This window comes from Roseomonas sp. CAU 1739 (assembly GCF_039839775.1).
Lineage (GTDB): Bacteria > Pseudomonadota > Alphaproteobacteria > Acetobacterales > Acetobacteraceae > Neoroseomonas.
Genome location: NZ_JBDOQQ010000021.1, coordinates 1 through 55,874, shown reverse-complemented (window position 1 = coordinate 55,874; position 55,874 = coordinate 1). Strand labels below are relative to the sequence as shown.

The 55,874-nt window shown below is 68.9% G+C and carries 51 protein-coding genes and 1 tRNA gene (1 of these 52 running past the window's edge); 33 read left to right on the top strand and 19 right to left on the bottom strand.

The window, feature by feature from the left end:
- A protein-coding gene (locus AAFN86_RS25575) for a glycosyltransferase family 87 protein (protein WP_347546446.1) crosses the window boundary here: on the top strand, positions 1-950 show its 3' portion. The gene continues 256 nt to the left of window position 1, outside the view; only the last 950 of its 1,206 coding nucleotides appear in the window; the start codon falls outside the window, past its left edge; the stop codon is at positions 948-950.
- Between the two features lie 44 nt (positions 951-994).
- Here the strand turns inward: AAFN86_RS25575 and AAFN86_RS25570 are convergent, their stop codons facing one another.
- Complete coding sequence (locus AAFN86_RS25570; protein WP_347546445.1) at positions 995-2,326, bottom strand: LLM class flavin-dependent oxidoreductase; 1,332 nt, start codon at positions 2,324-2,326, stop codon at positions 995-997.
- 80 nt (positions 2,327-2,406) lie between these two features.
- Here AAFN86_RS25570 and AAFN86_RS25565 point away from each other — a divergent pair, with 80 nt between their 5' ends.
- From AAFN86_RS25565 to AAFN86_RS25555, 3 genes are all read left to right on the top strand, one after another.
- The gene (locus AAFN86_RS25565) at positions 2,407-3,108 is read left to right on the top strand and encodes a GntR family transcriptional regulator (RefSeq protein WP_347546444.1); all 702 of its coding nucleotides are present in this window, start codon (positions 2,407-2,409) and stop codon (positions 3,106-3,108) included.
- 249 nt (positions 3,109-3,357) lie between these two features.
- Positions 3,358-4,332 (top strand): tripartite tricarboxylate transporter substrate binding protein, encoded by a 975-nt coding sequence (locus tag AAFN86_RS25560; protein WP_347546442.1) that lies wholly within the window; start codon positions 3,358-3,360, stop codon positions 4,330-4,332.
- A 102-nt stretch (positions 4,333-4,434) separates the two neighbouring features.
- The gene (locus tag AAFN86_RS25555; protein ID WP_347546441.1) at positions 4,435-6,369 is read left to right on the top strand and encodes an AsmA family protein; all 1,935 of its coding nucleotides are present in this window, start codon (positions 4,435-4,437) and stop codon (positions 6,367-6,369) included.
- Between the two features lie 181 nt (positions 6,370-6,550).
- Here the strand turns inward: AAFN86_RS25555 and AAFN86_RS25550 are convergent, their stop codons facing one another.
- Positions 6,551-7,681, bottom strand: a complete 1,131-nt coding sequence (locus tag AAFN86_RS25550) for a CoA transferase (protein WP_347546440.1) — start codon at positions 7,679-7,681, stop codon at positions 6,551-6,553.
- Positions 7,678-8,655, bottom strand: a complete 978-nt coding sequence (locus AAFN86_RS25545; RefSeq protein WP_347546439.1) for a tripartite tricarboxylate transporter substrate binding protein — start codon at positions 8,653-8,655, stop codon at positions 7,678-7,680. The genes AAFN86_RS25550 and AAFN86_RS25545 overlap by 4 nt, the downstream gene beginning before the upstream one ends.
- A 131-nt stretch (positions 8,656-8,786) precedes the next feature.
- On the opposite strand from AAFN86_RS25545, the gene AAFN86_RS25540 reads away from it, so the two are divergent.
- Entirely contained in the window at positions 8,787-9,755 is a 969-nt protein-coding gene (locus AAFN86_RS25540; RefSeq protein ID WP_347546438.1) for a hydroxymethylglutaryl-CoA lyase, read from the top strand.
- A gap of 85 nt (positions 9,756-9,840) precedes the next feature.
- Here the strand turns inward: AAFN86_RS25540 and AAFN86_RS25535 are convergent, their stop codons facing one another.
- Positions 9,841-10,218, bottom strand: coding sequence for a cytochrome c family protein (locus tag AAFN86_RS25535; protein WP_347546437.1), 378 nt, complete (start codon positions 10,216-10,218; stop codon positions 9,841-9,843).
- 354 nt (positions 10,219-10,572) lie between these two features.
- On the opposite strand from AAFN86_RS25535, the gene hemA reads away from it, so the two are divergent.
- Positions 10,573-11,784, top strand: a complete 1,212-nt coding sequence (hemA, locus tag AAFN86_RS25530; protein WP_347546435.1) for a 5-aminolevulinate synthase — start codon at positions 10,573-10,575, stop codon at positions 11,782-11,784.
- Positions 11,785-11,931: 147 nt separating this feature from the next.
- Here hemA and AAFN86_RS25525 read toward each other — a convergent pair whose 3' ends face one another.
- Entirely contained in the window at positions 11,932-12,726 is a 795-nt protein-coding gene (locus AAFN86_RS25525) for a DUF2189 domain-containing protein (protein ID WP_347546434.1), read from the bottom strand.
- Between the two features lie 133 nt (positions 12,727-12,859).
- Positions 12,860-14,482, bottom strand: a complete 1,623-nt coding sequence (locus AAFN86_RS25520; RefSeq protein ID WP_347546433.1) for a GMC family oxidoreductase N-terminal domain-containing protein — start codon at positions 14,480-14,482, stop codon at positions 12,860-12,862.
- Positions 14,483-14,570: 88 nt separating this feature from the next.
- On the opposite strand from AAFN86_RS25520, the gene AAFN86_RS25515 reads away from it, so the two are divergent.
- From AAFN86_RS25515 to AAFN86_RS25505, 3 genes are read left to right on the top strand one after another with little or no spacing between them, the layout of a single operon-like run.
- Positions 14,571-15,287: a PIG-L deacetylase family protein gene (locus AAFN86_RS25515; RefSeq protein ID WP_347546432.1), complete on the top strand. Its 717-nt coding sequence runs from the start codon at positions 14,571-14,573 to the stop codon at positions 15,285-15,287.
- Positions 15,284-16,120: an alpha/beta hydrolase gene (locus AAFN86_RS25510; protein ID WP_347546431.1), complete on the top strand. Its 837-nt coding sequence runs from the start codon at positions 15,284-15,286 to the stop codon at positions 16,118-16,120. The genes AAFN86_RS25515 and AAFN86_RS25510 overlap by 4 nt, the downstream gene beginning before the upstream one ends.
- The gene (locus AAFN86_RS25505) at positions 16,117-16,917 is read left to right on the top strand and encodes an ABC transporter substrate-binding protein (RefSeq protein ID WP_347546430.1); all 801 of its coding nucleotides are present in this window, start codon (positions 16,117-16,119) and stop codon (positions 16,915-16,917) included. The genes AAFN86_RS25510 and AAFN86_RS25505 overlap by 4 nt, the downstream gene beginning before the upstream one ends.
- On the opposite strand, the gene AAFN86_RS25500 is transcribed toward AAFN86_RS25505, so the two are convergent.
- The 4 genes from AAFN86_RS25500 to AAFN86_RS25485 form a co-directional block, all read right to left on the bottom strand.
- Positions 16,914-18,623 (bottom strand): amidohydrolase family protein, encoded by a 1,710-nt coding sequence (locus AAFN86_RS25500; RefSeq protein ID WP_347546428.1) that lies wholly within the window; start codon positions 18,621-18,623, stop codon positions 16,914-16,916. The two genes, AAFN86_RS25505 and AAFN86_RS25500, sit on opposite strands and share 4 nt — an antisense overlap.
- A gap of 13 nt (positions 18,624-18,636) precedes the next feature.
- On the bottom strand, positions 18,637-19,620 hold the full coding sequence (locus AAFN86_RS25495) for a zinc-binding dehydrogenase (protein WP_347546427.1): 984 nt from the start codon (positions 19,618-19,620) through the stop codon (positions 18,637-18,639).
- Positions 19,621-19,627: 7 nt separating this feature from the next.
- Positions 19,628-21,133, bottom strand: a complete 1,506-nt coding sequence (locus AAFN86_RS25490) for an ABC transporter substrate-binding protein (RefSeq protein WP_347546426.1) — start codon at positions 21,131-21,133, stop codon at positions 19,628-19,630.
- A gap of 204 nt (positions 21,134-21,337) precedes the next feature.
- Positions 21,338-22,063 carry an FCD domain-containing protein gene (locus tag AAFN86_RS25485; protein WP_347546425.1) on the bottom strand — a complete coding sequence of 242 codons (726 nt, stop codon included), beginning with the start codon at positions 22,061-22,063 and terminating at the stop codon, positions 21,338-21,340.
- Between the two features lie 124 nt (positions 22,064-22,187).
- Here AAFN86_RS25485 and AAFN86_RS25480 point away from each other — a divergent pair, with 124 nt between their 5' ends.
- Both AAFN86_RS25480 and AAFN86_RS25475 read left to right on the top strand, forming a co-directional pair.
- Entirely contained in the window at positions 22,188-23,162 is a 975-nt protein-coding gene (locus tag AAFN86_RS25480) for a tripartite tricarboxylate transporter substrate binding protein (protein WP_347546423.1), read from the top strand.
- On the top strand, positions 23,159-24,352 hold the full coding sequence (locus AAFN86_RS25475; RefSeq protein WP_347546422.1) for an enolase C-terminal domain-like protein: 1,194 nt from the start codon (positions 23,159-23,161) through the stop codon (positions 24,350-24,352). The genes AAFN86_RS25480 and AAFN86_RS25475 overlap by 4 nt, the downstream gene beginning before the upstream one ends.
- A gap of 46 nt (positions 24,353-24,398) precedes the next feature.
- On the opposite strand, the gene AAFN86_RS25470 is transcribed toward AAFN86_RS25475, so the two are convergent.
- The 6 genes from AAFN86_RS25470 to AAFN86_RS25445 all read right to left on the bottom strand — a co-directional run bounded on the left by AAFN86_RS25470 (position 24,399) and on the right by AAFN86_RS25445 (position 29,845).
- Positions 24,399-24,899: a cupin domain-containing protein gene (locus AAFN86_RS25470; RefSeq protein ID WP_347546421.1), complete on the bottom strand. Its 501-nt coding sequence runs from the start codon at positions 24,897-24,899 to the stop codon at positions 24,399-24,401.
- A 152-nt stretch (positions 24,900-25,051) separates the two neighbouring features.
- A complete protein-coding gene (locus AAFN86_RS25465) occupies positions 25,052-25,537 on the bottom strand; it encodes a hypothetical protein (protein WP_347546420.1) in 486 nt (161 codons plus the stop codon).
- A gap of 125 nt (positions 25,538-25,662) precedes the next feature.
- Entirely contained in the window at positions 25,663-26,844 is a 1,182-nt protein-coding gene (locus AAFN86_RS25460; RefSeq protein WP_347546419.1) for a M20 aminoacylase family protein, read from the bottom strand.
- Positions 26,845-26,864: 20 nt separating this feature from the next.
- A complete protein-coding gene (locus AAFN86_RS25455) occupies positions 26,865-27,722 on the bottom strand; it encodes an NAD(P)H-binding protein (protein WP_347546417.1) in 858 nt (285 codons plus the stop codon).
- Positions 27,719-29,416 (bottom strand): dihydroxy-acid dehydratase, encoded by a 1,698-nt coding sequence (locus tag AAFN86_RS25450; RefSeq protein ID WP_347546416.1) that lies wholly within the window; start codon positions 29,414-29,416, stop codon positions 27,719-27,721. The genes AAFN86_RS25455 and AAFN86_RS25450 overlap by 4 nt, the downstream gene beginning before the upstream one ends.
- Positions 29,417-29,452: 36 nt before the next feature.
- On the bottom strand, positions 29,453-29,845 hold the full coding sequence (locus AAFN86_RS25445) for a VOC family protein (protein WP_347546415.1): 393 nt from the start codon (positions 29,843-29,845) through the stop codon (positions 29,453-29,455).
- Between the two features lie 285 nt (positions 29,846-30,130).
- On the opposite strand from AAFN86_RS25445, the gene AAFN86_RS25440 reads away from it, so the two are divergent.
- From AAFN86_RS25440 to AAFN86_RS25415, 6 genes are all read left to right on the top strand, one after another.
- On the top strand, positions 30,131-30,610 hold the full coding sequence (locus AAFN86_RS25440) for an HXXEE domain-containing protein (protein WP_347546414.1): 480 nt from the start codon (positions 30,131-30,133) through the stop codon (positions 30,608-30,610).
- A gap of 18 nt (positions 30,611-30,628) precedes the next feature.
- The gene (locus tag AAFN86_RS25435; RefSeq protein WP_347546413.1) at positions 30,629-31,225 is read left to right on the top strand and encodes a TetR family transcriptional regulator; all 597 of its coding nucleotides are present in this window, start codon (positions 30,629-30,631) and stop codon (positions 31,223-31,225) included.
- Positions 31,226-31,318: 93 nt separating this feature from the next.
- Positions 31,319-31,804 (top strand): 50S ribosomal protein L13, encoded by a 486-nt coding sequence (rplM, locus tag AAFN86_RS25430; RefSeq protein ID WP_347546412.1) that lies wholly within the window; start codon positions 31,319-31,321, stop codon positions 31,802-31,804.
- A 4-nt stretch (positions 31,805-31,808) separates the two neighbouring features.
- Complete coding sequence (gene rpsI / locus AAFN86_RS25425) at positions 31,809-32,294, top strand: 30S ribosomal protein S9 (RefSeq protein ID WP_347546411.1); 486 nt, start codon at positions 31,809-31,811, stop codon at positions 32,292-32,294.
- Positions 32,295-32,434: 140 nt separating this feature from the next.
- A complete protein-coding gene (gene argC / locus AAFN86_RS25420; protein WP_347546409.1) occupies positions 32,435-33,400 on the top strand; it encodes an N-acetyl-gamma-glutamyl-phosphate reductase in 966 nt (321 codons plus the stop codon).
- 114 nt (positions 33,401-33,514) lie between these two features.
- On the top strand, positions 33,515-34,063 hold the full coding sequence (locus tag AAFN86_RS25415) for a gamma carbonic anhydrase family protein (protein WP_347546408.1): 549 nt from the start codon (positions 33,515-33,517) through the stop codon (positions 34,061-34,063).
- A 156-nt stretch (positions 34,064-34,219) separates the two neighbouring features.
- Here the strand turns inward: AAFN86_RS25415 and AAFN86_RS25410 are convergent, their stop codons facing one another.
- Complete coding sequence (locus AAFN86_RS25410; RefSeq protein ID WP_347546407.1) at positions 34,220-35,731, bottom strand: caspase family protein; 1,512 nt, start codon at positions 35,729-35,731, stop codon at positions 34,220-34,222.
- 154 nt (positions 35,732-35,885) lie between these two features.
- Here AAFN86_RS25410 and AAFN86_RS25405 point away from each other — a divergent pair, with 154 nt between their 5' ends.
- Entirely contained in the window at positions 35,886-37,397 is a 1,512-nt protein-coding gene (locus tag AAFN86_RS25405; RefSeq protein WP_347546406.1) for an acyl--CoA ligase, read from the top strand.
- Between the two features lie 181 nt (positions 37,398-37,578).
- Here the strand turns inward: AAFN86_RS25405 and AAFN86_RS25400 are convergent, their stop codons facing one another.
- Complete coding sequence (locus tag AAFN86_RS25400) at positions 37,579-38,340, bottom strand: aldolase/citrate lyase family protein (RefSeq protein WP_347546405.1); 762 nt, start codon at positions 38,338-38,340, stop codon at positions 37,579-37,581.
- Positions 38,341-38,636: 296 nt separating this feature from the next.
- On the opposite strand from AAFN86_RS25400, the gene AAFN86_RS25395 reads away from it, so the two are divergent.
- From AAFN86_RS25395 to AAFN86_RS25385, 3 genes are read left to right on the top strand one after another with little or no spacing between them, the layout of a single operon-like run.
- Positions 38,637-39,614: a 2-dehydropantoate 2-reductase gene (locus AAFN86_RS25395; protein ID WP_347546404.1), complete on the top strand. Its 978-nt coding sequence runs from the start codon at positions 38,637-38,639 to the stop codon at positions 39,612-39,614.
- Positions 39,614-40,183 carry a hypothetical protein gene (locus AAFN86_RS25390; RefSeq protein WP_347546403.1) on the top strand — a complete coding sequence of 190 codons (570 nt, stop codon included), beginning with the start codon at positions 39,614-39,616 and terminating at the stop codon, positions 40,181-40,183. The genes AAFN86_RS25395 and AAFN86_RS25390 overlap by 1 nt, the downstream gene beginning before the upstream one ends.
- On the top strand, positions 40,180-40,812 hold the full coding sequence (locus tag AAFN86_RS25385) for a hypothetical protein (protein WP_347546402.1): 633 nt from the start codon (positions 40,180-40,182) through the stop codon (positions 40,810-40,812). The genes AAFN86_RS25390 and AAFN86_RS25385 overlap by 4 nt, the downstream gene beginning before the upstream one ends.
- Positions 40,813-41,155: 343 nt before the next feature.
- Here AAFN86_RS25385 and AAFN86_RS25380 read toward each other — a convergent pair whose 3' ends face one another.
- On the bottom strand, positions 41,156-42,958 hold the full coding sequence (locus AAFN86_RS25380; protein WP_347546401.1) for a class I poly(R)-hydroxyalkanoic acid synthase: 1,803 nt from the start codon (positions 42,956-42,958) through the stop codon (positions 41,156-41,158).
- An 89-nt stretch (positions 42,959-43,047) separates the two neighbouring features.
- Here AAFN86_RS25380 and AAFN86_RS25375 point away from each other — a divergent pair, with 89 nt between their 5' ends.
- The 12 genes from AAFN86_RS25375 (at position 43,048) to AAFN86_RS25320 (ending at position 55,555) form a co-directional block, all read left to right on the top strand.
- Positions 43,048-43,680, top strand: a complete 633-nt coding sequence (locus AAFN86_RS25375; RefSeq protein WP_347546400.1) for a hypothetical protein — start codon at positions 43,048-43,050, stop codon at positions 43,678-43,680.
- Between the two features lie 82 nt (positions 43,681-43,762).
- Positions 43,763-44,983: an LL-diaminopimelate aminotransferase gene (locus tag AAFN86_RS25370; protein WP_347546399.1), complete on the top strand. Its 1,221-nt coding sequence runs from the start codon at positions 43,763-43,765 to the stop codon at positions 44,981-44,983.
- A 16-nt stretch (positions 44,984-44,999) separates the two neighbouring features.
- A complete protein-coding gene (locus AAFN86_RS25365; RefSeq protein ID WP_347546398.1) occupies positions 45,000-45,464 on the top strand; it encodes a VOC family protein in 465 nt (154 codons plus the stop codon).
- 55 nt (positions 45,465-45,519) lie between these two features.
- Positions 45,520-46,812 (top strand): homoserine dehydrogenase, encoded by a 1,293-nt coding sequence (locus AAFN86_RS25360; protein WP_347546397.1) that lies wholly within the window; start codon positions 45,520-45,522, stop codon positions 46,810-46,812.
- Between the two features lie 169 nt (positions 46,813-46,981).
- Positions 46,982-47,425 carry a hypothetical protein gene (locus tag AAFN86_RS25355; RefSeq protein ID WP_347546396.1) on the top strand — a complete coding sequence of 148 codons (444 nt, stop codon included), beginning with the start codon at positions 46,982-46,984 and terminating at the stop codon, positions 47,423-47,425.
- A gap of 78 nt (positions 47,426-47,503) precedes the next feature.
- Complete coding sequence (gene glpX / locus AAFN86_RS25350) at positions 47,504-48,514, top strand: class II fructose-bisphosphatase (RefSeq protein WP_347546395.1); 1,011 nt, start codon at positions 47,504-47,506, stop codon at positions 48,512-48,514.
- 8 nt (positions 48,515-48,522) lie between these two features.
- The gene (recJ, locus tag AAFN86_RS25345; protein ID WP_347546394.1) at positions 48,523-50,304 is read left to right on the top strand and encodes a single-stranded-DNA-specific exonuclease RecJ; all 1,782 of its coding nucleotides are present in this window, start codon (positions 48,523-48,525) and stop codon (positions 50,302-50,304) included.
- 56 nt (positions 50,305-50,360) lie between these two features.
- Positions 50,361-50,436 (top strand) — tRNA-Glu (locus AAFN86_RS25340).
- A 578-nt stretch (positions 50,437-51,014) separates the two neighbouring features.
- A complete protein-coding gene (locus AAFN86_RS25335) occupies positions 51,015-51,320 on the top strand; it encodes a DUF485 domain-containing protein (protein WP_347546393.1) in 306 nt (101 codons plus the stop codon).
- Positions 51,320-53,020, top strand: coding sequence for a cation acetate symporter (locus AAFN86_RS25330; protein WP_347546391.1), 1,701 nt, complete (start codon positions 51,320-51,322; stop codon positions 53,018-53,020). Before AAFN86_RS25335 ends, AAFN86_RS25330 begins: the two co-directional genes overlap by 1 nt.
- 39 nt (positions 53,021-53,059) lie before the next feature.
- A complete protein-coding gene (locus AAFN86_RS25325) occupies positions 53,060-54,877 on the top strand; it encodes a putative nucleotidyltransferase substrate binding domain-containing protein (RefSeq protein WP_347546390.1) in 1,818 nt (605 codons plus the stop codon).
- A gap of 3 nt (positions 54,878-54,880) precedes the next feature.
- Positions 54,881-55,555 carry a 3'-5' exonuclease gene (locus tag AAFN86_RS25320; protein ID WP_347546389.1) on the top strand — a complete coding sequence of 225 codons (675 nt, stop codon included), beginning with the start codon at positions 54,881-54,883 and terminating at the stop codon, positions 55,553-55,555.
- Positions 55,556-55,874 lie beyond the last annotated feature (319 nt).

The following is a 55,874-nucleotide window of genomic DNA, read 5'->3' as shown; positions in this document are numbered from 1 at the left end:
AGCAGGGGTACTTCCCCTTCCTGTACCCGCCGCCTTTCCTGCTGCTGTGCCTGCCGCTCGGCTTGCTGCCATATGCCTGGTCGTATCTTCTCTGGATCGTCGTGACGGCCGTGGCGTGCATCCTCGCACTCACGGCGTACCGTCCCGCACCTTGGCCGGTCGTCGCCGTGCTGTGTGTGCTGGCGCCGGCGAGCGTGCAGAATGTGGCGAATGGCCAGAACGCCTTCCTGACCACGGCGCTGTTCGCCCTCGTCGGGCTGCTGCTGGATCGTCGGCCCGGTGGTGCCGCGGCGGCGCTCGCGGTGCTGGCCTGCAAGCCTCAGCTTGGCCTGGCGGTGCTGCCCGGCCTGGCGGCCGCGCGTCGATGGCGTGTGATCCTCCTCGGTGGGCTCGCCGTGAGCATTCTTGTCGGCATCTCCTGGCTGGTCCTGGGTGCCGAGGCTTGGATGGCGTTCTTCGCCACCATGGGCACCGGGCCCGACGCGTTGCACAGCGGACAGGTGCCGCTGTGGCAGATGCAGAGTGTCCAGGCGACGCTCCGCGGCCTCGGCATGCCGCGCGTCGCAGCCTATGTCGTGCAAATCTGCGCCACGGCGGCCGCGACGGTGGCCATCGTCGTTGCGCTGCGCCCTCGCCCCGGAGGCCGGGCCGAGGTCGCCGCCATGGCCGCGGCCGCACCGCTGATGACGCCCTACGTCTTCGGCTATGATCTCACGCTGCTGCTGCTGCCGCTCGCCTGGATTCTGGCGGAAGCCCGCCGTGACGGCTTCCTGCCATGGGAAAAGCTGGGCCTTGCGCTCGCCTATGTGCTGCCGGGGGTGTCCATCGGATTTGTGTTGTTCGCCGGGGTCGGCATCGGCCCGGTTGCCGCGCTGCTGGTCTTCGGGCTGGTCATGCGGCGCATCCGGGTGTGCGGCGGCGCGGCGCGGTTGGGAGCAGATCGCGTCTGACCGGATTCAGTCGGGAGTGAGACGATACTCACTCAATCAGGGATTCAGCCGGCGAAGCGATCCGCCGGCCGCTTCAACCCAAGATTCTCTCGCAGCGTGCCGCCCTCATACTCGCGACGGAACAGCCCCCGGCGTTGCAATTCCGGGATCACCAGCCGGGTGAAGCGCTCCAGGCCGGTGGGCACCACGGGGGCGGCGATCATGAAGCCGTCGCAGCCCTTTCCACGATACCAGGCCTCCATCACATCGGCGACCTGGATCGGGTCGCCCTTGAACATGTTGCCGGCCATCTGCGGCAGGATGCGGCGATAGGTCTGGCGCACCGTCAGCCCCTGTTCCTGGGCGACCCGCACGATGGCGCGGCCGATGCCGGTATGGCCGACATGCTCCCCGGGGAAGTCGGGCATCGGTCCGTCGAGCGGGTAGTCCTTCATGCTTCGGCCAAGCATCTTCGACAGGTAGTCCACGCCGACCGCTGGCGGCACCAGATCATCCAGCGCGCCGGCGAGGTCCTCGGCTTCCTGCGCCGTCTCGCCGACGAAGATCGTCACGCCGCTCAGGATCTTCAGGTCGTCCGCCGTGCGGCCATATGCGGCGAGCCGCCCCTTCACATCGGCATACAGCGCCTGCGCTGCGGGCAGCGTCGCCTCGATGGCGAAGATGCAGTCGGCGTGGCGGGCCGAAAGTTCCTTGCCCGCCTCCGATTGCCCGGCCGAGAACACAACCGGATGGCCCTGCGGCGGCCGCGGCGCGTTGAGCGGACCAGCCACCTGGAAATGCGTCCCCTTGTGGTGCAACAGCCGGACCTTGTCGGGATGCAGGAAGCGGCCTGCGGCCTTGTCTTGCGGAAAGGCGTCGTCGGCCCAGGAATCCCAAAGCCCCTTCACGACATCGGCGAATTCATTGGCGCGCTCGTAGCGCGTGTCGCGCCCGACATGTTCGGGATGGGAGAAGTTCAGCGCGTCGCCGGGATTGGAGGTCGTGACGAGGTTCCACCCGGCACGGCCGCCACTGATGTGATCCAACGAGGCGAACCGCCGCGCGACAAGGAAGGGCTCGTCATAGGTTGTCGTGGTGGTTGCCACCAGGCCGATGTGGCGCGTCGCCATCGCCAGCGCCGACAGCAGCGTCACCGGCTCGAACACGCCCGGTCGGTCAGAGGGGGATGTGGCGGCGAACAGGTCCGGCTTGTCGATGTTGCGCACGCCATTGCCATCGGCGAGGAACAGCAGGTCCATCTTGCCCGCCTCGGCGATCTGCGCGAGGCGCACGGCATTCGCGATATTCGCCGCCGGCCGGTCCCAGGCATCGGGATGGCGCCATTCGCCCACATGGCTGCCCTGGGCATTGGCGTTGGCGGCGAGGATCATCGGCATCGGCAGGCTTCCGTCGAAAGGGCACGCAAAGGCTGCTTGCAATGCGGCGGGCTGTCCAGCATTTTGAATTCAATTTTGCCATGACCCACGCTCCCTACCTCGAACTGCCCGAAGCGCGCCCCGGGGCTCAGGACGCCCATGCGTCACTGCCGGCCTTCGTCGCCGAGCGGCTGCGCGAGGCGATCCTGTCCGGCACCATCCCACCCGAGGCGCTGCTGCGGCAGGAGGACATCGCGATGCGCCTCGGCGTGTCCCGCCCGCCTGTGCGCGAAGCGCTGCGGCAGTTGGAAGCCGAGGGGCTGGCCCTGTCGCGCCCACGCCGCGGCTATGTCGTCGCCGCGCTCGATCCCGGGGACATCGCCGAGATCTTCGAGATCCGCGCGCTGTTCGAGGAACGCATCGGCCAGGCCGCCGCCCGGCACAGGACCGCCGCCGATATCGCCGCGCTGGAGGCCGAGGTCGCTGCCATGGAGGCGCTACCCGCCGGCACGCCGGAAGGCGGGCGTGATTTCGGCCTGCACAACCGCCGTTTCCACGACCGTATCCGCGCGGCCAGCGGGCGCCGCGTGATGGGCGAACTGCTCGGCGTGCTGGCCAATCGGGTGGAGCGCTACATCCGCCTCGGCGGGCAGATCGCCAACAGCCGGGAGCAGGTGAACCGCGAACACCGGGACATCCTCGCCGCCCTCAGGGAAGGCGATGGCGATCGGCTGGCCCTGCTGCTGCGGCTCCATGTGCATGATGCCGGGGCGCGGCTGCTGCGGTCGCTGCGCGATCGGTAGGGCGGCGGGCCTTGGCCGGCGCTGCCCGCCCTCCCGCCCATCGATTGTGCGGGCGTCGTCACGACCCTGGCGCGGCCTGCGGCATCGCTTCTCGATCTGCGCCGGCACGGTGTCGCGTCGGGCCCGGCGATCACGACGCGGCCGGGCAGTTGTAAATTGAATTCAAATCGGCTGGTATCGTCCCGAGCGCCGCCCGTCACGACCCTGCCGGCAACGACCGGCCCATGAATTTCCTGCCGGAGCCTCGACATGACCCGCATCACCCGCCGCCAGGCCATCGGATTTTCCGCGACGATTGGGCTCGCGCGGCCGGCCCTCGCGCAGAACGCCTACCCGTCACGCGCGATCCGCGTGATCGTTCCCTTCGCACCGGGCGGCACCACCGACCTGATGACGCGCCTGGTGGCCGACAATCTCGGCGCGCCGCTGGGCCAGCAGGTGGTGGTCGAAAACCGCGCCGGGGCCTTCGGCGTGATCGGTGCGGATGCCGTCGCCAAGGCCGCCCCCGATGGCTACACGCTGCTCGCCGGTTCGCCGGGGCCGATGGCGGTGAACGGGCATGTCTATCGCAACCTGCCCTACGACCCGGCCCGCGACCTGTGCGGCGTCTGCATGGTGGCGAACATCCCCTATGTCATGGCGGTGCCGGCCTCGCTGGGCATCACGACGGTCCAGCAATTCATCGAGCGCGCCCGCGCCCGGCCCGGCAGCCTGAACTTCGCCACCTCCGGCATGGCATCGCGCCTGACGGTCGAGATGTTCCGCGCCATGGCTGGCGGGCTGGAACTCGAGATGGTGCAGTATCGCGGCGGCGCGCCGGCACGCACCGACCTGCTGGCCGGACGCATCCAACTGGTGATCGAACAGGTGCCCTCCTTCCTGGAGGATTTCCGCGCGGGCAGCCTGGTCCCCCTCGCCGTGGGCACCAAGCAGCGCTTTTCCCTGCTGCCCAACGTGCCGACGATGGAGGAGGCGGGCCTGCCGGGCTACGAGGCCAATGCCTGGATGGGCTATGGCGCCCCCGCCGGCACGCCGATCGAGATCCGCCGCCGCCTGGCCACCGAGATCGACCGCATCGTGAAGACGCCGGCCGTGCAGGAGCGTCTGGCGTCGTGGGGGTCGGACCCGCTCGGCGGCACGCCGGAGGATATGGACCGCATGCTCGCCGAGGATCGCGCGCGCTGGGGCCGCGTGGTGCAGATGGCGGGGATCGAGAAGGAGTAGCCGCCTCCTCATCACAGTCGCGTGTGCCGCCGGGCCGATCGGCGGGCACCGGCGTTGTCCTCCCGGCGTGCCCTGAATCGACGGGGTGCCCGCGAGGTCACGATGCGACGCAGGATAGCGAAATGGATCGTCGGCGGCTGTGTGGTCGCCATGCTGCTCGTCGGCGGGGCGGCCGGTGCCGCTTGGCTCGCGGCACGCCCCGTGGCGCAGGCCCGCCTTTCGGTCATGCTTGGCCGGCCTGTCACGATCGGGTCGATCTCCATCGCGCCATCGTTTGGTCTGACACGCATCACAGTGCAGGACGTCCGGCTCGCCAACCCCGAGGGCTGGCCGGGCGATCCGCCTTTCGCGCGCGCCGCACGCGTGACCCTCGACCTGGATGTCGCGGAGACGCGCCGCACCGGCGCTCTCATCCTGCCGTCGGTCACGGTGGAAGGCCCTGTCATCACCGCCCTTTCGCGCGGCGAGGGCGACAACAACTATACCCTGGCCTTGCCGTCGCCGCAGGGGGAACCGGTCGGTGAAGCGTCGCCGCCAGCCTCCCGCCTGCGCATCGGCGCGCTGCGTGTGGTCGGCGGTCTGGCGCATGTCGCCATCAACCATCTCAGGGCCGATTTCGAGGTCGCCTTCGAGACGCGCGACGACGCCTCCGGTGCCCCGATGATCGTCGCCGAAGCGCGCGGCACCTATGCGGCGCAGCCCCTCACGGCCACCATGACCGGCGGCGCGCTGCTGGCGTTGGGCGAGGCAACCGTGCCCTGGCCCGTCGATCTGACGCTGGTGAACGGCCCGACCCGTGGTCACCTGACCGGGACATTGCGCGACGTGCTCGCCCTGGCCGGCGCGGATCTGACGCTTGAACTCGCTGGCCCGGACATGGCGCTGCTCACCCCGTTGACCGGCGTGCCGATCCCGCAGACGCCGCGCTACCAGGTGAAGGGGAAGCTCAGCTACGCCGAAGCCCGCTTCCGCTTCACCGAGATTGCCGGCCGTGTTGGCAACAGCGACCTCGGCGGGGCCATCACCATCGACCCGCGCGGCACGCGGCCCGACGTGACGGCCGACCTGCAGTCACGCCGTGTCGATCTTGCCGACCTGACCGGATTCATCGGCGGGCGGCCCGGCCGCGGCACGCCGACGCGGCAGGCGCAGCAAGGCTCCCGCGTGCTGCCGGACGCGCCGGTCAACATCCCGAAGCTGGAAGCCGCGAATGTGCACCTGACCTATGCGGCGCGGCAGGTCGTCGGCGGCTCGGCGCCGGTGGATAATCTACGCGCGCAGCTCGAACTTATCGACGGCGTCATCACGTTGCGCCCCGTCGCCTTCGGCGTCGGGCGCGGCGAGGTGACCGCGAACCTTGTGCTGACCCCGGTCGAGGGCGAGGCGCTGCATATGCAAGGCGAGATCGATTTCCGGCGCGTCGATATCTCCCGCATCATGCGCTTCGTCGGCTCCGAGGGCGGCGGCGCGCTGACCGGGCGGGCCAGGATCGACGCGACCGGTCGGTCCACGGCGGAACTGCTGGCCCGCGGTGACGGATCGCTAATCCTCGTGACCAGCGGCGGCAATCTCTCTGCCGTCCTGGTGGACCTGTCCGGGTTGCGGCTCGGCAATGCGATCTTCTCCGCACTCGGCCTGCCGTCCCGCACGCGGATCGAATGCTTCGTTGGTGACTTCACGCTGCAGCGCGGCGTGCTGCGGCCCCGCGTGCTGCTGCTGGAGACGGCGGATGCGCTGCTCAGCGGGGAAGGCGCCATCAGGCTCGACCAGGAGAGGCTGGACATGCGCGTGCGCAGCCAGGCGAAGCGCCTCACCGTCGCGGCGCTGCCGACCGACCTGCTGGTGACCGGCACGCTGCGTGATCCGGTCGTGCAGCCGGAGATCGTGGAACTCGGCATCCGCGGCGGGATCGCCGCGGCGCTCGGCTTCGTCTCCGTGCCGCTGGCGATCCTGCCGACCATCGAACTCGGCATCGGCGACGACACACGCTGCAACGACACGCTGCGACGCGCCCAGGGCGGACGGCGCGGCGGCTAGGGCTTGGACGGGTATCGCAGCAAAACCCGGGCTGCGCGCCATCGTGCGCCTTTGCATATCCTGGTCAGGATCAGGTCCTTGACCGCGGATAGCCTCCGGCTGTGGCGCAGCCATCCGCTGGCCTTACGCTGCCACGACCCCAGCCACCGGCGAGCGCCGCGCTTCCGACGCCCATCGGCCTTCAGGCGCCGAGCGCCTTCGCATTGTCCGCCCCGAGGCGCGGCGCACCGCCCCGCATGCGTGGCCGTTCTCCGTCGAAGGACAGCGGCATGGCGACCAGGGAGAAATCCTCCCCCGGCACTGGCTGCACCATCTCCATCGCCTGCACCTGCGGTTCCGCCAGCACTTCAGGAATCGCGTTCACCGGCGCGCAAGGCACGCCGATGCGCTGTAGCCGGTCGAGCCATTCGACGCGCTTCACCGCGCCCATCAGCGCGGCGATCATCGGCAGCAATTCGCCATGATTGGCCAGCCGCGCGCGATTGGTCGCGAAGCGCGGATCCTCAGACCATTCGGGATGGCCGAGTTCCGCCGCGAAACGCCGGAACAGCCGGTCATTGCCGCAGCACACCAGGATCGGCCCATCCGCCGTATCGAAGGATTGATACGGCACCAGGTTCGGGTGACCCGAGGCGTGGCGTTCCCCTACCTTGCCGGTGTTGACATAGCCGCTGATCTTCTGCCCGGCCCAGAGCAGCGCGGTCTCCAGCAGCGACGTGTTCACCACCCCGCCGCGCCCCGTCCGGTGCCGCCTCTCCAGCATCGCCAGCGCGCCGAGCACGGTCCACATGCCCGTTCCCTGGTCCACCACCGAGGCCCCCATGCGGACCGGTGGGCCGCCCGGCTCTCCGGTGATCGACGACAACCCGCCGAAGGCCTGCAGCAGCGGCTCATAGCCGGGCCGCAGCTTCTCCGGCCCGACATGGCCGAAGGCGCCCATGGCGCAATAGATCAGCTGCGGATGCCGTGCCGTGACCTCCTCCGGACCGATGCCGAGGCTCTCCGCCACGCCGGGGCGGAGGTTGTGCAGCATGATGTCGGCATCGGCGAGCAGCGCATGCAGCGCCGCCACGCCCTCGGCCGATTTCAGGTCGAGCGTCACCGACTGCTTGCCGCGGTTGAACTCGTGGAAGTTCAGCGCGTCCCCATGGCGGAAGGCCGGGCCCATCTGGCGGGCGTCGTCGCCGCCATCGGGTTTCTCGACCTTGATCACCTCGGCGCCGAGATCGGCGAAGATCGCCCCGGCGAAGGGCCCGGACAGCACCTGTCCGAGTTCGATGACGCGCAGCCCGGCGAGCACACCCTCGGTCATTGCAACTCGATCCCCGCGGCGGTGACGATGCGCTTCCATTTGTCGATCTCGGCCGCCTGGAAGGTGGCGAGGTCGTCCGGCGAGCCCGGCCGCAGCATCGTGCCGGTGGCTGTCAGGCGTTCGGCGACCGATGGGCGCGCCATGATCTCGTTGATCAGGCGGTTCATGCGGGTCACGATCGGCGCCGGCGTTCCAGCCGGGCCATAGACCGCGGTCCAGGACAGCATCTCATAGCCCTGGAAGCCCTGTTCCTCGACGGTGGGAACATCCGGCAGGATCGAGGTGCGCTCGCGGCTGGTGACGCCGATGGCCCGCACGCGCCCCTCCCGCGCATGGGGTGCGGAGGTGGTCGCATCGACGAACATCACCTGCGCCACGCCGCTGATCACATCGGTGATGCCGAGCGGGTTCGACCGGTAGGTGACATTGACCATGTCCACCCCGGCCATCGACTTGAACATCTCCCCCGCGACGCGGGAGGAAGCGGAGCCGGAGGCGAAGTTCAGCCGCCCCGGATTGGCCCGCCCATAGGCCACCAGGTCCTGCATGGTGCGGATCGGCAGGTCGTTGTTTACCACCACCAGCAGCACGCCCAGGCCGATCAGCGCGACCGGCGAGAAATCCGCCACGGGGTCATAGGGCAGGCGGCGGAACAGCGCCGGGTTGGACCCATGCGTGGTGTTCGCGGTGAACAGGAAGGTGTAGCCATCGGGCCGCGCGCGGGCGACCGCCTCGGACGCGATGAAGCCGTTCGCGCCGCCGCGATTGTCGACCACGACCGGCTGGCCAAGTTCGACCTGCAGCGCCTCGGCGAAGATGCGCGCATTCACGTCCGTGCCGCTGCCGGCGGGGAAGGCGACGATGAAGCGGACCGGCCGGTCCGGCCAAGTGCCTTGCGCAGAGGCCAGGCGGGGCAGGGCGGGCGTGGTGGCGATCGCCGCAAGGGCGGCACGCCGACCGATCGGTCGGATCATGGATACTTCCTCCGGACAGGCGCCCTCTGGCGGGGCGGATGCTGCGGCGACATACTGGGTGGCGAAGCAACAGCGTCCATGCAGCGACGCGCCACGTCAATCGGCGCCGCCCGCATGGCAGGGGAAACGCCATGTCCGACCTGCCGAAGCACGTCCTGTTCCATGAGGAAGGCCCGCGCGAAGGCTTCCAGATCGAGCGCGGCAGCTTCCCGCTCGCCGACCGCGCCGCACTGGTCGATGCGTTGTCGGAGACGGGGCTGGAGGAGATCCAGGTGTCGTCCTTCGTCTCGCCCAAGGCGGTGCCGCAGATGGCCGATGCGGAAGCATTGTTCGCCGCCATCAAGCGCAAGCCGGGCGTGCGCTACGACGCCGTGTGGCTGAACGAACGCGGCTACGACCGCGCCCGTGCGGTGCCCGGCGTGCACATCACCGGGCGGATCGCGCTCTATGCCTCCGACGCCTTCGCCATGCGCAACAACAACTGCACCGCGGCGGAGATGCGCGGCCGGGTGAATGACTGGCTGGACCGCTATGCGGCCGATGGCGTGACGATGGAACGCGCCCTGGTCATGGCCGCCTTCGGCTGCAATTTCGAGGGCGAGGTGGCACCGGAACGCGCGGTGGCCGAGCTGGTCTGGGCCTGGAAGACCTGCCAGGCGCGCGGCATGGCGCCGCCGCGGCTTTACCTGGCCGATACCATGGGCTGGGCCAACCCGCAGGCGATCCGCCGTGCCATCGGGCTGCTGCGCAACGCGGTGCCGGAGGCCGAGGTCGGCCTGCACCTGCATGACACGCGCGGCCTCGGCCCGGCCAATGTGCTGGCCGCGCTGGAAATGGGCGTGTCCCACTTCGACAGTTCGGTCGCCGGCCTGGGCGGCTGCCCTTTTGCCGGGCATGGCGACAGCCGCGGCGCGGGCAATATCTGCACGGAGGACATGGTCTTCCTGTGCCACGAAATGGGCATCGAGACCGGCGTGAACCTCGAGGCGCTGATCGAGGCGGCACGCCTCGCCGAGAGGATCATCGGCCGGCCGCTGTCGGGGCGGCTGATGCATGCGGGATCGCTCGGCGCCTATCGCCAGCGCCGGGTGGCGGCCTGAACCTCGCCGCCGGCAGCCGATGCCGTCGCCGGCATGATGGTGCCAGCGACGGGAGTGCAGAGCGCGCTGCGGCAGGCCGTATCGGCTATTTCAGGGAGGCGAGATAGGCCATCAGGTCGTTGACCTGCGTTTCGTTGCGGATCCCGGGGAACGACATGCTGCCGCGCGGCAGCACGGCCTTGGGATTGGTGACGTAGGCGCGCAGCCGATCCTCGGTCCAGGTGGTGCCCCCGGTGGCGAATTCCCGCATGTTCGGGGAGTAGCGGAAGCCATCGATGTTGCCGGCCGGGCGACCGACTATCCCGAACAGGTTGGGGCCGACGCCGTTGCGCCCGCCCTGGTCCGCCGTATGGCAGGCCCGGCACTGGTTGAATACGCGCTGGCCGGCCGCCGCGTCGCCACCTTCGGCAAAAGCCATGGCCGGTACCGAGGCCAGGACCGCCGCCAGCATCATCCGTCGCATCCGAGACTCCTTCCCACGGGGATCGTCAGCGCCCTGGCCGGTGCTGCCGGAGTGCGCAGGATCCGACTTAGCCCGATCCTGCGATCTGGCAAGCCTGTGCCCGACGGGGACGGGCAGCGCGGTGAAGCCCGTCTCGGTGGGAGGGTGAAAGTCATGCCAGGCGGTGCTTTGCCGATGCCGGCCTTGATCTGCGTCAAGGCGTGACGGCGTGCGCTTGTGGGAATTGGCATCGCGTGGTCTCACCCGTGGGAACTGGTATTTGCGTCGTGCCGCGCGCGGCATCGGGAATGCCGCAATGTCTTCGCGCCTGCTGGCCCCCGCCATGGCGCAGCGTCTGGTCCTGGGAGTTCAGGGATGGACTACGAGGCTTTTTTCCGCAGCCATCTCGACAACCTGCGTCGGGAGGGCCGGTACCGTGTCTTCGCCGATATCGAGCGACAGGCGGGGCAATACCCGCGCGCCATCCGTCACGACGCCGGCACGACGCGCGAGGTGACCGTTTGGTGTTCCAATGACTATCTCGGCATGGGCCAGCACCCGAAGGTCCTGGCGGCGATGCATGAGGCGCTCGACCGCTACGGCGCAGGGGCGGGGGGCACGCGCAACATCTCCGGCACGAACCATGAACACGTGCTGCTGGAATGCGCGCTCGCCGCGCTGCACGGCACCGAGGCGGCGCTGCTGTTCAATTCCGGCTACATGTCGAACTGGGCTTCGCTGTCCACACTGGCGTCGCGGTTGCCTGGCTGCGTGATCGTCTCGGATGAAATGAACCATGCCTCGATGATCGAGGGCATGCGCCATTCCCGTGCCGAGCGCCGGGTGTTCCGCCACAACGACCTGGCCGATCTGCGCCGCGTGCTGGCCGAACTCGACTCCGCCGCGCCGAAGCTGGTCGCCTTCGAGAGCGTCTATTCCATGGATGGCGACATCGCGCCCATCGCGCAGATCTGCGACGTGGCCGATGAGTTCGGTGCCATGACCTATTGCGATGAGGTCCACGGCGTCGGCCTGTATGGAGCGACCGGCGGCGGCGTGACCGAACGCGACGGCGTGGCGTCGCGCCTGACGGTGATCGAGGGCACGCTCGCCAAGGCGTTCGGCGTGATCGGCGGCTATATCGCCGGCTCCGCCGCGATGGTCGATTTCGTGCGCTCCCATGCCTCCGGTTTCATATTCTCGACAGCGCTGCCGCCGGCGGTCGCCGCCGGCGCGCGCGCGGCGATCGAGCATCTGCGCGACAGCGGCACGGAACGCGACCGCCTGCACGAACGCGCGGCGACGTTGCGCCGGCGGCTCGATGCGGCGGGCGTGCCGCATCTGGCCAATGCCAGCCATATCGTCCCGGTCATGGTCCATGACCCTGTCCTGTGCAGGACCATCAGCGACATCCTGCTCGACGAGCACGGCATCTATGTCCAGCCGATCAACTACCCGACCGTACCGCGCGGCACGGAACGCCTGCGCATCACGCCATCGCCGGTGCACACCGATGCCGACATGGACCGGCTGGTGGCGGCGCTGGAAAGCGTCTGGGCGCGCTTCAGCCTGCGCCGAGCGGCGTGACGACCCGCCGGGTCCGACGCTTCCGGCCATGACGCGGCGGTGCCCGGGGCGGGCGGCGTTTGGTCGCGCCCACGCAAACCGCCCCGGGATCGCGTCGGTGCCGGCACGCTCATCCGCCAGCACAGGGCTGGCGGGCGGACATCCGGCCTACGACACCACCACCTTGCGATAGAGATGCCACGTCGCATGGCCGAGCACCGGCATCACCAGCGCCAGTCCCACGAATAGCGGCAGGCAGCCCAGCAGCAGGCCCGCCGCGACAACCAGCCCCCATGCGGCCATCGGAACGGGGTTGGCGGCGACGGCGCGCAGCGAGGTCCGCATCGCGGTCACCGGCCCGACCTCCCGGTCCAGGATCATCGGGAAGGCCACCACGGTCAGCGAGAGGACCACGACGGCGAAGATGAAGCCCACGGCATTGCCCAGCACGATCAGCGACCAGCCTTCCCGCGTGTCCACCAGGTCGCGCAGCAGGGCGCCGAGGGTCGCATGCGGGTGGCCCGCGAAGGTCGCCTGGTAGACCAGGTGGGCAGCGAAGATCCACAGCAGGAAGATGGCCAGCAGCAGCACGCCGAGCGCGGCCGCGGACAGGATCGCCGGCGAGCGGAAGACCCGGAGCCCATCGAGCCAGGATGTCTGGCGCCCCATCTCGCGCTGGCGGCTGATCTCATAGAGACCGATGGCCGCGACCGGACCCATCAGGGACAGGCCGGCGATCAGCGGGAAGATCAGGTAGACCAGGTCGCCGCCCCAGGCCGCGCGCGCCGCGATCATGCCGATGATGGGGTAGATCAGCGCGAGGAAGAACAATTGCGTTGGCGTCGCGAGGAAGTCGTCGATGCCGCGCGACAGCGCGTCCCGCAGATCCGGCAGACCAATGCGGCGGATCGCGGGGATGTCGGATATGTCGGCGAGGCCGACATGCGGCATGGTCTGTGCCATGGTGATCCTCCCTTCCGATGCGCGATGGGAAGCCAGGCGGGCAGGCGCCGCGTGGGCCTCTGCGCCCCATCGACGTGGTGCGGGTTCGGATCGAAGCAACATCATTTCTTGGTGATGCTGCGGGTGCGTGGCGTCACCCGGCCAGGGGCGGGCGTCCACGGATGAAGTCCGACCCTCGCTCGGCGATCATCATCGTCGTCGCATAAGTGTTGGAGGAGGTCATCGACGGCATGACCGAGGCGTCGATCACCCGCAGCGCCTCCAGCCTGTGCACCTGCAGCCGGTCGTTCACCACCGAGGTCGTGTCGGTCTCCGGCCCCATCCGGCAGGTGCCGATCAGGTGATAGGTGGTCGAGCCGTTCCGATAGGCGAAGTCGAGCAACTCATCGTCGCGCTCGACATTCATGCCGGGCAGCACTTCCTGCGCCAGCAGCGCCTGCATCTGCGGGGTGTTCAGCAGCCGCCGGATCAGCCGGATGCCGCCCAGGTGGACGCGGCGGTCCATCTCGTTGGACAGGTAGTTGGGCTGGATCTCGGGGTCGTCGAACACATCGGCGGTCTTGGCCCGCACCCAGCCGGTGCTCTCCGGGCGGTGCTGCCACGCGCCGGCGGTGCAGCCGGGGTAGTCGTCCAGCACATAGACCTTGCCCTCGGCATAGGAGCCAGGGGTGAAGACGCCCTGGAGGTCGGGCTCGTCGAGACCCTCGAAGGATTTCCAGAAGATATGCACATGCGACGGCGCGGTCGCCAGGATCGACGGCTTGCCCACCGCCCAGCGCGCCACCTGCTGTGCCAGCTTGAAGCCCTTGGCGAGCTGGTTGAGCGTCTCCACCCCGTCCTTCGCGCGCATCACGACGCGGGAGGCATAGTGGTCGCGGAAATTCTCGCCGACCGGCAATTCGTGGAACACCGGCACGCCGATCCGCGCCAGCGTCGAGGCCGGGCCGATGCCCGACACCTGCAAGAGCCGTGCAGTATTCGCCGTGCCCGCGGAAATGATCACCTCCCGTCGCGCGCGCACTTCGGCTGCGGCGCCGCCACGCTCGGTCTGGTAACGAACGCCGACCGCGCGCTTGCCCTCGAAGACTAGGCCGCAGGCCCGCGCATTGGTGCGCACCTCCAATTCCTGCCGCGCCATCGCCGGCTTGAGGAAGGCGCGGGCCGCGGAGACGCGCCAACCCTTCTGGATGCCGCGCTGGAAATAGCCGACGCCGGCCTGGTCGCCGCTGTTGTAATCCGGATTGCGCGGCAGGCCGGCGGCCACGCAGCCTTCCAGGAAGGCTTCCGACAACGGATGGATCCAGTCCATGTCGGTGACCGGCAGCCCGCCCTGCTTGCCGCGGCGGTCGTCGCGGCCGAAGCCGATGCGCTGTTCGGTCCGCATGTAGTAGGGCAGGCAGTCGTCATAGCCCCAGCCTCGATTGCCCCGCTGCGCCCAGGAATTCAGATCCCCCGGCTGGCCGCGATTGTAGATCATGCCGTTGACGGATGACGATCCGCCCAGCGTGCGCCCCTGCGTGGTCGCGATCGGGCGCCCGCCCGTCCGCTCGGTCGGTTCGGTCTTGAACTGCCAGGTGACCGCGGGATCGACCAGGGTCTTGATGAAGCCTGCCGGAATGTGGATCCACGGATTGCGGTCGGGCGGGCCGGCTTCCAGCACGCAGACGGTCACGCCGGGATCCTCGGTCAGTCGCGCGGCGAGGATGGATCCAGCGGCGCCGGCGCCCACGATGACGTAGTCGAAAGTGTCGGCCATGGCGGGGGATCGGCTCCTGTGGTTTCCTGCGCCGCTCAAGCCTAAGCGCGCCCGAGCCGCGCCGCCAGATCGCCAGTGGAGGAACCGCATGCCGAAAACCGCCCTCGTCGTCAGCGCCCATTCCGCCGATTTCGTCTGGCGCTGCGGCGGCGCCATCGCCCTGCATGCCGAGAGGGGCTGGCAGGTCACCGTGGTCTGCCTGTCCTATGGCGAGCGCGGCGAATCCGCCAAGCTGTGGCGCGTGCCGGGCATGACGCTGGACCGCGTGAAGGCGTCGCGTCACGCCGAGGCGAAGAAGGCCGCCGAGGTGCTGGGCGTGCACGAAATCCAGTTCTGGGACCTGGGCGACTACCCCATCACCCTGACGAACGATTCGCTATTCCGCCTCGTCGATGTGTATCGCGACATCCATCCGCATTTCGTCCTGACCCACTCGCGCGAGGACATCTACAACCGCGATCACCCTGCGGTGACGGATTTTGCCCAGCACGCGCGCATCACCGCGCAGGCGCATGGCCACAATCCGGGGCAGAAGGTGCTCGGCGCGCCGCCGGTCTTCCTGTTCGAACCGCACCAGCCTGAACAATGCAACTGGAAGCCGGACGTGCTGCTCGACATCGGCAATGTGTGGGCGAAGAAGCGCGCGGCGATCGAATGCATGGAGGGGCAGGAACACCTCTGGGAATACTACACGCGCGTCGCCCAGCAGCGCGGCGCACAGGCGGCGCGCAATTCCGACAAGATCATCAAATGGGGCGAGGGCTTCCAGTCCGTCTTCCCGCATGTGGTCGAGACGCTGGCATGACCTTCACCGCACCGCCCCGCCGCGCCGGCTGGATCGAACGGCCCGATGCGCGCATCCGCTATGAGGTGACCGGCTCAGGACCGGCCATCGTCTTCGCCCATGGCCTTGGCGGCTGCCTGTTCTCCTGGTGGCAGCAGGTGGCGCATTTCGCCACGCGGTATACCTGCGTGGCGTTTTCCCATCGCGGCTTCTTCCCCTCCACCGCGCCAGCGGGTGGGCCGGACCCCGCGGAATATGCCGGCGATGTCGCAGCGCTGGTTGATGAACTGAAGCTCGGCGACATCCGCATGGTCTGCCAGTCCATGGGTGGCTGGTCCGGCGTGGAATATGCGCTGCTGCGGCCCGGCCGGGTGAAGGCGCTGGTGATGGCGGCGACGACAGGGTCGCTCGACCCCCGGCAGATGCGTGAGCCTGAGCATTCGCGCCTTGCCGGCTGGAGCAGGGAGAGTGCGGAGGCGCGCAGCGCGCTGCTGTCGCGCAACATCCTGCCCGCGGGCGGCGCGCGCATGGCGGAGGACCAGCCGGCGCTGCACCAGCTCTACACCCACATCAACGGCCTGTCGCAGGGCTTCGACCGGGAGGCGGTGCGCGCGAAGCTGCATGCGGCACGCACGCGCGCGCCGGAATCCTTCGCCGCGGCGAACACCCCGGTGATGTTCGTGCCCTGCGAGGAGGATGTGGTGATCCCGCCCTTCGCCCCGCAGGCGATGGCGGCGGTGATCCCGAATGCGCGCGTCTCCCCGCTGCCCAAGGCCGGGCATTCCGGGCATTTCGAGCATGCGGCCGCCTTCAACGCGAAGGTTGATGCCTTCTTCGCGGAGGTCGGCGCATGACCCAGCGCGTTCTGACCGCGGCGATCGGCGAATACCCCCACACAGCCGCGTTGGCGGATACGCCCACGCTGCGGTTGGACCGTGCGACGATCAAGCCGATCAACATGGCCTTCGCGCCGATGGTGCGCGAATTGCGCTTCGATGTCTGCGAAATGGCTATCGCCACCTTCCTGATGGCGAAGGAGGCCGGGATCCCCATCACCCTGCTGCCGGCGGTGATGGCCGAACGCTACCAGGAAGGCGCGCTGGTCTGCCCGAAGGACAGCCCGATCCAGGGTCCTGCGGACCTGAAGGGCAAGCGTGTCGGCGTGCGCGCCTACAGCCAGACGACTGGGATGTGGCTGCGCGGCGTGCTGGCGGACAGCCACGGTGTCCCGCCGGACTCGATCCCCTGGACGACCTTCGAGGACGCCCATGTGCCGACCTTCCGCGACCCGCCCTTCGTGACGCGCGCGGCGCCGGGCAGCGACATCGCCGCGATGCTACGCGGCGGCGAGCTGGACGCCGCGATCTTCGGCTTCGAGGTGCCGGAGGGCATGCGCACTGTCTTCCCCGATCCCGCCGCCGCCGGGCGCGACTTCCAGGCGCGCTACGGCTTCAAGCCGGTGAACCACCTGGTGGTGGTGAAGTCGGAACTGGCGCGCGACGCGGCGGTGATGGATGGCCTGCGGCACATCTTCGCGGCATCGCTGACGACGCCCGATGCGCTGGCCCCGGCCATCGCGCTGGCCGGGCGGTTCTGCGCGGCGCAGGGGCTGATCAAGCAGCCCCTGACCACGGCGCAGGTCTGGTCCTAGGCGGCGGCCTGCGGCCCACGGACGAGGCGGCCGGGCAGCGCCCCGGTCGCCTCCCCCTCGCGATAGGTCACGGCGCCGGACAGCAGCGTCGCGACATAGCCTTCCGCCTTCTGCACCAGCCGCTTGCCGCCGGCCGGCAGGTCGTAATGCATCTCCGGCGCGCGCATCCGCAGCCGCGCGAAGTCGATGACGTTGATGTCGGCCTTGCGCCCAGCGGCGATCACGCCGCGATCCGCGAGGCCCATTGCCGCGGCATTGTCGCGGCTGATGCGCTTGACCGCCTGCTCGATCGGCAGCTTCGGCCCGCGCTGCCGGTCGCGCGCCCAATGCACCAGCATATGCGTCATGCAGGACGCATCGCAGATGTAGCCGACATGCGCGCCGCCATCGCCGAGGCCCATCAGCGTGTGCGGATGCATCATCATCTCGCGGATCGCGGCAAGGTCGCCATCCGCGTAGTTCAGCAGCGGGCGGTTGAGGATGGCGCGCCCGTCGCGTTCCAGCATCAGGTCGTAGCACAGCGCCTCGGCCGTCATGCCGCGCGCGGCCGCCATGGCGGCGACGGAGCGCTCCGGCGGTGGTTCGTAGTCGGGCGGGTCGCCGAGCGGGAAGATCTTGTCCCAATTGTTCAGCCGCACCTTCAGCCCGGCATCGTCGGTCGGCTCGGCCAGGATGCGCGCCCGCCGTGCCGGGTCGCGCAGCGCGGCGATGCGGTCCGGCAGCGGCAGATGCGCGACCTCGCGATAGGAGGCACGTGTCAGGAAGGGATGCTGCGACAATTCGAAGCCGAACATCAACCCGACCGGGCGGCCCATCACCTGGCCGAACATCGGCACGCCGGCGGCATTGGCTTCCTCGACGCGGTCGAGCAGCCAGCGCCAGAAGCCCGGCTTGGATTCTCGCTGCAACAACGAAAACGTCAGCGGCCGCCCCGCCACCGCCGCGACGCGACGCAGACGGGCGAATTCCTCCTCGGCCGGATCGTCGAAGTCGGAGATCACCTGCAGCCAGCCGGAACCGTGTGCGCGCAGTGTGCGGGCCAGCGCCTCCAATTCAGCTTCCGGCGCGCCCAGCGTCGGGATGTGCCGCCCGTCCAGCGTGCGATGCGCCAGCGCGCGCGACGTGGAAATCCCGACCGCGCCTGCGGCCAATCCCTCGGCGGCCAGTCGTGCCATCTCGGCGCATTCGGCCGGCGTCGCTTCCGCATGCGCCTCGGCGCGCTCGCCCATCACATGCACGCGCAGCGGCGCATGGGTGACCATGGCCGCGATGTCGGTGTCGTAGCGGCGCGACCCGAGGAAATCCATGTAGTCGGGGAAGGATTCCCACGTCCACGGCAGGCCCTCGGTCAGCACCACCTCGGGCAGGTCCTCGACGCCCTCCATCAGCTTTACCAGCATGTCGCGCCGTTCCGGCCGGCAGGGCGCGAAGCCGACGCCACAATTGCCGATCAGCGCGGTGGTGACGCCATTGATCGAGGAAGAAATCAACCGCTCCGACCACGATGCCTGCGCATCGTAATGCGTGTGGATATCGACGAAGCCGGGCGTCACCAACAGGCCCTTCGCGTCGATCTCCTCTACGCCGCGTTCGCCGACCGTTCCGACCGCGACGATGCGCGCGCCGCTGATCGCGACATCGGCTTCGAAGGGCGCCGCACCGGTGCCATCGACCACCGTGCCGCCGCGGATCACCAGGTCATGCATGCGTGCCTCCCGTTCAGACCGACAGGACGATCTTACCGAAATGCCTGTTGGCCTTCATGTGCGCCAGCGCCTCGACGACATCGGCCAGCGGGAAGACCTTGTCGATCGGGATGCTGAATCGGCCCTGTTCCACCGCGTCCCACAGGTCGCGGCGCATCGCGGCGTATTCGGCGCGGATCTCGTCGCGCGACCGCGTGCGGTGGGTGACGCCGATATAGGCGATGCGCCGCGTCGCATGGGTGTCGAAGTCGAATTCACCCTTCGCGCCACCGAGCCGTCCGACATTGACGATGCGCCCCAGGATTGCCGTGCAGCGCATTGCCGCGTTGATTGTTGCCGCACTCACCTGGTCCACCACCAGGTTCACGCCGCGGCCATCGGTCGCCGCCAGTACCTGCCTGTCCCAATCCGCGTCGCGCGTGTTCACCGCGACATCGGCGCCGAATTCCATCAGGCGCGCCCGCCGCGCCGCATCGGTCGAGGTGCCCACCACTAGCGACGCGCCCATGAACTTCGCGATCTGCATGCCCATGATGCCGACGCCCGACGACGCGCCGAGGATCATCACGCTCTCACCCTTCGCCAGCCGCCCATTCATCACGATGGCGTCGTGCATAGTGGCGAGTGCGACCGGCAGCGTCGCCGCTTCCTCCCAGGATAGGTTGCGGTCGGGCACTTTCTGGACGCGATGACTGTCGGCGATGGCGTACTCGGCGTAGCCGCCCGCACCCGAGCAGGTCACGCGATCACCCGGCTTCACGTCCTTCACCGCGCTGCCGACCGCGGCGACCTCGCCGGCGAAATCCAGCCCCAGGATCGTCCCCGCACCGCCCATCGCGCCATGCGACCCGCCGGCCGCGACGCCGAGGTCGGCGCGGTTCAGCGTCGCGGCGCGGACGCGGACCAGCACCTCCTCCGGTCCCGGCACCGGGCGCGGCACGTCCTGCACCCGCACGCCATCGGTCGTGACAACCGCCGCCAGCATCGTATCCGTCATGTCCGTTTCATCCCCTGGCCCCTTGCAGGCCCTGCACCCGGATGAGGCCGTCCGGCACCAAGCGCAAGCCCTGGATCGACGCACCCACGCCGTGCAGCGTCAAGGGCTGCCACAGGTTGATATAGGGCCGGTCCGCCAGGTATTGCCGCGCCGCGCGGTCATAGGCCGCGGCGCGCACCGCCGTATCCACGCTGCGCCGTGCTTCCGTCAGCGCCGCATCGACGTCGCGGTTGCAGTAGCGCCCGCCATTCAGCGGAACGCCGCAGGCGTAGAAGGCGAACAGGTTGCCGTCGAGATCGACGCGGCCGGACCACTGGATGATCAGCGCCTCGAAATCCCCGGCGGTCCATTGGTTCAGCAGCGTCGCCGTCTCGATCAGCTGGATCTCGATGTCGAAGCCGGCCTCGGCGGCCATGGCCTGGATCACCTCGGAGGCCTGCAGGTAGTCGGTGGTGTTGGGCACGGAGAATTTCACCCGCACGCGCTGGTGGCCGGCTTCGCGCAGCAGGGCGCGGGCGCGAGCGACGTCGCGCTGCGGCATCGGGACGGAGCGCGCATAGAAGGGATGGTCCGGCGGCACCGCCTGGTTGGCGGGAACCCACAGCCCCTCGAAGGCGACGTTGACCAGCGCCTGGCGGTCGATGGCGAGTTCCAGCGCCTCCCGCACCCGCGCATCCTGGCCGAGCGGCGTCTGCGCCCGTGCGCCGTTGGCGACATTGATGGCGAGGTAGAAGGTCGCCAGCGACGGCGCCTGTGCGATGCGCACCCGCTGGTCACGCCGGACGTCGCCGACGTCGGAGGGGCTGACGCGCTCGATGATGTCGAGCGCGCCGGCGCGCAGGTTCGCCAGCCGCACCGTCGCATCCGGGATCGGCCGATAGGTGACGCGATCCACATGGATATTGGCACCGTCCCAGTATCCGTCGAAGCGTTCCAACTCCATGCGGTCCTGGGCGATGCGCCGCGTCAGGCGGAAGGGCCCGGCGCAGGCGGGCTCGCGCTGGAAATCCGCGCCGGTGACCCGCGCCTGGCGTGGCGAGACCAGCATGCCCGCGCGATCCGCCAACGCGGCCAGCAGCGGCGCGAAGGGCTCCGACAGCCGGATGGTGACCTCCAGCGGGCCGGTCGCGACCACCTCGGTCACCGGCCCCATCTCCGCCTTGCGGGTCGATCCGGGCGTGTCGAGGTGGCGGCGCAGGCCAATGGCCGCGGCCTCGCCGGTCAGGGGTTCGCCATCGTGGAAGCGCACGCCCTCGCGCAGGGTGAACACTAGGGCCTTCCCGTCATCCGCCCAGCGCCAAGCGGTGGCGAGCTGGGGGATGATGTCCAGCCGTTCGTTGATGTCCACCAGCTTGTCGCACATGGCGGCGAAGACTTGGCGGCCGGCGACGGTGCGCGACAGCGTCGGGTCCAGCACGTCAGGGTCGGAATTCAGCCCGATGCGCAGATGCTGTGCCGCGGCGGGTTGGGCGAGGCAGGCGAGCAGCGGCAGCAGGGCGGCAAGGCGTCGCATGTTGCGGGTTCCCGATTACCGTTTCTGCGATCAAGTCTCGCCCCGGGGTGGGAAGCGCGCAATGGAGCCTGCGTGACGCGCGAGCCCGGCGCTGCATTGCGTCCGATCCGATCGTCGTGGCGCTTCCGCTGCCAAGCATAGGCCGCCATATCCGTCCGTTCGCACGTCCATACTTGTCGAAGGGACGCTACCGGGCGGACGGCGTCAGGCGTCCTCGACCTCGCCGAAGGCGATCTGCGCGACGGCTTCGAGATGCTCGCGCATGACGCGCCGCGCCGCCTCCGCGTCGCGCGCGCGCAGCGCGGCGACCAGACGTTCGCGCACGCCGTTGCGCGCCGAGGCCTGCTTGTCGGTTTCCGACTTTGCCCGGATGGTGCGCCACATCGCATGCTGCGCACTGTCGAGCAGCCGCGGCATGAACTCGGCGAGGGGTGCTACGCCGGCGGCCTCGGCGAGGGCAATGTGCCATTCCACCGCCTCCTCGGCGAAGGGAAGCCCGGCCGTCGCCGCCGCAGCGATGCTGCGCGCGGCCTCATCAAGCGCATCGACGTGCGCTGTCGTCGCCACCCGCGCCGCCTCCGCCGCGATCTCGGGTTCGATCAGCAGCCTGGCGCGAAGCTGCTCGCGCGGCCCCGGGCCGGGGTCACCGCGCCGTGCCCAGGGCAGCGGCGCGCCGCGTCGGGGCCTGCGCAACACGAACAAGCCGCCGCCGCTTCGGGCGATGACGATGCCGGCGGTCTCCAGCGCGACGATCGCCTCCCGCACCGCCGGGCGGCTGACGCCCAGGCTGCGGGCGATCTCGCCCTCGGCCGGCAGGCGCCCGCCGGCGGGTACGTCATGGTCGAGGATATAGGCCGCCACCCGCGCGGCGATCTCCTCATACAGGCGCAGGCGTCGCACAGGGGCGGCGGTGGGGAAGGTGCGGACCATGGCCCCGGATTGCCATGCCGGACGCCTTCCTGTGAAGAGGCTTGCCTGTAAAGCTGTCAGACAGCATGATCGTGGCGCTGGCTCGCCGGCAGGATGGAAACGAACAAGGCGAAGGAAGTCGCGCATGCTGACACGACGCGCAGTCGCTGTGGGGTTGGCGCTTGCCGCCGCCCGGCCGCAGCTGGCCGCTGCACAGGCCTATCCCACCCGACCGGTCCGGCTGATCATTCCCTTCGCGCCCGGCGCCGCCACCGACATCCTGTCGCGCCTGATGGCGCAGCAACTGGGCGATGCCCTGGGCCAGCCGTTCGTCGCCGAGAACCGGACCGGCGCCAATGGCGCCATCGCCGCGGAGCTCGTCGCCAAGGCCCCGAACGATGGCTACATGATGCTGACGGGCACCTTCAGCACCCATGCGACCAACCCGCATATCTATCCGCGCTTCCCCTATGACGCGGTGGCGGATTTCGCGCCGGTGACGCTGATCGCGACGGTGCCGCAACTGCTCGTGGTGCATCCGGCGCTGGGTGTTTCGACCGTGGCGGAGCTTCGCGCCGCCGCCTCGGCCCGGCCCGGCGCCATCACCGCCGCGACCGGCGGGCTTGGCTCCTCACAGCATCTTTCGGCTGTGCTGTTCGAACAGGCTGCCGGCGTGCGCTTCGACACCATCCACTACGCCCGTGGTTTCGCACAGCTGCTCCCCGACCTGCTGGAGAACCGCGTGAACCTCACCTTCGGCGATCCGCTCGCGCTGCTGCCCATGGTGCGCGACGGCAAGCTGCGGCCGATCGCCACCACCGGGGAGACGCGCAGCGAATTGCTGCCCGATGTACCGACCCTGGCCGAGCTTGGCCTGCCCGGCGCCACGGCGCTGACCTGGTACGGGCTGTTCGTCGCGGCGGGGACCGATCCGTCCATCGTCGCGCGGCTTGGTGCCGCCGCCGGGGCGGCGATCCGCAAGCCGGAGGTGGCGGCCCGCATCCGCGAACTCGGTGGCGTGCCATCGGGCCTGTCGCCCGAGGAATTCGCCATCTTCCAGCGCCGTGAATTCGCCCGCTGGGGCGAGGTGATCCGCGCCGCCGGGATCCGCGTGGAATGACCGGGCCCGGCACGCACGCAGCCTCGCGCATCGACCGCGTCGAGCTGCATGAATTCACCTATCAGGTCGATGGCTTCGGCCGCGACCCGCATGGCGCGCTGTGCTGCAAGCCGGGCGGGGTGGAGAAGGTTTCCGCCTTCTGCCTGGTGATCACCACGGCGGATGGGCTGCGCGGCGAATACTGCCCGATGCACAGCGGCAAGAACCCGGCCATCGCCTCCCAGGTGGCGGCGCTCGCCCCGCGATTGATCGGGCAGGATGCCTTCGCACGGGAAGGGATCTGGCACGCGCTGCGCTGGTCCCAGCGCCATCTCGGCGCGATCGGGCTTTCGGCGATCGATGTCTGCCTGTGGGATCTCGCGGGCAAGGCGGTCGGGCAGCCGATCGCGCGCATGCTCGGTGGCTTCCGAAGCCGGCTGCCAACCTATGCCAGCACCACCCATGCCGATCGCAATGGCGTGCTTTCCTCGAAGGAGGCCTTCGGCGACTTCGCCGTGCAGTGCCGCGACCTCGGCTATGTCGGCTTCAAGATCCATGGCTGGGGCGAGGGCGACCCGCGCGAGGAGGCGGCCAATGTGCTGCATGTCCGGCGCGCGGTCGGCGATGGCATGGCGCTGATGATCGACCCGGCCTGCACGCTGCGCAGCTTCGCCGACGCGCTTCATGTCGGGCGTGCCTGCGAGGAGGCCGGGTATTTCTGGTACGAGGACCCGTTCCAGGACATGGGCACGGCCCCCACCGCGCATCGCCGTCTGCGCGAGCTGATCCGCGTGCCGCTGCTGCTGACCGAGCATGTGCGTACGCTGGAAGCCAAGGTGGCCTGGATCACCGAAGGCGCGACCGACTTCCTGCGCGCCGATCCCGAATATGATGGCGGCATCACAGGCACGATGAAGACCGCGCATCTTGCTGAGGCTTTCGGCCTCGACCTGGAACTGCATGGCGCGGGTCCGGCGCAGCGGCACGCGATGGCGGCGATCCGCAACACCAATTTCTACGAGCTGTCGCTGGTCGCTCCGGGGGTGCGCAACCCGATCCCCGACATTTTCGCCTGCGGCTATGCCGACGAGATCGGTGCCGTGGGCGCGGATGGCTGCTTCCCCGTGCCGGACGGGCCGGGGCTCGGCGTGACCTATGACTGGGAGAAGATCACGCGCATGACGACGCAGCGCCGGTCCTGGCCAGCATAGCCGGTTGCGTCGTCCTGCCCCGCCACTGATGGCGGGGCAGGCGGTATCACGCCGCCCCCGGCGCCCGATGGATCGGGTCCACCCACAGCACCGTCTCCGGCTTCTCCACCGGCTCGATGTCGATATTGATCGCCACCGCCTCATTGTCGGAGCGGACCAGGACGCATTCCAGCGTCTCGTCCGCCGAGGCGTTGATCTCCTGATGCGGCACATAGGGCGGCACGTAGATGAAGTCGCCCGGCCCGGCCTCGTCCACGAATTCCAGCTTCTCGCCCCAGCGCATCCGCGCCTTGCCCTTCACCACATAGATGACGCTTTCCAGATGGCCGTGATGGTGCGCGCCGGTCTTGGCGTCGGGGTGGATATGGACGGTGCCGGCCCAGATCTTCTGCGCGCCGACGCGTGCGGCGTTGATCGCGGCAGCGCGGTTCATGCCCGGCGTCTGGGCCGTATTGGTGTCCAGGTTGTTGCCGGGGATGACGCGGACGCCGCTGTTCTTCCAACCGTCATCGGGGATGGAGGGATGGTCGTGGCCGTCATGCGGCATGGCGAGGCTCCTTGCGTTTGGCGCAGGGGAACGCCATTGCGCACGGCGCCGCAAGTGCTTGGAAGAAATAGCGAATGCCTCCCCCGGCTGGTGCCCGAGGGAGGATGGCTTGGCCGCCGGGCGTCACCGCTTGGAAAGGGCTTCCCCGTTGGTCAGGCGGTGGAGCGGCCGACGAGCCATAGCCGCGTCCGGTGGCAGCCCCACAGCAACAGCACCTGGCCGGCGAACCAGACGGCCGGGCCGGGGATGGTGCCGTGCAGGACGATCATGCCGAGCACGCCGGCGACGGTAAGCACCAGCGCCAGATGTACCGCATGGTCGAAGACCGCGAGGCCGACATCCTTCACCATGCCGGAAACCGGCATCATTGGCGTGACGATGGCGACGCCGACCAGCAGCGACATCAACACGATGACCAGGGCGAGGCCGCCGAGGCAGCCCCAGAGGGCGACGAGCTGCGCGACTTCGGCCGCGAAGGCGCTGCCGGGCAACGCCCAGCGCAGCGCCAGGAACAGGCCGGCCAGCCCGGCGGCGGCCACGAAGGCGGCCTGGACGGGTTCATCGACCGGTCGCTCCCCGGCGTCACGCGGGCGCGGCAGCAAGGGCCAAGCGTCGATCATCACGGGGGGGCGGGCCATGGGGCCTCCGGTCAGGGTGGGTGCCGCCCCGACCATGTCCCGTGATTGGTTTCCGCGGCCCTAACGCTGCATCGCCTTGAAGGCACCTGGGCCTTCAGCCCAGGTGCCTTCAGCAAGGCCGGGTGTCACCCCTGGCGCGAGAGCAGCCTCTCGGCGAGCGACGCCCACCAGGACGCGCCGATCGGCAGGATGTCGTCGTTGAAGTCGTATTTCGGGTGGTGGACCATCGCATCCGTCGGGCTGCGGCCGCCGCCCAGCATTAGATAGGCACCATCCTTGGCATTGAGCATGAAGGAGAAATCCTCCCCGCCCATGGTCGGCTTGGCCATCGGCACGACGCGGCTCTCGCCCTGCACGGCGCGGGCAGCATCGGCGGCGAGGCCGGTGCTGACCGGCTCGTTGACGGTCGCCGGGTACAGGCGGATGAACTTCGCCTCGGCCTTGGCGCCGAAGGCGGCGGCGATGCCGGTGACGGTTTCCAGGAAGCGCTTCTCCAGAAGGTCGCCGACCTCGGGCGCAAACCAGCGCGCGGTGCCGAGCATTGTCACCTGTTCCGGGATCACGTTGTAGGTGTGGCCGCCATTGATGTGGCCGATGGTGATGACGCCGCCTTCGACCGGTTCGACATTGCGGCTGACGATCGATTGCAGCGCCTGGACGATGGCCGCGGCGATCACGATCGGGTCATTGCCGTTCTGCGGGATGGCGCCATGCGCGCCCTTGCCGGTGATGGTCACTTCCAGGTTGGCGACGGCCGCCATGACCGGGCCTTCGCGCCACAGGAAGGTGCCGGCGGGTTCGGAGGGCCAGTTGTGCAGGCCGAAGACACGCTCCATCGGGAAGCGGTCGAACAGGCCTTCCTTCACCATCACCTCGCCGCCGCCGAAATTCTCCTCGGCCGGCTGGAAGATGACGTAGACGGTGCCGTCGAAGTTGCGGGTTTCCGCCAGGTACTTCGCCGCCCCCAGCAACATGGTGGTGTGCCCGTCATGGCCGCAGGCGTGCATCTTGCCGGCGGTCTTGGAGGCATAGGCCAGGCCGGTATCTTCCAGGATCGGCAGCGCATCCATGTCGGCGCGCAGGCCGATGGCGCGGCCGTTATCGGCATTGCGGCCGCGGATGACGCCCACCACGCCGGTCTTGGCGATGCCGGTCACCACCTCGTCGCAGCCGAATTCACGCAGCTTCTCGGCAACGATGCCGGAGGTGCGCACCTCCTCGAAGGCGAGTTCGGGATGTTCATGCAGGTCGCGCCGCCAGGCGGTCATCTCGGCATGGAAATCGGCGATGCGGTTGTTGACAGGCATTAGGTCGGCTCCGGGATCGGTCAGGCGGAGATGTGCGGCGCGGCGAAGGTGAGGGCAAGCCCCTGATCCAGCGGCATGGGATCGACACCGAGGATGCTCCGCATCGGGGTGATGTCGAACGCCTTGTCCTCGGTCAGGCGGCGGATCTCCTGGGCGCCGACGCTGGGCAGCCCTGGAATGATGCGCGTCAGCGGCGCGAGCAGCCGCAGCGGCAGGGCCGGGATGGGCAGGATCGGCGGCGTGCGCAGCCCGGCGGCGCCGGCCACCGCGCGCAGGAAATCGCGATAGGGCAGGGGCGTCGGCCCGGCGATGACGATCGTCTCGGCCCCCGCCCAATCCCGCCTTGCCGCCGCGATCAGGCAGCGCGTCACGTCATCCTGGTGGATCGGCTGCACTAGGGCGCGCCCGCCGCCGGGCAGGGGTGCCACCGGCAGCTTCGCGATCAGCGCCGCGAGGCGGCGGACGTTGTCCTCCCCCTGCGCGCCATAGATCATCGTCGGGTGCAGCATCACGCCGCTGCGGCCGGAGGCGCGGAACGCGGCCTCTCCCGCCCGCACGCCGTCGCCATGTGCATCGGGCCATTGCGAGAAGCGCCGCGTCGATCCCATCAGCACGAAGGACGCGCCGGGTTCGGCGGCGGCAAGCAGCGCCGGCGCCCAGCGCGCATGCACGGTGCTGACGACGCGATCCGCCCCGGCCAGGGCGCGCTTCAGCGCCGCCGCGTCCCGCAGGTCGGCAAGGCGCGCTTCGCCCGGCAATCCCAGCGCGGCCCATTTCGCCGCGCTGCGCGTCACCGGGATGAAGGCAATGCCGGCCTCCGCCAGGGCGCGGGCGAGTGCCGCGCCCGAGCGCCCCGTTGCGCCGACCAGTGCGATCAAGGTGCCGCGCGCAGGAAGGCGAGGTCGGCGCCGAGCGGCGCCTGCGTCACCTGTTCATGCACAAGCCGGTCCCAGCCGCGCTTCGGTGCCGGAGCTGGCGCCCAGGCGGCGCGACGCTTCGCCAGCACGGCTTCGTCCACCAGCAGGTCCAGCGAGCGGTTCTTCACGGACAGCCGGACGCGGTCGCCGGTTTCCACGAACTGCAGTGGACCGCCCACGGATGCTTCCGGCGCGATATGCAGCACGATGGTGCCGAAGGCGGTGCCGGACATGCGGCAATCGCTCATCCGCACCATGTCCTTCACGCCCTGGCGCGCGAGTTTCTTCGGGATGGGTAGGTAGCCCGCTTCCGGCATGCCGGCCGGCGAACGCGGCCCGGCATTCTTCAGCACCAGGATGTCCTGCGCAGTGACGTCGAGATCCGGGTCGTCGATGCGGTTGGACAGGTCGGCGAGGCCGTCGAACACCAAGCAGCGCGCCTCGGTCTCGAAAAGGGAGGGCGTCGCCGCGCTGCGCTTCAGGATCGCGCCATCCGGCGCGAGCGACCCGAACAGCGCGACCAGCCCGCCGACCGGGGAGACCGGCTCGGCCCGCGCATGGATGATACGGCGATCGACGAAATGCGTCCCGTCGCCGATGCGTTCCTCCAGCGTGCGGCCGTCGAGATCCTTGGCGGTCAGGTCGAGCAGGTCGCGCAGTTCCCACAGCAGCGCGCGCATGCCGCCGGCGCTGTGGAAGTCTTCCATGTAGCCCTGGCCGGTCGGCTTGAGGTCCACCAGCACGGGTGTTTCCTCCGACAGCGCATCGAGCCGCTTCAGGTCCAGTTCCAGCCCGGCGCGGCCGGCAATGGCCGCGAGGTGGACGATGGCGTTGGTGGACCCACCGAGCGACAGCAGCACCCGCACCGCATTGTCGAGATTGCCCTGCGTCATCAGCGACAGGGGTGAGACGGGATTGCGGATCAGCCGCACCGCCTGCGCGCCCGCTTCCTCGGCGATGCGCAGCCGGTCGGCATGGACGGCCGGCGCGGACGCCGCATCCAGCGGCATGAAGCCGAGCGTCGAGGCGATGCAGGCCATGGTGGAGGCCGTGCCCATCACGCCGCAGGTGCCCGCCGTGGTGGCGAGCTTGCCTTCCAGCGTGGCGATCTTCTCGTCGGTCACCTCGCCCGCGCGATAGCGTGCCCAGTAGCGGCGGCAATCGGTGCAGGCGGACAGGCGCTCGCCCTCGAAGGACTGCGCCAGCATTGGGCCGACGACCAGCATGACCGAGGGCGTGCCGGAGCTGATCGCGCCCATCAGCTGCGCCGGCACCGTCTTGTCGCATCCGCCCACCAGCACGGCGGCATCCATCGGCTGGTTCGCCAGCATCGTCTCGGTGTCGAGCGCCATCAGGTTACGGTAGTGCATCGAGCACGGCGACAGCGACGGCTCGCAGATGCTGATCGTCGGGAAGGACAGCGGCAGGCCGCCGGCGGCGAGCACGCCGCGCTTCACCGCCTCGATCAACTCGGGGATGGTGCGGTGGCAGTTGTTGTAGTCGGACGCGGTATCGGCGATGCCGACCACCGGCTTGTCGAGCATCGCCTGCGAATAGCCCATGGACTTGGCGAAGGACCGGCGCAGATACAGCGCGAAGGCCGGGTCGCCGTAGTTCGAAGCGTTGCGGCCAAGGCCATGGGGCTTGTCGGTCATGCGTGTCCTCTCCGCCTCGGCGGCGGCGCCCCCGCCTCATTCCGGGCGGTGGCAGACGCAGCAGAGCTTGTTGCCGTCAGGATCGCGCAGATAAGCACCGTAATAGTCGGCATGGTAGTGAGGGCGCAGGCCCGGCGCGCCCTCATCGGTGCCACCCTGCGCCAGGGCGGTGGCATGGAAGCGGTCCACGCTGGCGCGGTCCTTCGCCTCGAAGGCGATGGTCACGCCGTTGCCGACCGTCGCGGCCCGGCGGTCGAAGGGACGGGTGAGGAAGAATTGCGGCGTGGTCTCGGACGCGGCCGCCCAGCCGGCGAAACCATGCTCTTCGCTGTACTCGATCCGCTGCAGCCCGAGGTCCGCCAGCAGCGCGTCATAGAAGGCGATGGCGCGGGCGATGTCGTTGGTGCCGAGCGTGACGTGGCTGAACATCCGGCGTTGTCTCCTTCGCAGTGGCGGCGTCCCGCCGGAACGCCTTGGACCAGGGTGCCGTTGCGAACGGCGCATGCAGGCTCCGGCCCCAGCCAGCTGCGGCCGGGCCTGCACCCTCGAGCCGCGCCACGACAGCCCGCATATTGCGGGATCGAAGCGTCGGCGCAGCGTACCAGGGACGGCAAGACATTGGGCAGCTTCATGCACCAGCGTCGGGTTGACCTCCGGTCGATGAGGTTGGTAAACCTACCTATGCCGAATTGATGGCGATCGCGGAGACAGATCATGTCCCTGACAACCCTCGCCTGGCTGTGCATGGCCGCTTACGCCATGCATATCCTCGAGGAATACGCGCTCGACTGGCGCAACTGGGCTCATAATGTCCTCGGGCTTCCCGTGGAGTGGAACGATTTCTACGTCACCAATGGCGTGGTGGTGGCGCTCGGCATCGCCCAGGCCATGCTGGCGCCGACGCTGCCCCTGGCCGTGCTGGGCTATGCGGGGCTCCAATTCATCAATGCCGTGCTGATGCATGTCACGCCGTTCCTCCGCACCAGGGGGCGCTTCTCGCCAGGGCTGTTCACCGCCGTCTTCCTGTTCCTGCCGCTCAGCCTCACGACCTTCTGGACCGCCTGGGTTTCCGGTCTGGCGAGCATTGCCGAGATCGGCCTCGGCCTGGCGATCGGTGCCCTGACGCTGGCCTTTCCCATCGTGATGCTCAAGGTGAAGTCCTGGCCGTATTTCCGGCAGGACATCCCTGCCTGACCTGGCAAGCAACGGATCGTGGAAGATCGTCGGAAGCTGATCATCGATGCGGGCCTTGCCATCCTTCGCGAGGAAGGCCTGCCGGGATTCACCCAGCCGCGCATCGCGGCGCGGACCGGCCTGCGCCAGAGCCACCTGACCTATTACTACCCGACCCGCACGGATCTCCTGGTCGCGGTGGCGCGCGCGGCAGTCGAGATCCAGGCTGCCAATGCCAAAGCCATGGCGGACCGCATCGCCACGGTGGACCAGGCGGCGGAGGTCATCTCGGCCGGAACCGCCCGGCATGAGAACACGCGAATCCTCCTGGCCCTGTGTGAGGCGGCCGAACGTGAGCCGCAGGTCCGCATGCTGTTCAATGCGCTCGCCGATGGTGCCGTCGGCGAGGTGACGGCCCTCCTCGCCAGGCTCGGCCTGCCGGCCAGCCAGGCTCATGCGGACATCATCCATGCCCTGTTCATTGGCCTGTCGATCACCCATCTCGCGACCGGCCGCGCCGAGGGGCAATCCCGCTCGAAGGCGGCACTCGATGTCCTATTCGCCCTGTTCGGCACCAAGGGGCAGGGCCCCGCCGGGCGAGGCCGGGGGAGGCGGCGTCAGATTGCGGTATCATGATACCGCATCGTCAAACCGCTGCTTCCGCTTGACTTCCGCGCTCATCGCCGCGATAAGCCGCGCCACTTCATTCGTTGGATCCCTGGAAAACCGATGCTCACGCGACAGACCATTTCGCAGAAGCCGGCGGACGTGAAGAAGGCCTGGCTGCTCATCGATGCGGACGGGCTGGTGCTCGGCCGTCTCGCGACGCTCGTGGCCAATCACCTCCGCGGCAAGAACAAGCCCCAGTTCACCCCGCATGTCGATTGCGGCGACCACGTCGTCATCATCAATGCGGAGAAGATCCGCGTGACCGGCGCGAAGGCCGAGCAGAAGATCTTCTACTGGCACACGGGCTACGCCGGCGGCATCAAGCAGCGCACCGTGCGCGAACGGCTTGAGAGCAAGTACCCCGAGCGCGTCATCGAAAAGGCGGTCGAGCGCATGATCACGCGCGGCCCGCTTGGCCGTGAGCAGATGCGCAGCCTGCATGTCTATGCCGGTGCCGAGCACCCGCATGCCGGCCAGCAGCCGACCAAGATCGACATCGCGGCGCTGAACCGCAAGAATTCCGTCCTCGTGAAGAAGGTGGCCTGAGGTCATGAGCGAGACCCGTACCCTCGCGGACCTCAAGGACATGGTCGCCGGCACCCCGGCGGCACCTGAGGCCGCGATCAAGCGTGAACCCAAGCGCGACGCGCAGGGCCGTGCCTATGCCACCGGCCGCCGCAAGGACGCCGTGGCCCGCGTGTGGGTGAAGCCCGGCAAGGGCCAGATCCTGATCAACGACAAGCCGGCGGCGCGGTATTTCGCCCGTCCCGTGCTGCGCATGCTGATCACCCAGCCCTTCCTGGTGGCCGACCGCTATCAGCAGTTCGACGTGAACTGCACGGTCGTCGGCGGCGGTCTGTCGGGCCAGGCCGGCGCGGTACGCCACGGCATCTCCCGCGCTCTGACCAACTTCGAGCCGGAGCTGCGCGCCATCCTGAAGAAGGCCGGCTTCCTGACCCGCGACCCCCGCGTCGTGGAGCGCAAGAAGTACGGCAAGGCGAAGGCGCGACGTTCCTTCCAGTTCAGCAAGCGCTGACGCCGGCGGATCGGCGCGCAGCGCCGGCCCTTCGACACAGGACTGTCATGCAAATGGGGGTGGATCCGCGAGGATCCGCCCCTATTGCATTCCAGGCCGCATTTCGCGGCAAACTACCCACGCAACGGAGGTCCATATCCATGGCCAAGACCCCCTCGGTGTTCATCGACGGCGAAGCCGGCACGACCGGCCTGCAGATCCGCGAGCGGCTGGCGGCGAACCCGCATGTCGCCCTGCGTTCGATCGCACCCGACCGCCGAAAGGATGCCGGGGCGCGCCGTGAGATGATGGAGGAGGTGGACCTCGTCATCCTCTGCCTGCCGGATGATGCGGCAAAGGAAAGTGCGGCCCTGGCCGCCTCCCTGGGTGGGAAGGCGCCGAAGCTGCTTGATGCCTCGACCGCCCACCGCGTCGATCCGGCTTGGGCCTACGGCCTGGCGGAGCTGACGCCCGACCAGCCCGCCCTCATCGCCGCGGCGCAGAACGTGTCCAACCCCGGCTGCTACCCGACCGGGGCGATCCTGATGCTCCGCCCGCTGGTCGAGGCCGGGATCATGGCCGCGGACCATCCGGTCACCGTCAATGCCGTGTCCGGCTACACCGGCGGCGGCAAGTCGATGGTCAACGCCTATGAAGCCCGCACCGCGCCGGATTTCGAGATGTACGGCCTTGGCATGCACCACAAGCACGTGCCGGAACTGCAGAAATATTCGCTGCTGACGCGCCGGCCGATCTTCGTCCCGGCCGTGGCCGACTACGCGCAGGGCATGCTGGATGCGATCCCGCTGCATCTCGACACGCTGCTGCACAAGGTCAGCCCGGCGGAAATCGAGGCGCTGCTCGTCGCCCGCTACGCCGGCAGCGAATACGTCCGCGTCGTCCAGGCCGAGGCCGGCGGCAAGATCGAGCCGCAGGCGCTGAACGGCACCAATGCGCTCGAAATCCGCGTCTATGGCGATGCCGCACTCGGCCAGGCGGTGCTGGTCGCGCGCTTCGACAATCTCGGCAAGGGCGCGTCGGGGGCCGCGGTGCAGAATCTTGGCCTGATGCTCGGCATTCCCGTGAATGCCGATTTGCCGGTGGCCCGGCCGCACGCGGCCGAATAGCATCGCGCCGGGACGACCCTGCGCCGGGGTTTCCGGCCAGGGAACGCCGCGGGCGGGCTTCCGCTGTCCGGCCGGTCGGTTCATCCTGGAGGCCACACGCCGGAGGAACCCGCCATGGACAGCAACCCGCCCCTGACCGCACCGCCGATCTATGTCTTCGAAGGACACCGGCCGGACGTCCATCCCGACGCGTTCGTGGCGCCGACCGCGGCCGTGATCGGCCAGGTAACGATCGGTGCGCGGTCCAACATCTGGTATCACTGCGTCCTGCGCGGCGACACCAACACCATCACCATCGGCACCGGCACCAACATCCAGGACGGCACCATCGTGCATGTGAATGCCGGGCGCCAATGCACCACTATCGGCGATGACGTGACCGTCGGCCACGCCGCCATCATCCACGCCTGCACGCTGGCAAACCGCGCCTTCGTCGGCATGGGCGCAACCGTGCTGGACGATGCGGTGATCGAGGAAGGCGGCATGCTCGCCGCCGGTTCCGTGCTGCCGCCCGGCAAGCGGATCGGGCGCAACGAAATGTGGATGGGAAACCCCGCCAAGCTCGTGAAGGTCATGACGGACGAACAACGCGCCCGCTTCGACACCACCGCGCCCCACTATGTGGAATTGGCCGGGCGGCATCGCCGGTCGCTGGGCACCTAGGACCAGCGGCACGGGGTCCTGGCTGGCGCCGAAGCCGCCATTGCGGCGGCCCGGAGGAAGGTCAGGCGAATCGAAACGGCCGGGCCTTCGGCACGACGCGTCCGAGGGTTTCGCAGGCGAAGACCAATCGTCGCGGCATTCGACCCTTTGCATGGCCTACCGCGCGATGCTGCGCCGCCGCTCGGCCAGCACCACGCGGTTGCCGATGGCATAGATCAGGCAGCCGCCTTCGCGGTTGGCGCGCTCGCTTGCCTCGGTGCAGGCGCGCAGGGCGGCGTCCTGCGCCTCCTCGGGGGTGGCGGCGCCTGTTCGCCAATAGAGCCGGCCGGTGCCATGGATCGCCATCGCCTTGTGGTCCCGTCCGGCGGCATAGCGCGCAAGGTCGGAGTCCGCCGTCCGCCGGGTCGCCGGCTGCCCCGGCACCTGCGCCGGGTCGAAGGCGCCGGCATAGGTTACGCGCGGCATCGATTCCGCCCGTCGCCCCGGCGTCAGCCGGTCATCCACGGCAACCAGCAGACAGGGTGACGCGTAGAAGACCTGGCAGCGTTCCAGCGTCATTTCGCCCGTCTCGCTGCCTTCCGGCTGGCCGGAGACGCGCAGGCTGCGCCGGCGCAGCGGGTTGACTGCCACGGCTTTGGACGGGCCGCGTTCGGACAGGTAGGCGGCGGCGACCCGTCGGGCCTCCTCGATCGGCAATTGCGCAGCGAGGGCGGCGACGAGGCTGTCCTCTGTCAGCGCCGCGCCCGGCGACGCGGCAACGGGCGCGGCCGTGGCGCCGAGCGAGCGCAGCCGGTTCCGCGCCAGTTCCACGAATGCACCCTGCGGATAGCGCGCCAGATAGGCTTCGAGTTCCCTGCGGTCGGCACTGTTGCGCACGCTCTCCCAGAACAGCGATTCGATGCTTGCGGGCGCGGCGGCCGGTGCGCCGGCAAAATAGAAGGCGCCCTCCAGCGCAGAATGTTCCCACGGCACCTGGCGGCCGCCGGTTGCTTCCCGGACGTCGCGCCGCACCTCGGCCAGCATCTGGCGCAATTCAAGCCCCGGCGTCTCGATCCGCCGCAGCAGCGCGGCGGTGAACGGGCTGTTGCGCCCGGCGCCATCGGCCGCCACCGTCCCCGGCGCGGTCGAGAAGGCGACCAGCGTGCCCACCGCCGCATGGATCTGGCCGAGCCCCGCGCCCGCGGTGGCGCTGCGCGTCCCGGCGGCGAGGCGCAGCCGGAACGGATTGTCGCGGCACGCATCCAGCATCAGAAGCGTCAGCCGCGCCACGCCATCGAGCTGCTCGGTCAGGATGTCCATGTCCAGCGCTTCGAAGCGCAGGTCGCGTTCGCTGCTGATGTCGGCGCTCACCGGCAACAGCCAGTTGCGCCCGCCTGCCTCCAGGGCATGGCCGGCGAAGAAGAATAGAGCCGCCTCCGCCCCGCGCGCCGCCTGGCCGAGCCGCCGGACCGCCTGTTCCAACTGCGCGCGATCAGGGTCCTGCACCAGGTCGGTCTGGAAGCCCAGGCGGCGCAGCGCCGCGGCGAGATCCTGCGAATCATTCAACGTGTTGGTCAGCGCCGGCACGGCCCGATAGGCCGAGGCGCCGACCACGAGCGCCACGCGCTGCGCCGATGCCTCGGGCAGATACAGTACAAGCAGCACGAGACCCAGGATCAGGCGACGCATCGGCGGGGGTTCCGGACGCTCGCGACGTCAGCAGAATGCCACGGTGGGGGCGGTGAAGGAAAGTGCAGCCTGCCATGGACCAGCGCGGATGGGGGGGCTGACGCGCGCCGCACGCCCTGCGTAGTCTGCCCAGGCTGCGGAAGGGAACGCGCGCATGACCGATACCATCGCCCGACTGATCGCCGGGGGCGCCGCTGGCGCCGCGGCCCTGCGCGGCACCAATGAAAGACCATCCCTGACCTTCGGCGCGCTGCGCGCGCTGTGCGACCGTACCGTCGCGACATTGAACGGGCTCGGCATCGGGCGCGGCGACCGCGTCGCCATCGTGTTGCCGAACGGGCCGGAGATGGCCGCCGCCTTCCTCGCCATCGGGTCCGGCGCCACCACGGCGCCGCTCAACCCGTCCTACCGGGCGGAGGAATTCACCTTCTACCTCACCGACCTGCGCGCAAAGGCGCTGGTCGTGTTGCAAGGCATGGCCACGGATGCGCGGGAAGTCGCCGCCCGGCTGTCCATCCCGGTACTCGACCTGATCCCCGGCGAAGCAGCGGGCGACTTCACCCTGGACGGCGGCGCGCCCGGCCGGGCCGCGCAGCCAGGCATGGCTCGACCGGGGGATGAGGCGCTGGTGCTGCACACCTCCGGCACCACGGCACGGCCCAAGATCGTGCCGCTGACCCAGGCCAACATCTGTGCCTCCGCCGGCAACATCGCGCGCACGCTGGAACTGGGGCCCGACGATGCCTGCCTGAACATCATGCCGCTGTTCCATATCCATGGGCTGATGGCCGCCGTGCTGGCGTCGGTGGGTGCAGGGGCGGCGGTGGTCTGCACCCAGGGATTCGACGCGCTGCGTTTCTTCCGCTGGCTGGATGAGGAAAGGCCATCCTGGTTCACCGCGGTGCCGACGATGCACCAGGCGATCCTCGGCCGCGCCGAGCGCAATGCCGACATCATCGCCCGCGCCCGGCTGCGCTTCCTGCGGTCATCCTCGGCATCGCTGCCGGGGCCGGTGATGCAGCACCTCGAACAGGTGTTCGCCGCCCCGGTGGTGGAGGGCTACGGCATGACCGAGGCATCGCACCAGATGTGCTCGAACCCGCTCGCCGGGCCACGCAAGCCGGGTTCGGTCGGCCTGCCCGCCGGCCCCGAGGTCGCGGTGATGGACGATGACGGCGCGTTGCTGCCGGCCGGCGAGATCGGCGAAGTGGTGATCCGCGGCCCGAACGTGACCGCCGGCTACGAGGCGAACCCGGAAGCCAATGCTAAGGCCTATACGAATGGCTGGTTCCGCACCGGCGACCAGGGCGCCTTCGATGCGGATGGCTTTCTGACCCTGACCGGGCGTCTGAAGGAACTGATCAATCGCGGCGGCGAGAAGGTCAGCCCGCTGGAAGTCGATGGCGTGCTGTCCGGCCACCCCGCGGTGGCGCAGGCGCTGTGCTTCGCCATCCCGCACGCGAAACTGGGCGAGGAGGTCGGTGCCGCGGTGGTGCTGCGCGACGGCATGGCCTGCGGCGAGCGCGAGTTGCGCGAATTCGCCGCCTTGCACCTCGCGGATTTCAAGGTGCCGCGGAAGGTGGTGTTCCTCGACGAGATCCCGAAGGGGGCGACCGGCAAGCTGATGCGTATCGGGCTCGCGGAGAAGTTGGGACTGACGGCGTGACGCCAGGCGGCGCTGGCGGGACGTGCACGGGCGGGCACCGCGCCCAGGTCCACGGGCGCGCGCCGCGACCGCGCGCGGAGCGCCACCACGCCGTTGCATGGCGTGAACGCCAGGTGCTGGGACATGCGCACCGGCTCTCGGGGGGCGGAATGCAGGCGGCGCATGGCGGGCCGCGCCGGGATCAGCCCTGATCGAGGTCGCGGCGCAGCTGCCGCAGCGCCGTCACCATGATGCTGGTGGTCGAGAAGCAGGCCATCCGCACGCCGAGCCCGGCCAGCCGCCGCGCTTCAGCCGCCGATCCAGCGGTGGTCGCGACCGGCACGTCACCGGCATCGCGCAGGATCCGTTCCAGCGCCGCGACGACCTCCGGATGGGTGCTTTCGCCCGGATGGCCGAGCGACGCGGCAAGGTCGCTGGGACCGACGAACAGCACGTCGACGCCGTCTACCTGCGCGATGTCCCGCACATGGGGCAGGGCTTCGGCATCCTCGATCATCACGGTCACCAGCGTGCGTTCGGCGGCACCCTTCAGGTACTCCATGCGATCCAGCGCGCCATGCCGCGCCGCGCGCGACAGCGTGCCGATGCCGCGCCGGCCCACCGGCGGGTAATACGCGCGCTCCACCACCTGCCGCGCGATCGCGGCGCTGGTGACATGCGGGACCATGATGCCGGCGGCGCCGATGTCGAGCGCATGGAGGATGTCGGCGGCCGAACCGCTCGGTACCCGCATCAGCGCAGACAGGCCGGACGCATCGGCGGCGCGCAGCATGTGCTCCATGGTCTCGAGCCCGGCGGGGCCGTGCTCGCCGTCGAGGATCACGAAGTCGAAGCCGGTCCAGCCGGCCATCTCGACGGTGGCCGGCGCCGGCACGCCGAGAAAGAAGCCGTGCAGCATGTCGCCGGCGCGCAGGCGCGCCTTGAGGGGGATGATGGCGGTCATGGCGGGTTCCGTTTCCTGTCGGTTGGCGCGATGGTGGCGCGCGGATCAGCGGTCGCCAAGCGCTGGCCGCCGCCCGTTCCGGATGCCGGATCTCGCAGGCTGTTCGTCGCATAGGCCAGTGAGGAACGGGTACGGCGTGCCCGCCGTCTGACGGGGCGATCAGGGATTGCGGCGCTCGAAGTCATCAAGGGTCGTGACGCGATGACCGGAATACGCAGCCTGCCCGCGCCAGGCGCTTTCGACCGGCAGGCAACGCGCCCATATTGGCCCGAACGGCAGGATACGGCAGGCGGCCCATGAAACTCTGCATCTTCGGCGCTGGCGCGATCGGCGGCCTCATGGCGGCGAAGCTGGCGCTGCGTGGCGATACCGAGGTCACGGTGATCGCGCGCGGCCCGCACCTGGCCGCGATGCAGAAGGATGGCCTGCGGCTGCTGAGCGAGGGCCAGGAGATCACCGCCCGCCCGCGCTGCGTCGGCAGCGCCGAGGACGCCGGCGTGCAGGACTATGTCGTGGTGACGCTGAAGGCGCATTCCCTGCCCGGCGCGGCGGTACAGATGCAGCCGCTGCTGGGGCCGGACACGACGGTGGTCAGCGCGGTGAACGGCGTCCCGTGGTGGTACTTCCACGGACTTGCCGGCCCGCATGAAGGGCGCACGGTCGAAAGCGTCGATCCGGGTGGCGCCGTCTCGCGGTTGCTGCCGCCCTCGCGCAGCCTCGGCTGCATCGTCTATCCGGCGGCCGAGGTCATCGCGCCCGGCGTGATCGAACACACCTATGGTGATCGCTTCTCGCTGGGCGAGCCCGATGGCTCCCGCAGCGCGCGTGCCCAGCGGCTGAGCGAGGCGCTGATCGCCGCCGGCTTCAAGGCGCCGGTGCGCCCGCGCATCCGCGATGAATTGTGGGTGAAGCTGTGGGGTAACCTCGCTTTCAATCCGATCTCGGCGTTGACCACGGCGACGCTGGACGTGCTCGTGAACGACGACGAACAGCGCGGCGTCGCCCGGGCGATGATGCTGGAAGGCCAGCGCGTGGCCGAAGCGCTCGGCATCCGCTTCGCCATCGATGTCGACAAGCGCATCGCCGGGGCGGCCGAGGTAGGCGCGCACAAGACCTCGATGCTGCAGGACCTTGAACGCGGCCGGCCGATGGAGGTCGAGGCGCTGCTCGGCGCCGTGGTGGAACTCGCCGATCTGGTGGGGGAGACGGCACCCACCTGCCGGACCGTGCTGGCGCTGGTGCGCGCCCGCGCGCGGGCGGCGGGCTGCCTGTGATGATCGCGCGCCGCACCGCCCTGCTGGCGGGGTTCGGTGCGCTGGCGGGCTGCGCGATCACGCCGGCGCCGGTGGTGACGCTGCCCTTCGATCCCGCGATGGGCTTCGCTGATCCGGCACGCCAGGCGATCATCCACACCGCCCATTTCTTCGCAGCCCCCGGCAGCATGGCGGGACAGTCCTGGATCGCGGCGCAGGCGATCTCCGAAGCCGAGTACCTCACGGTCGAGCTCAATTTCGCCCAGCGCTGGATCGAGATGTCGCCGATCGTGAAGGCCGCCTTCCAACGGGCCCGGCCGGAATGGCGCGCAGCACTCGGCATCGACCAGGCGGCGCAACCGCAGGCGGTCATCAATGCCCTGACGGCGGTGCGCTACGCCTATGGCGCGCAGGATGCCGCCGCCGCGGCTGCCGCGCTGCGGCCGCCGCTGTTCACGCCGGGCGGCCCCGCGACCATCGCCATCCTGTCCGCCCTGCCGCCGCTGCCGCAGGCGGCGTGGGCGGCGATGATGGCGCAGAATGAGATGTGGCGTATCCAGGTTCAGGACTCACGGGATAATTGGGAATGACCATGCGACTTGGCCTGGTGCTGCTGCCGCTGGCGATCGCGGCCTGCGAGGAACTGCGCACGCCGCAGGCCCTGCCGCCGGCGGTGCTGACCGGCGAACCGACCAACGGCGGGCCGCTGCGCGCGGCGGTGGAGGCGACGACGGCCGACTTCGCCGACCAGGGCGCGCGCCTCGCCGGCCATCCGGCGGAGACGGCGCTCGCCCTCGCGCGGTTCGAGGCGATCGAGGTCGAGGTCGCCAACCGGCGCGCCTGGCCGGCGCTGTCGCCGACCATCGGCTATGCGATGCGCACGGCGCGGGATGAGAATCGCGCGGCGATCGGTGCCGCGCAGCAGGCCTCCTCCAACGACGTGATCCAGGCGCTGGGCACGGTGGCGCAGCGCCTGCGGGCCAATGACCTCGCCGGGGCGGCGGCAGCGCTGCGCACTCCGATGTTCGAGCCGGGCGGGGAGGTGACGCTCGGCCGGCTGGGCGAGATCGGGCCGCTGCCGGCGGCCGAGCAGGCGATGGCGGCGCTGTCGAGGGACGTGCGGCGGCTCGACCTCGATTCCGGCTGGGCGGGTTCGGGACCGTGGTGGCAGAACGGCGCGCCCGGGGCGATCACGGACGGGCTTGGCCTGGGCTACTGAGGTTCACGGCCCATTCGCTGCGGCCGCGCCGGAGCGCGTCACGGCCCGATACCCGGCATCGGGCCGGGAGAGCCCGGTGCGATCGCGCCCGGACAAACCTGTGCGGCCGACACGCCAGTGCTCGGCGTGCCGGCAGGCGTCCGCCGTCTCAGGGACAAGCCAAGAACCAGGGCCGACGCGCCGCGGCGCCTGATACCATCGGCGTGAGTCATGGACTCGTGCCGAGGCCGCGAAGGTGGCCCGCCGGCAATTCGGTGAAAGCCCAGCAAACCGCAGGTTTGCGCCCGGCGTCCGAGGGCGGGCCCAACCCGATACCAGCGGTCGAGGAATTCGGCCGCTGGTATCAGTCCGTCGCCATGACCTTCACGAATGACCCTGGCGCGTCCTCGATCGCCGGCAGGCCGCCCTCGCCGGGAATGCGCGCCGGGACCGTGGCCTTATCGAGGCCCGACACCCAGCGGTGCCAATCCGGCCACCACGACCCGGCGAGTTCCGTCGCACCCTTGAACCAGGCTTCCGGGTCGGGCGGCAGGTCGTCGCCGATCCAGTGGCTGTACTTGCCGGCATCGGGCGGGTTGGCGACGCCGGCGATATGGCCGGATGCGGCGAGCACGAAGCGCGTCGGCCCCTTGTAGATCTGGGTCGCGCGATAGGTGGAAAGCCACGGCGCGATGTGGTCCTCGCGCGTGCTCAGGATATAGGTCGGCAGCTTGATCTTCCGCAGGTCGAGCTTGACGCCGAGCAGGTCGATCTCGCCGGGCTTCACCAGGTCGTTCTGCTGGTACATGCGGCGCAGGTAGAAGCTGTGCATCTTCGCCGGCATGCGCGTGGAATCATCGTTCCAGTACAGCAGGTCGAAGGGGAAGGGCTCCTGACCCATCAGGTAGTTGTTGACCACGAAGGACCAGATCAGGTCGTTGGCGCGCAGCATGTTGAAGGTCGTCGCCATCTCGCGGCCTTCGAGGAAGCCGACCTTGCTCATCTTCTCCTCGAGAGCGGAGAGCTGCTCCTCATCGATGAAGACGCCGAGCTCGCCGGCTTCCTCGAAATCCACCATGGTGGTGAAGAAGGTCGCGGACTTCACCCGCGTGTCCTTCTTCGCTGCCATGTGCGCGAGGGTCGACGCCAGCAGCGTGCCGCCGAGGCAATAGCCGATGACGTTGGCACCCTTCTCCCCGGTTACCTTCTCGATGGCATCGAGCGCGGCATAGGGACCATCGAGCATGTAGTCCTCGAAGCCCTTCTCGGCGAGCTTCGCATCCGGATTGACCCAGGAAATGACGAAGACCGTGTGCCCCTGTTCCACCGCCCAGCGGATGAACGAATTCTTCGGCCGCAGGTCGAGGATATAGAACTTGTTGATCCAGGGCGGGATGATCAGCAGCGGGCGCTTCAGCACCGTCTCGGTCGTCGGGCTGTACTGGATCAGCTGCATCAGGTCGTTCTGGAACACCACCTTGCCCGGGGTGACGGCGATGTTGTCGCCGACCTTGAACTTGGTGTCGTCCGTCATGCGGATCTTGAGCTTGCCGCGCCCGCGTTCGAGGTCCGTCAGCAGGTTGGACAGGCCGCGCAACAGGTTCTCCCCGCCGGTTTCCGCCGTTCGGCGCAGCACCTCGGGGTTGGTCATCAGGAAATTCGTCGGGCTCATCGCATCGACGAATTGGCGCGTGTAGAAGTCCACCTTCTGCGCCGTCTTGGGCTCCAGCCCCTCGGTGCCTTCCACCACGGAACGGAAATAGCGGGCGGACAGCAGGTAGGTCTGGCGGATGAAGTCGAACACCTCATGGTCGCGCCAGGCGTCGTCCTTGAAGCGGCGATCCTTGTCGTCCTCGGCGATCACGGGCGTGGTCTCGTCGCCCATCATGCGCCGGGCCGTGTTCTGCCAAAGGGTCAGGTAGTCGTGCCAGAAGCCGAGCTGCGCCTGCACCAGCCGCGCCGGATTGGCCATCAGCCGCGTGGTCATCTCCAGGAAGGCGTTGCCGATCTTCAACGGATCGGGGTCGGCCGGAGACCCGGACTGGCGCTTCAGGAAGTCCGAGACGATGCGCTGCCCGCGCTCGGCCACATCGGCCATGGTCCGGCTGACGATGGCGGGATCGGGCAGCCTGAACTGGGTGCCGTTCGGGTTCTCTTTTTCGGCCATCGGGTATTCCGGTGCATGAACTGGCTTGGTGGCCTTCGCGTGCCGGCCGATTCGGGTTACCGCTGGGCCGCAATGGCGACAGAAGCGGCATGACCGGTCGGATGGACCGCGGGGCAACGCCCCGGCACGGTAGGGGTCGGGGACGGGCCAAGCAAGCACGGCTGCTGGCTCTCGCCCTGCCGCTGCTTGCCGCCGGCTGCACGGCCGGGCAGGGGAGCGAGGCGCTTGGCCCGCTGTGGGACCACCTGACGGGCCCGGCCTTCGAGGGACGCGAATCGCCACCTGGCGCCGCCGGGGATTTCCCGAACCTCGGTACGATCCCGGCGCGACCCACCGTGCCGGACGTGGCCGTGCGCGATGCGTTGACCGCGGCCCTGGCCGACGAACGCCAGCGCAGCCGCAATCCGCTCGATGCCGAGATGCGCCCGGTCGCGCCGCGCCCGGCCGGGACCGAGGGCGATCGCAGCATGCCGATGCAGGCGCCCGGACCACCGCCGCTCGCCGCCGCGCCTCGCATCACCTGGGATCCGGTCGACCCGGTCGCCCCCGCGCCGCAGCGTGCACCGGTACCCGCGCCCGCCGCGCCGGAACCGCGCCCCGCCGCCCCGGCGGCTCCATCGGTCGGCGCCGGCCCGCCGCCGCCTCCGCCACCCGAACTGTTGAGCCCGGGTGGGCCGCCGCCGCTGCCCTCGCCGGACCTGCTCGCCCCGCGGACGCGCTGAGGGCCCGCGGCCCTCTCGCGCCCATACACAGCGCGCGGGCCTTGCTCTATAGGTCGCGGCCCTTCCACACGGAAACGCCGCCATGACCGAGGACTTCCACCGCATCCGCCGCCTGCCGCCCTATGTCTTCGCCGAGGTGAATGCGGCGAAGGCCAGCGCTCGCGCCGCTGCCGAGGACATCGTCGATCTCGGCATGGGCAATCCGGACAGTCCGACGCCGCCGCACATCGTCGCCAAGATGATCGAGGCGGTGCAGGACCCGCGCACGCATCGCTATTCGATGTCGAAGGGCATCCCCGGCCTGCGGCGCGCGCTGGCTGGGTATTACGACCGCCGCTTCGGCGTGAAGCTGGACCCGGAGACCGAGGTCGTAGCGACACTGGGCTCGAAGGAAGGGCTGGCCAACCTGGCCCAGGCCATCGCCAGCCCGGGCGACACCATCTTGGTGCCGAACCCGTCCTACCCGATCCATCAATTCGGCTTCATCATCGCCGGCGCCTCGGTGCGCTCTATTCCCTACACGCCCGATGACACGATGCTGGCGGCGATCGACCGCGCGGTGCGCCATTCGGTGCCGGCGCCGACCGCCGTGATCGTCAACTTTCCGTCCAATCCGACGGCGCTGGTGGCCAGCATCGAATTCTACCGCGAGTTGGTCGCGCTCTGCCGCAAGCACGACCTGTTCATCCTCTCCGACCTTGCCTATGCGGAGCTGTATTTCGGCGACACGCCGCCGCCTTCGGTGCTGGAAGTGCCGGGGGCCAAGGACATCACGGTGGAGTTCACCTCGATGTCCAAGACCTACAACATGCCGGGTTGGCGGATGGGCTTCGCGGCGGGCAATCCGCGGCTGATCGCGGCCCTTGCGCGGGTGAAGTCGTATCTCGACTACGGCGCCTTCACGCCGATCCAGGTCGCGGCGACGGCGGCTCTGAACGGCCCGCAGGACTGCATCGCGGAGATGCGCGCGCTCTACAAGGACCGCCGCGACGTGCTGGTAAAGGGCCTCAAGGCCGTGGGCTGGGACGTGCCGTCGCCCGAGGCCTCGATGTTCCTCTGGGCGCCGATCCCCGAACGCTTCCGTCATCTGGGGTCAGTCGGTTTCTCGAAGCTGCTGCTGGAGAAGGCGAAGGTCGCGGTCGCCCCGGGCCTGGGCTTCGGCGAGCATGGCGACGAGCATGTCCGCATCGCCATGGTCGAGAACAACCACCGCATCCGCCAGGCGCTGCGCGGCATCAAGACCTTCCTGTCCGGCGACAACGCCGCACCGGTGGAACACGACGTGGCGGCCGGCGCCGCCTGAACGCATGGAGGGCGCGGTGACGGACATCGGCATCAACGGCGTCGCGCATGTCGTGCTGACGGTCAGCCGCTTCGCCGAATGCCGTGCCTTCTATGCCAGGCTGCTGCCGCGGCTCGGCATGAAGCCTGTGTTTGACGGGCCGAAATTCTTCTACTGCGTCGGCGCCCGCACCGCGATCGGCATCGAACCCTGCGACCCCGCCCATGCCGGGGAGCGCTTCGACCAGGGCCGCGTGGGGCTGCACCATGTCTGCCTTCGCGCCCGCACGCGGGAGGATGTCGACCGTTGCGCCGCGCTGTTGCGCGAGATCGGCGCCACCATCATCCGCGCGCCCTCCGATGGAAGTTGGGCGCCTGGCTATTATTCGGTGCTGTTCGAGGACCCGGACGGCATCCGGCTTGAGGTCAACCACGTGCCCGGCGCCGGCGTGCTGGCCGAGGGCACGACATTCAATTCATCGGACGGCTACGAGGACAAGTGATGGTCACGATGGCGATGCAGCGGCTGCCCAACGGTTCGGCGCGGAGGGTTTCAGCATGACGCGCCCACTCGCGATTGCCGTCGCCGGGCTTGGCACGGTCGGCGCCGGCACGGTGAACCTGCTGCGCGCCAACGCCGATATCATCGCCGCGCGCGCCGGCCGGCCGATCACCGTCACCGCCGTTTCCGCCCGCGACCGCTCGCGCGACCGCGGCATCCCGGTGGCCGGGCTGCGCTGGTATGATGACCCGGTGGCGCTGGCCGCCGATCCGCAGGTCGAAGTCGTCGTCGAATGCATCGGCGGCTCTGATGGGCCAGCCAAGGCGCTGGTCGAAGCGGCGATTGCCGCCGGCAAGCATGTGGTCACCGCCAACAAGGCGCTGCTCGCGGTGCATGGTGCTGCGCTCGCGCAGGCTTCGGAAGCCAGGGGCACCGCGCTTGCCTTCGAGGCCGCGGTGGCCGGCGGCATCCCCGCCATCAAGGCGGTGCGGGAGGGATTGGCCGCGAACCGCATCCAGCGTGTCGCCGGCATCCTGAACGGCACCTGCAACTACATCCTGACGACGATGCGCGAACAGAAACGCGAATTCGCGGAGGTGCTGAACGAGGCGCAGAAGCTCGGCTATGCCGAGGCCGATCCGTCCTTCGACATCGACGGCATCGATGCGGCGCACAAGCTCGCCATCCTCGCCGCGATGGCGTTCGGGCGGCCAGTCGATTTCTCCGCCGTGCATGTCGAAGGCATCCGCGAGGTCTCGGCGCTGGACATCTCTCTCGCCGAGGAACTCGGCTACCGGATCAAGCTGCTTGGCATCGCCAAGCGCGAGGAAGGCGGTATCTCGACGCGCGTGCATCCCTGCATGGTGCCGGCGGCGGCACCCATCGCGCGCGTCGATGGCGTGTTCAACGCTGTCGTCGCGGAAGGCGACTTCGTCGGCCGGGTGATGATGGAAGGGCGCGGGGCAGGGGCGGGGCCGACCGCATCCGCCGTGGTGGCCGACCTCATCGACATCGCGCGCGGGCGTTTCACCCCGGTCTGGGGCGCGTCCTCGGCGGCGCTGAAGCCCGAGGCCTCGGTGCCGATGGACCGCCATACCGGTGCCTACTATCTGCGACTGATGGTGGTGGATCGTCCGGGCGTGATCGCGGATGTGACCGGCGTGCTGCGCGACAACGCGATCAGCCTGGAATCCATGCTGCAGCGCGGTCGTGCACCGGGTGAGGCGGTGCCCGTGGTGCTGACAACCCACGAGACCAGCGAGGCCTTCGTGCGGGCCGCCCTGGCGCGTATCGCCGAACTGGATGCGGTGGTTGAGAAGCCGGCGTTGATCCGCATCGAGGCGCTTTGATGGCCGCCTGCGGTAGCCATCAAGGTTTTTTGTCGATTCCTCAAGCGGCGGCGGCCGACCGTCCGGCCGGCTTGCCTTCGACCCATGGGCTGTCGCGCCGGAGGCAAGAGGTAGTCTCGCCGCGATCGCGCTTCGCGCGCCCGGCCGAGGTTGCGTGATGCGTGGCGCAGTGGCCGTGCTCCTGCTGTTCGCCGCGCCCGCTGCGGCGCAGGAAGCGCTGCGCGGCACTTGGCGCGGTGGCTATGATTGCGGGGCGGCGCAGGGCCACACAGCGTTGGTGCTGACCATGGATCCGCGCAAGGACGGCACCGTCTCGGCGCTATTCCATTTCGAGGCGGCGGCCGACAATCCGGGCGTGCCCACCGGATGCTTCGCGATGGAGGGCCGCTTCGACCCTGCGACGCGGGAGGTTTCCCTGCGGCATCTTCGCTGGCTGCTCCAGCCGGCGAACTACGTGATGGTCGATCTCGCCGGCCGCCTGTCCGATGCCGGCGACCGCATCGAAGGCCGGGTGATCCATGCCTCCTGCTCGACCTTCGCGGTGGAACGGCTGGCGGGCCGTTCGGATGCCGAGGCCTGCCGGACGGGGGCGCCGCTGCTCTCGCTCCGCTGACGCGGGGCGCGATTCCGGCTATGGGCAATGCATGGGCGGGGTGGACCACCCCGCAAGTCTCGATTCGGAGGAACGTTCATGGCCGCTGCGACCCCCGAGCCGGGTGTGGTTGTCGACCGCAACCTGGCGCTGGAACTGGTGCGGGTGACCGAAGCCGCCGCGCTCGCCGCATCGCGCTGGATTGGCCGGGGTGACAAGAACGCCGCCGATGGCGCGGCGGTCGAGGCGATGCGCCGTGCCTTCGACACCGTTGCCATCACCGGAACGGTGGTGATCGGCGAGGGCGAGATGGACGAGGCGCCGATGCTCTATATCGGCGAGAAGGTCGGGCTCTACGCCCGCGCCGGCGGCGGGCCGGAGGTCGACATCGCGGTCGATCCGCTGGAAGGCACCTCGATCACCGCCAAGGGCGGGCCGAACGCGATTGCCACCGTGGCACTCGCCGAGAAGGGCGGCTTCCTGCACGCGCCCGACATCTATATGGACAAGATTGCGGTCGGGCCGGGCCTGCCGGATGGCGTGGTGAACATCGATGCCTCGCCGGAGCAGAACCTGCGCGAACTGGCGAAGGCGAAGAAGTGCGACATCAGCGACCTGATGGTCTGCACGCTGGATCGCGACCGCCACAAGGAGATGATCAAGGCCTGTCGCGCCGCCGGCGCGCGCATCACGCTGATCGGCGATGGCGATGTGGCGGGCGTGATCAATGTCAGCCAGCGCGAAGCCGGCATCGACATCTACATGGGCTCGGGCGGCGCGCCCGAAGGCGTGCTGGCCGCCGCGGCGCTGCGCTGCATCGGCGGCCAGATGCAGGGCCGGCTGATGTTCGAGAATGACGAGCAGATCGCGCGTGCCGCGACCATGGGCGTCACCGATCCTGCCCGCATCTACGCCATCGAGGACATGGCGAAGGGCGACGTGATGTTCGCCGCGACCGGCGTCACCTCGGGGGCGATGCTGCGTGGCGTGCGGCGCTTCGCCGGCGGGGCCTACACGCATTCGATCATCATGCGGTCGAAGTCCGGCACTGTCCGTTACGTGGAAGGGCATCACAACTTCGACCGCAAGCCTTCCGCCTTCGTGGCCTGAGGCCCGTGATGGACGGGACGCCCCTGGACGCCCCGGTCCTCGGTGTCGCGCGCAGCGTGACCGGCCGCCGCTGGATATGGCGGCCGTCCGATTCGCGCATCGGCCTCGGCATCGCGCAGCGCCTCGGACTGCCGGAGATGGTGGGTCGGTTGCTCGCGGCGCGCGGCATCGGCCTTGATGTTGCCGGCGACTACATGGAGCCGACGCTGCGGGCGCTGATGCCCGATCCCTCCGTGCTGATGGACATGGATGCGGCGGCCGACCGTATCGCCGCGGCGGTGCGCAGCGGGGAACACGTCGCGGTGTTCGGCGACTATGATGTCGATGGCGCTTGTTCCGGCGCCTTGATGTCGCGCCTGCTGCGCGACCTGGGCTGCGAGGTCACGCCCTATGTCCCCGACCGGCTGAAGGAGGGCTACGGCCCCAATGCACCGGCGATTGCCGCGTTGTGCGATCGCGGTGCCTCCCTGATCGTTTGCGTGGATTGCGGGATCGCCGCGGCCGAGGCGCTGGTGGCGGCCGAAGGGCGCGCTGATGTGGTGGTGCTGGATCACCACAAGGCGGAAGGACCGGTGCCGCGCATCCTGGCGGCGGTGAACCCCAATCGGCTGGACTGCGGGTCGGGGCTGCACAACGTCTGTGCCGCCGCGGTCGCCTTCCTGGCCGGCGTGGCGACGATCCGCGCTCTGCGCCGCGCGGGCTGGTTCGCGCGGCGGTCCGAGCCCGATCTGCTCGGGCTGCTCGACCTGGTCGCCTTGGCGACGGTCTGTGACGTCATGCCTCTGACGGGCTTCAACCGTGCGCTGGTGGCGCAGGGGCTGAAGGTGATGGCGCGGCGGGGCAGGGCGGGGATCGCCGCGCTGCTCGACGTGACCGGGGCGCGGGATACCCCGACAGCGCATACGCTGGGCTTCCTGCTGGGCCCGCGGATCAATGCGTCGGGCCGAATCGGCGAGCCCGACCTCGGGCTGCGCCTGCTCCTGTGCGAGGACCCGGTCGAGGCGCGGGCCATGGCCGAGAAACTCGATGAGGTGAACAAGCGGCGCCAGGAGGTTGAGGGCGGCGTGCTGTCCGCCGCCCATGCGATGGCCGAGCGCCAGGCCGAGGAAGGCCGCGCCGTGCTGCTTCTGGTGGCCGAAGGTTGGCATCCGGGTGTCGTCGGCATCGTGGCCGGGCGGATGAAGGAACGCTTCAACCGGCCGGCCTGCGTGGCGGGCGTGGCGGATGGGCTGGCCAAGGGATCCGGGCGTTCGGTGGCGGGGGTCGATCTGGGGTCGGCGGTGATCGCCGCGCGACAGTCTGGACTGCTGGAGACGGGTGGCGGGCACGCCATGGCGGCAGGGTTTTCCTTCCGTGCCGGGCGCGAGGCCGAGGTGCACGCCTTCCTTGAGGAACGCCTGCGTCACGCCGCCCTGCTGCCAGCGGCGGCCGACCTGATGGTGGAAGGCACGCTGAACGTCGTGGCGGCGCAGCCGACCCTGGCGCAGGACGTCGCCAGGCTGGCGCCATTCGGGCCGGGCAATGAGGAGCCGATCTTCGTCGTGCAGCGGGCCCGCGTGGTGAAGGCCGACCGCGTCGGCAAGGAAGGCGCCACGGTGCGCGCCATCGTCGAGGGCGAGGATGGCGGCCGTCTCAAGACCATATGCTTCCGCGCCAAGGACGGCCCGCTCGCACAGGCGCTGCTGGCGCAGGACCGTGTGCCGATGCATCTGTGCGGGCATCTGCGGGCGGAACAATGGAACGGGCAGATCACCGCTTCGCTGCAGGTGGTGGACGCCGCGCCGGCCTGATCGCGTTTGACCTATTGACCGTTGGAGTGGCGCGCTTTAACCCCGCGCCACGGCCTGTCCCCTTCGTCTAGAGGCCTAGGACACCGCCCTTTCACGGCGGCGACACGGGTTCGAATCCCGTAGGGGACGCCATATCGGCCTTAGAGGCTTGATCTGGCTGAATTGTCTGAGCTATCAAGTGCTTGAGCGCTGCCTCGTGATACAACGAGGTGGCCCAAATGGTCCTGTGGACGACGCGTTCAACGAAGCATCCGAAATCTGGCGTCTACCGTGCTCGCGTCGTCGCGCCAGCAGCGCTGTGTCCCATCGTCGGCAAGCGGGAACTGATCGCCACGCTGGGACGAAGGACGGCGCCGAGGCCAAGCAACGGTTCCCGGCCGGGAAGGCGAAGCTGGACGCGCTGTACAAGGCGAAAGCGAGCACCAACCGAATAGCCGTACGTGAAGCATACGCGCGGAGGAACAAGGCGGAGGGGTGAATACGCCGCCCAGGCTGATGGCGCCGTCATCGGTGGAGTGGGAGCGGCAGCTCGCGGCTGCTCGTCGAATCCAGAGGACCCGGGCCTGAACCTCAGCTGATTCGCGTTGTCTCGAACAACGCGGACCTCACCTTCAGCGAAGCCCTCGGGCGATGTTGCGGCAGATCAAGGAAAGGAGATCGTCGTGTCGACATAGTTTGCCAATTCGCACGAGAGCGAGGGAGGGCACGCCATGGCCGAGGCTGAGCACGCGCAGATTCTGCGAAACCCCAAGTTCCAGGAGTTGGTGAGACGCCGTTCCAGCTTCGCCTGGACGCTCGCCGCCGTCATGCTCGTGATCTATCTGGGCTTCATCCTGGCAGTGGCCTTTGCGCGCAACCTGATGGCGATGAAAGTAGGCAGCGGCGTCACCTCGATCGGCATCCTGCTGGGGTTGGCCGTGATCCTGGCTGCTTTCCTACTGACCGGCATCTATGTCTGGCGTGCGAATACCCGCTTCGACGATCTCACGCGCGACCTGCGGAAGGAGATCGCGTGATGCGGCGGCTCTCCGGTCTGCCCCTGGCGGCCGCCCTGGTGGGCGGCAGCGGGGCCTTCACCGCGGCCGCTTTCGCGGCAGGCGCCCTGGAAGGCACGGTCGAGAAGCAGGGGCTCAACATCGCGGCCATCGTGATGTTCTTCATCTTCGTGCTCGGTACGCTATTCATCACCTACAGGGCCGCAGCGGCCACTAAATCAGCCGCCGATTTCTACGCGGCGGGCGGCGGCATCACTGCGCTGCAAAATGGAATGGCGATCGCCGGCGACTACATGTCCGCGGCCAGCTTCCTCGGCATTTCGGGCCTGGTGTTTGCCAGTGGCTTCGACGGGCTGATCTACAGCATCGGCTTCCTCGTCGGCTGGCCGATCGTGCTGTTCCTCATCGCAGAGCGGCTGCGCAACCTCGGCAAATTCACCTTCGCCGATGTCGCCAGTTTCCGGTTGGACCAGACGCAGATCCGCATTCTGTCTGCGACCGGCACGCTGGTGGTGGTGGCCTTCTACCTGATCGCGCAGATGGTCGGCGCCGGCAAATTGATCGAGCTGCTCTTCGGCCTCGACTACCTCTATGCCGTTGTCATCGTCGGTGCGCTGATGATCGTCTATGTCGCCTTCGGTGGCATGAAGGCGACCACCTGGGTGCAGATCATCAAGGCCTGCCTGCTGTTGGCCGGCGCCACTTTCATGGCGCTGGCGGTGTTGTGGCGCTACGGCTTCAACCCGGAAGCCATGTTCGCCGACGCGGTCTCCATCCATCCGAGGGGCGATGCCATCATGGCGCCGGGCGGGCTGGTGTCCGATCCGGTCTCGACCATCTCGCTCGGCCTTGCGCTGATGTTCGGTACCGCCGGGCTGCCCCATATCCTGATGCGCTTCTTCACCGTCTCGGATGCCAAAGCGGCGCGGAAGTCGGTGTTCTACGCCACCGGATTCATTGCCTATTTCTATATCCTGACCTTCATCATCGGCTTCGGCGCGATCACCTTCCTGATGACCGATCCGACCTACTACGCGGCCGGGGTTGGCGGCGTGATCAATAAGATCACCGGTCTTCTCGGCGGCACTAACATGGCGGCGATTCACTTGGCGAATGCGGTGGGCGGCAGCCTCTTCCTCGGCTTCATCTCAGCCGTGGCCTTCGCCACCATCCTGGCGGTGGTGGCGGGGCTGACGCTCTCCGGCGCCTCCGCGGTCAGCCACGACCTTTATGCCGAGGTCATCGCCCGCGGCCGCACGAATGAGCGGAAAGAGGTGAACATCTCCAAGATCTCGGCGGTGGTGATCGGCATCGTCGCCATCGTGCTCGGCTACGTCTTCGAGAATCAGAATGTCGCCTTCATGGTCGGCCTTGCCTTCGCGGTCGCCGCCAGCTGCAACTTCCCGGTGCTGCTGATGAGCACGATGTGGCGCGGCTGCACCACGCGGGGCGCGATGTGGGGCGGCTTTGCCGGCCTGTTCTCCGCCGTCGCGATGGTGGTGCTGTCCAAGGCGGTCTGGGTGCAGACGCTCGGCTTTCCCAGCGCGATCTTCCCCTATGACAATCCGGCGCTGTTCTCGATGGCCATCGCCTTCGGAGGCATCTGGCTGGTCTCGAAAGTGGATGCCAGCCAGCGGGCACGCGCGGAGATCGCATCCTATGAGGCGCAGTTCGTCCGGTCCGAGACCGGCATCGGCGCCGCTTCCGCGCACATCCACTGAACGGAGGCAGGTGGCCCGACGCCGAGCCACCTGCGCCCCATGCCGAGCGGCTTCGACGCACGCAACCCGCCCTTCGACCGGCTCGCCGGCCACGAAATCGAGACGCTGCGCGCCGCGCTCGACATCGGCTATTTCCCGCCCGGCGAGGTGATCCTTGCGCATGGCCGCCCGGCCGAGAGCCTGCATGTCATCATCAAGGGCTCGGTCGAAGTGCGAGAAGGCGGCACGTTAAACACCGTGCTCGGTCCGAAGGACAGCTTCGACAGCCGGGCCCTTGTGCACGGTGCGGCCGGGGAGGATTTCATCGCCGCGGAGGAGACGCTCGGTTACCTCATTCCCGGCGATGTCGTCCGCACACTGGTGGCGGGCAATGCTGGCTTTGCCGCCTTCTTCTATTCGGAAGTCTCGGACAAGCTCGATGCCTTCGTGCGCGCGCACCGGGCCGAGGGCGTGGAGAGCGTGCTCCGCGCGCGGGTTCGGGAGGCGAGCCGCGGCCCGGCCGTCGTCGTCGATGGCGCGACCAGCCTGGAGGAGGTCGGCCACTTGATGCGGGAGGCGAACATCAACGCCCTCTTCGTACAGGACGGCGACCGCACCGGCGTGGTCACCGGCATGAACCTCGCCAAGGCCGCAGTGCTGAGGCGCCTGCCGCTGGAGACGCCAGTGCGTGATGTCTGCCATTTCGACGTTATCGCGGTGTCGGCGGATGACTTCATCTTCGAGGCGCTGCTGTTGATGACGCGGCACGACAAGCGTCGGATCGCGGTACGGACCAACGGCGCTTTCTCGGGGTTCCTCGAAGATATCGATATTCTCGGCCTGGTCGCCGGCAATTCCCAGCTCATTCCCGGGCGCATCGACCGTGCGCGCGGCGTCGATGACCTCGCCATTGCGGCGCGCGATATCCAAGCGCAGGTGGAACGCCTGCACCGCCAAGGCGTGCGGGTGGAGGCGATCGCCGACATCACCTCCGACCTCAACCGACGGCTCTTCGTGAAGCTGTTCGAGCTGCTCGCGCCGGCTTCCATCCGCGAAGCCGGCTGCCTGATCCTGATGGGGTCGGAAGGTCGCGGCGAGCAAACGGTACGCACCGACCAGGACAATGGCCTGCTGCTGGCCGTACCGGTCGACGATGCCGATCTGGCGACCTTCCGGACGGATTTCTCCAGTGCGCTGGCAGGGTTCGGATTCCCGCCCTGTCCCGGTGGCGTGATGGTCGACAACCCATTGTGGTCGCAGCCGGTGGAAGGGCTCGTGCGGCAGATGCGGGCCTGGACGCTGGACCGCACGCCCGAAGCAGCGCTCAACCTGGCGATCTTTTTCGACGCCGTGGCGCTGTGTGGGCGAACCGAGCTGCTGGCCGAGGCGCGCGGCGCGCTGGTCGAGATGATGCGTGGCGAACAGGCGTTGCTGGCGCGCTTCGCCAACCTCATCGAAAGCTTCGGCACGCCGAGCCTCGGCGTGCTGACGTCGCTGATGGCGACGGTGGGCGTTGGCTCGGAGGCGATCGACATCAAGAAGGCCGGCATCTTCCCGATCGTCCACGGCATCCGCACCATGGCGCTGGATCGCGGGATCATGGTCACTGCTACCGCCGGCCGGATCGAGGCGCTGGCCGAAGCCGGCGCCTTCGATACGGAATTCGCTCGGGAGCTAATCGGCGCGCTGCGGGTCTTCATGGAGTACCGGCTGCAAACGCAGCTTGAAGCGGTGCGGCGCGGCGCGCTGGAGCGGGAGGCGTTGGTGCGGCCTTCGCAATTGCATTCCGCCGACCGTGATATTCTGCGCGATGCGCTGCGCATCGTCCGGCGTTTCCGCGAGTTGATCCGCAACCGCTACAAGCTAGGAGCCTTCTGAGACATGCGGGGCGCTCTGTGGCGGCTGTTCTACAGGGCGAGCCTCGGCGATCACGCCTACCAATTCCTGTTCCGGCCTGGCCCCGCAGACGAGGTGGTGTCGCTTGACTGCGAGACGACGGGGCTCGATCCGAAGCGCGACGACATCGTGGCAGTTGCCGCCGTGCTGATCCGTGGCAATCGGATCCTGACCAGCAGCCGCTTCGAGGCGCTGGTGCGGCCGGACGAGGCCCAGCCAGGTGCGGAGTCGATCAAGGTGCACCGGCTGCGGCAACGCGATGTGGCTGATGCGCAGCCAATGCGGCGGGTGCTGCCGGGGCTGCTGCGTTTCATCGGCGGGCGGCCACTGGTCGGCTACTACATCGATTTCGATGTTCGCATGCTGGACAAGTACACGATGGACCTGTTCGAAGCCAAACTGCCCAATAGGCAGATCGAGGTTAGCGCCCTGTACTATGATCGCAAATACCGCGATGCGCCGCCCGGGAGCACCTTCGACCTGCGCTTCGCGAGCATCCTGGCCGATCTCGGCATCCCGATGCTCGAGGCGCATGACGCGCTGAACGATGCCATCATGGCGGGAATGGCCTATCTCGCGCTGCGGGACATGACGTCGCGTGGAGCACGCATCCAGCGAGAGCGATTCAGGGGCGCACCGCCGCCGCCGACCGGAGCGTAATTTGAAAGGATCGCTTTTCGGAGTCTTCTCCGATTGGGGTTGTCGGGGTCACCCTGATCCGCGCCGTGTGGCGCCGAGCGCCCGTCATCGAGCTTGGCGCGCGCATCATTGGCGTCGATGAATGCGCGTAACGAAGCGCTCAGAGCTACGGCACAATCATCTGTGTGTCAATCGGCACGCAAACGGGACCTCCGATTGGAGTGCGCCCCTTGGGGTGGACAGGATCAGGCGGCGGCTTTGACCGTCTGCCGGGCGTGTTGTGCCTCGAACTGCACGGGGCTGAGGTAGCCGAGCGCTGAGTGTAGGCGTCGCGTATTGT

Bases quoted from the DNA above. Each gene is read 5' to 3' on its own strand.
- AAFN86_RS25570 (WP_347546445.1), bottom strand. From the start codon at position 2,326: ATGCCGATGATCCTCGCCGCCAACGCCAATGCCCAGGGCAGCCATGTG.
- AAFN86_RS25565 (WP_347546444.1), top strand. From the start codon at position 2,407: ATGACCCACGCTCCCTACCTCGAACTGCCCGAAGCGCGCCCCGGGGCT.
- AAFN86_RS25560 (WP_347546442.1), top strand. From the start codon at position 3,358: ATGACCCGCATCACCCGCCGCCAGGCCATCGGATTTTCCGCGACGATT.
- AAFN86_RS25555 (WP_347546441.1), top strand. From the start codon at position 4,435: ATGCGACGCAGGATAGCGAAATGGATCGTCGGCGGCTGTGTGGTCGCC.
- AAFN86_RS25550 (WP_347546440.1), bottom strand. From the start codon at position 7,681: ATGACCGAGGGTGTGCTCGCCGGGCTGCGCGTCATCGAACTCGGACAG.
- AAFN86_RS25545 (WP_347546439.1), bottom strand. From the start codon at position 8,655: ATGATCCGACCGATCGGTCGGCGTGCCGCCCTTGCGGCGATCGCCACC.
- AAFN86_RS25540 (WP_347546438.1), top strand. From the start codon at position 8,787: ATGTCCGACCTGCCGAAGCACGTCCTGTTCCATGAGGAAGGCCCGCGC.
- AAFN86_RS25535 (WP_347546437.1), bottom strand. From the start codon at position 10,218: ATGCGACGGATGATGCTGGCGGCGGTCCTGGCCTCGGTACCGGCCATG.
- hemA (WP_347546435.1), top strand. From the start codon at position 10,573: ATGGACTACGAGGCTTTTTTCCGCAGCCATCTCGACAACCTGCGTCGG.
- AAFN86_RS25525 (WP_347546434.1), bottom strand. From the start codon at position 12,726: ATGGCACAGACCATGCCGCATGTCGGCCTCGCCGACATATCCGACATC.
- AAFN86_RS25520 (WP_347546433.1), bottom strand. From the start codon at position 14,482: ATGGCCGACACTTTCGACTACGTCATCGTGGGCGCCGGCGCCGCTGGA.
- AAFN86_RS25515 (WP_347546432.1), top strand. From the start codon at position 14,571: ATGCCGAAAACCGCCCTCGTCGTCAGCGCCCATTCCGCCGATTTCGTC.
- AAFN86_RS25510 (WP_347546431.1), top strand. From the start codon at position 15,284: ATGACCTTCACCGCACCGCCCCGCCGCGCCGGCTGGATCGAACGGCCC.
- AAFN86_RS25505 (WP_347546430.1), top strand. From the start codon at position 16,117: ATGACCCAGCGCGTTCTGACCGCGGCGATCGGCGAATACCCCCACACA.
- AAFN86_RS25500 (WP_347546428.1), bottom strand. From the start codon at position 18,623: ATGCATGACCTGGTGATCCGCGGCGGCACGGTGGTCGATGGCACCGGT.
- AAFN86_RS25495 (WP_347546427.1), bottom strand. From the start codon at position 19,620: ATGACGGATACGATGCTGGCGGCGGTTGTCACGACCGATGGCGTGCGG.
- AAFN86_RS25490 (WP_347546426.1), bottom strand. From the start codon at position 21,133: ATGCGACGCCTTGCCGCCCTGCTGCCGCTGCTCGCCTGCCTCGCCCAA.
- AAFN86_RS25485 (WP_347546425.1), bottom strand. From the start codon at position 22,063: ATGGTCCGCACCTTCCCCACCGCCGCCCCTGTGCGACGCCTGCGCCTG.
- AAFN86_RS25480 (WP_347546423.1), top strand. From the start codon at position 22,188: ATGCTGACACGACGCGCAGTCGCTGTGGGGTTGGCGCTTGCCGCCGCC.
- AAFN86_RS25475 (WP_347546422.1), top strand. From the start codon at position 23,159: ATGACCGGGCCCGGCACGCACGCAGCCTCGCGCATCGACCGCGTCGAG.
- AAFN86_RS25470 (WP_347546421.1), bottom strand. From the start codon at position 24,899: ATGCCGCATGACGGCCACGACCATCCCTCCATCCCCGATGACGGTTGG.
- AAFN86_RS25465 (WP_347546420.1), bottom strand. From the start codon at position 25,537: ATGGCCCGCCCCCCCGTGATGATCGACGCTTGGCCCTTGCTGCCGCGC.
- AAFN86_RS25460 (WP_347546419.1), bottom strand. From the start codon at position 26,844: ATGCCTGTCAACAACCGCATCGCCGATTTCCATGCCGAGATGACCGCC.
- AAFN86_RS25450 (WP_347546416.1), bottom strand. From the start codon at position 29,416: ATGACCGACAAGCCCCATGGCCTTGGCCGCAACGCTTCGAACTACGGC.
- AAFN86_RS25445 (WP_347546415.1), bottom strand. From the start codon at position 29,845: ATGTTCAGCCACGTCACGCTCGGCACCAACGACATCGCCCGCGCCATC.
- AAFN86_RS25440 (WP_347546414.1), top strand. From the start codon at position 30,131: ATGTCCCTGACAACCCTCGCCTGGCTGTGCATGGCCGCTTACGCCATG.
- rplM (WP_347546412.1), top strand. From the start codon at position 31,319: ATGCTCACGCGACAGACCATTTCGCAGAAGCCGGCGGACGTGAAGAAG.
- rpsI (WP_347546411.1), top strand. From the start codon at position 31,809: ATGAGCGAGACCCGTACCCTCGCGGACCTCAAGGACATGGTCGCCGGC.
- argC (WP_347546409.1), top strand. From the start codon at position 32,435: ATGGCCAAGACCCCCTCGGTGTTCATCGACGGCGAAGCCGGCACGACC.
- AAFN86_RS25415 (WP_347546408.1), top strand. From the start codon at position 33,515: ATGGACAGCAACCCGCCCCTGACCGCACCGCCGATCTATGTCTTCGAA.
- AAFN86_RS25410 (WP_347546407.1), bottom strand. From the start codon at position 35,731: ATGCGTCGCCTGATCCTGGGTCTCGTGCTGCTTGTACTGTATCTGCCC.
- AAFN86_RS25405 (WP_347546406.1), top strand. From the start codon at position 35,886: ATGACCGATACCATCGCCCGACTGATCGCCGGGGGCGCCGCTGGCGCC.
- AAFN86_RS25400 (WP_347546405.1), bottom strand. From the start codon at position 38,340: ATGACCGCCATCATCCCCCTCAAGGCGCGCCTGCGCGCCGGCGACATG.
- AAFN86_RS25395 (WP_347546404.1), top strand. From the start codon at position 38,637: ATGAAACTCTGCATCTTCGGCGCTGGCGCGATCGGCGGCCTCATGGCG.
- AAFN86_RS25390 (WP_347546403.1), top strand. From the start codon at position 39,614: ATGATCGCGCGCCGCACCGCCCTGCTGGCGGGGTTCGGTGCGCTGGCG.
- AAFN86_RS25385 (WP_347546402.1), top strand. From the start codon at position 40,180: ATGACCATGCGACTTGGCCTGGTGCTGCTGCCGCTGGCGATCGCGGCC.
- AAFN86_RS25380 (WP_347546401.1), bottom strand. From the start codon at position 42,958: ATGGCCGAAAAAGAGAACCCGAACGGCACCCAGTTCAGGCTGCCCGAT.
- AAFN86_RS25375 (WP_347546400.1), top strand. From the start codon at position 43,048: ATGACCGGTCGGATGGACCGCGGGGCAACGCCCCGGCACGGTAGGGGT.
- AAFN86_RS25370 (WP_347546399.1), top strand. From the start codon at position 43,763: ATGACCGAGGACTTCCACCGCATCCGCCGCCTGCCGCCCTATGTCTTC.
- AAFN86_RS25360 (WP_347546397.1), top strand. From the start codon at position 45,520: ATGACGCGCCCACTCGCGATTGCCGTCGCCGGGCTTGGCACGGTCGGC.
- glpX (WP_347546395.1), top strand. From the start codon at position 47,504: ATGGCCGCTGCGACCCCCGAGCCGGGTGTGGTTGTCGACCGCAACCTG.
- recJ (WP_347546394.1), top strand. From the start codon at position 48,523: ATGGACGGGACGCCCCTGGACGCCCCGGTCCTCGGTGTCGCGCGCAGC.
- AAFN86_RS25335 (WP_347546393.1), top strand. From the start codon at position 51,015: ATGGCCGAGGCTGAGCACGCGCAGATTCTGCGAAACCCCAAGTTCCAG.
- AAFN86_RS25330 (WP_347546391.1), top strand. From the start codon at position 51,320: ATGCGGCGGCTCTCCGGTCTGCCCCTGGCGGCCGCCCTGGTGGGCGGC.
- AAFN86_RS25325 (WP_347546390.1), top strand. From the start codon at position 53,060: ATGCCGAGCGGCTTCGACGCACGCAACCCGCCCTTCGACCGGCTCGCC.
- AAFN86_RS25320 (WP_347546389.1), top strand. From the start codon at position 54,881: ATGCGGGGCGCTCTGTGGCGGCTGTTCTACAGGGCGAGCCTCGGCGAT.